The organism is Listeria cornellensis FSL F6-0969 (genome assembly GCF_000525855.1).
Classification (GTDB): domain Bacteria; phylum Bacillota; class Bacilli; order Lactobacillales; family Listeriaceae; genus Listeria_A; species Listeria_A cornellensis.
The window spans coordinates 1-57671 of sequence record NZ_AODE01000018.1 but is presented as its reverse complement, the minus strand read 5'-3'; the positions used below and the strand labels follow the sequence as shown (position 1 = coordinate 57671).

59 protein-coding genes, 5 pseudogenes, 1 riboswitch and 1 other annotated feature (1 of these 66 running past the window's edge) are annotated in these 57671 nt (G+C 42.7%); of the genes and pseudogenes, 12 read left to right on the top strand and 52 right to left on the bottom strand.

Annotated elements, in window-relative coordinates:
- The 7 genes from PCORN_RS07715 to PCORN_RS07685 form a co-directional block, all read right to left on the bottom strand.
- A protein-coding gene (locus tag PCORN_RS07715; protein ID WP_036079115.1) for an HAD family hydrolase crosses the window boundary here: on the bottom strand, positions 1-262 show its 5' portion. It extends 344 nt beyond the left edge of the window; the window shows 262 of its 606 coding nt (coding positions 1-262); its start codon is at positions 260-262; the stop codon falls past the left edge of the window.
- Positions 263-289: 27 nt separating this feature from the next.
- The gene (locus PCORN_RS07710) at positions 290-658 is read right to left on the bottom strand and encodes a hypothetical protein (RefSeq protein WP_036079113.1); all 369 of its coding nucleotides are present in this window, start codon (positions 656-658) and stop codon (positions 290-292) included.
- A 64-nt stretch (positions 659-722) separates the two neighbouring features.
- Positions 723-1676: a LacI family DNA-binding transcriptional regulator gene (locus PCORN_RS07705; RefSeq protein WP_036079194.1), complete on the bottom strand. Its 954-nt coding sequence runs from the start codon at positions 1674-1676 to the stop codon at positions 723-725.
- A gap of 93 nt (positions 1677-1769) precedes the next feature.
- Positions 1770-2615, bottom strand: a complete 846-nt coding sequence (locus tag PCORN_RS07700) for an RCC1 domain-containing protein (protein WP_241433117.1) — start codon at positions 2613-2615, stop codon at positions 1770-1772.
- 87 nt (positions 2616-2702) lie between these two features.
- A complete protein-coding gene (locus PCORN_RS07695; protein WP_036079107.1) occupies positions 2703-4025 on the bottom strand; it encodes a hemolysin family protein in 1323 nt (440 codons plus the stop codon).
- A gap of 204 nt (positions 4026-4229) precedes the next feature.
- Positions 4230-4925, bottom strand: a complete 696-nt coding sequence (locus PCORN_RS07690) for an NAD-dependent protein deacylase (protein ID WP_036079105.1) — start codon at positions 4923-4925, stop codon at positions 4230-4232.
- Entirely contained in the window at positions 4925-5197 is a 273-nt protein-coding gene (locus PCORN_RS07685; RefSeq protein WP_036079103.1) for a helix-hairpin-helix domain-containing protein, read from the bottom strand. The genes PCORN_RS07690 and PCORN_RS07685 overlap by 1 nt, the downstream gene beginning before the upstream one ends.
- 205 nt (positions 5198-5402) lie before the next feature.
- Between PCORN_RS07685 and PCORN_RS21270 the strand changes: the two genes are divergently transcribed.
- Positions 5403-5783, top strand: coding sequence for an alpha/beta hydrolase fold domain-containing protein (locus PCORN_RS21270; RefSeq protein ID WP_077913825.1), 381 nt, complete (start codon positions 5403-5405; stop codon positions 5781-5783).
- Positions 5784-5804: 21 nt separating this feature from the next.
- Here PCORN_RS21270 and PCORN_RS07675 read toward each other — a convergent pair whose 3' ends face one another.
- The 3 genes from PCORN_RS07675 to PCORN_RS07665 all read right to left on the bottom strand — a co-directional run bounded on the left by PCORN_RS07675 (position 5805) and on the right by PCORN_RS07665 (position 7601).
- The gene (locus PCORN_RS07675; protein ID WP_036079098.1) at positions 5805-6149 is read right to left on the bottom strand and encodes an SH3 domain-containing protein; all 345 of its coding nucleotides are present in this window, start codon (positions 6147-6149) and stop codon (positions 5805-5807) included.
- Positions 6149-6793: a fructose-6-phosphate aldolase gene (gene fsa / locus PCORN_RS07670; RefSeq protein WP_036079096.1), complete on the bottom strand. Its 645-nt coding sequence runs from the start codon at positions 6791-6793 to the stop codon at positions 6149-6151. Before fsa ends, PCORN_RS07675 begins: the two co-directional genes overlap by 1 nt.
- 133 nt (positions 6794-6926) lie before the next feature.
- Positions 6927-7601: a Crp/Fnr family transcriptional regulator gene (locus PCORN_RS07665; RefSeq protein WP_036079093.1), complete on the bottom strand. Its 675-nt coding sequence runs from the start codon at positions 7599-7601 to the stop codon at positions 6927-6929.
- A gap of 332 nt (positions 7602-7933) precedes the next feature.
- On the opposite strand from PCORN_RS07665, the pseudogene PCORN_RS07660 reads away from it, so the two are divergent.
- The 4 genes and pseudogenes from PCORN_RS07660 to PCORN_RS18335 all read left to right on the top strand — a co-directional run bounded on the left by PCORN_RS07660 (position 7934) and on the right by PCORN_RS18335 (position 11453).
- Positions 7934-9671, top strand: a pseudogene (locus PCORN_RS07660) (ABC transporter ATP-binding protein).
- 56 nt (positions 9672-9727) lie between these two features.
- Complete coding sequence (locus tag PCORN_RS07655; RefSeq protein ID WP_036079091.1) at positions 9728-10399, top strand: response regulator transcription factor; 672 nt, start codon at positions 9728-9730, stop codon at positions 10397-10399.
- Entirely contained in the window at positions 10400-10984 is a 585-nt protein-coding gene (locus PCORN_RS18340; RefSeq protein ID WP_051999325.1) for a sensor histidine kinase, read from the top strand.
- A gap of 49 nt (positions 10985-11033) precedes the next feature.
- Entirely contained in the window at positions 11034-11453 is a 420-nt protein-coding gene (locus tag PCORN_RS18335) for a sensor histidine kinase (protein WP_051999324.1), read from the top strand.
- Between the two features lie 46 nt (positions 11454-11499).
- On the opposite strand, the gene PCORN_RS07645 is transcribed toward PCORN_RS18335, so the two are convergent.
- The 5 genes from PCORN_RS07645 to queF form a co-directional block, all read right to left on the bottom strand.
- Positions 11500-15003, bottom strand: coding sequence for a pectate lyase-like adhesive domain-containing protein (locus PCORN_RS07645; RefSeq protein WP_036079088.1), 3504 nt, complete (start codon positions 15001-15003; stop codon positions 11500-11502).
- Positions 15004-15190: 187 nt separating this feature from the next.
- On the bottom strand, positions 15191-15805 hold the full coding sequence (locus PCORN_RS07640; protein WP_036079085.1) for a 7-carboxy-7-deazaguanine synthase QueE: 615 nt from the start codon (positions 15803-15805) through the stop codon (positions 15191-15193).
- Complete coding sequence (gene queD / locus PCORN_RS07635; protein WP_036079084.1) at positions 15802-16230, bottom strand: 6-carboxytetrahydropterin synthase QueD; 429 nt, start codon at positions 16228-16230, stop codon at positions 15802-15804. Before queD ends, PCORN_RS07640 begins: the two co-directional genes overlap by 4 nt.
- Complete coding sequence (gene queC, locus PCORN_RS07630; protein ID WP_206537430.1) at positions 16227-16895, bottom strand: 7-cyano-7-deazaguanine synthase QueC; 669 nt, start codon at positions 16893-16895, stop codon at positions 16227-16229. Before queC ends, queD begins: the two co-directional genes overlap by 4 nt.
- Positions 16896-16907: 12 nt before the next feature.
- The gene (gene queF, locus PCORN_RS07625) at positions 16908-17399 is read right to left on the bottom strand and encodes a preQ(1) synthase (RefSeq protein ID WP_036079078.1); all 492 of its coding nucleotides are present in this window, start codon (positions 17397-17399) and stop codon (positions 16908-16910) included.
- A 10-nt stretch (positions 17400-17409) separates the two neighbouring features.
- Positions 17410-17454, bottom strand: a riboswitch (PreQ1 riboswitch).
- Positions 17455-18212: 758 nt separating this feature from the next.
- Here queF and PCORN_RS20220 point away from each other — a divergent pair.
- Both PCORN_RS20220 and PCORN_RS07615 read left to right on the top strand, forming a co-directional pair.
- Positions 18213-18680 (top strand): hypothetical protein, encoded by a 468-nt coding sequence (locus PCORN_RS20220; RefSeq protein ID WP_036079077.1) that lies wholly within the window; start codon positions 18213-18215, stop codon positions 18678-18680.
- Positions 18681-18712: 32 nt separating this feature from the next.
- Complete coding sequence (locus PCORN_RS07615) at positions 18713-19033, top strand: hypothetical protein (RefSeq protein ID WP_036079074.1); 321 nt, start codon at positions 18713-18715, stop codon at positions 19031-19033.
- Between the two features lie 601 nt (positions 19034-19634).
- Here the strand turns inward: PCORN_RS07615 and ltrA are convergent.
- The 3 genes from ltrA to crcB (PCORN_RS07595) all read right to left on the bottom strand — a co-directional run bounded on the left by ltrA (position 19635) and on the right by crcB (PCORN_RS07595) (position 22364).
- Positions 19635-20918 (bottom strand): group II intron reverse transcriptase/maturase, encoded by a 1284-nt coding sequence (ltrA, locus tag PCORN_RS07605; protein ID WP_036079070.1) that lies wholly within the window; start codon positions 20916-20918, stop codon positions 19635-19637.
- Between the two features lie 670 nt (positions 20919-21588).
- Positions 21589-21951 carry a fluoride efflux transporter CrcB gene (gene crcB, locus PCORN_RS07600; protein WP_036079068.1) on the bottom strand — a complete coding sequence of 121 codons (363 nt, stop codon included), beginning with the start codon at positions 21949-21951 and terminating at the stop codon, positions 21589-21591.
- Positions 21951-22364, bottom strand: a complete 414-nt coding sequence (crcB, locus tag PCORN_RS07595; RefSeq protein WP_036079065.1) for a fluoride efflux transporter CrcB — start codon at positions 22362-22364, stop codon at positions 21951-21953. Before crcB (PCORN_RS07595) ends, crcB (PCORN_RS07600) begins: the two co-directional genes overlap by 1 nt.
- 182 nt (positions 22365-22546) lie before the next feature.
- Between crcB (PCORN_RS07595) and PCORN_RS18325 the strand changes: the two genes are divergently transcribed.
- Entirely contained in the window at positions 22547-22696 is a 150-nt protein-coding gene (locus PCORN_RS18325) for a putative holin-like toxin (protein WP_077913823.1), read from the top strand.
- A 198-nt stretch (positions 22697-22894) separates the two neighbouring features.
- Here the strand turns inward: PCORN_RS18325 and PCORN_RS07590 are convergent.
- The 33 genes and pseudogenes from PCORN_RS07590 to serS all read right to left on the bottom strand — a co-directional run bounded on the left by PCORN_RS07590 (position 22895) and on the right by serS (position 51013).
- Positions 22895-23420, bottom strand: a pseudogene (locus PCORN_RS07590) (HdeD family acid-resistance protein).
- A gap of 148 nt (positions 23421-23568) precedes the next feature.
- Entirely contained in the window at positions 23569-24642 is a 1074-nt protein-coding gene (locus tag PCORN_RS07585; RefSeq protein WP_036079062.1) for a chitinase, read from the bottom strand.
- Positions 24643-24959: 317 nt separating this feature from the next.
- Positions 24960-25419: pseudogene (locus PCORN_RS17235) on the bottom strand (VanZ family protein).
- A 138-nt stretch (positions 25420-25557) separates the two neighbouring features.
- Complete coding sequence (locus PCORN_RS07575) at positions 25558-25941, bottom strand: hypothetical protein (RefSeq protein ID WP_036079059.1); 384 nt, start codon at positions 25939-25941, stop codon at positions 25558-25560.
- A 139-nt stretch (positions 25942-26080) separates the two neighbouring features.
- Positions 26081-27517: a glycoside hydrolase family 1 protein gene (locus tag PCORN_RS07570; protein ID WP_036079056.1), complete on the bottom strand. Its 1437-nt coding sequence runs from the start codon at positions 27515-27517 to the stop codon at positions 26081-26083.
- A 135-nt stretch (positions 27518-27652) separates the two neighbouring features.
- Positions 27653-27913: a GNAT family N-acetyltransferase gene (locus PCORN_RS07565; protein ID WP_036079054.1), complete on the bottom strand. Its 261-nt coding sequence runs from the start codon at positions 27911-27913 to the stop codon at positions 27653-27655.
- Positions 27914-27941: 28 nt separating this feature from the next.
- Entirely contained in the window at positions 27942-28169 is a 228-nt protein-coding gene (locus PCORN_RS07560; protein WP_036079052.1) for a (4Fe-4S)-binding protein, read from the bottom strand.
- 9 nt (positions 28170-28178) lie between these two features.
- Positions 28179-28991, bottom strand: a complete 813-nt coding sequence (gene yidA, locus PCORN_RS07555) for a sugar-phosphatase (RefSeq protein ID WP_036079050.1) — start codon at positions 28989-28991, stop codon at positions 28179-28181.
- A 4-nt stretch (positions 28992-28995) separates the two neighbouring features.
- Positions 28996-29578 (bottom strand): annotated as a pseudogene (locus tag PCORN_RS07550) (histidine phosphatase family protein).
- A gap of 121 nt (positions 29579-29699) precedes the next feature.
- Complete coding sequence (locus tag PCORN_RS07545) at positions 29700-30446, bottom strand: alpha/beta hydrolase fold domain-containing protein (protein ID WP_051999322.1); 747 nt, start codon at positions 30444-30446, stop codon at positions 29700-29702.
- 88 nt (positions 30447-30534) lie between these two features.
- Positions 30535-31494 carry a ring-cleaving dioxygenase gene (locus PCORN_RS07540; RefSeq protein ID WP_036079048.1) on the bottom strand — a complete coding sequence of 320 codons (960 nt, stop codon included), beginning with the start codon at positions 31492-31494 and terminating at the stop codon, positions 30535-30537.
- Positions 31495-31508: 14 nt separating this feature from the next.
- Positions 31509-31925, bottom strand: a complete 417-nt coding sequence (locus tag PCORN_RS07535; RefSeq protein WP_077913820.1) for a MarR family winged helix-turn-helix transcriptional regulator — start codon at positions 31923-31925, stop codon at positions 31509-31511.
- A 54-nt stretch (positions 31926-31979) separates the two neighbouring features.
- A complete protein-coding gene (locus PCORN_RS07530) occupies positions 31980-32507 on the bottom strand; it encodes a TetR/AcrR family transcriptional regulator (RefSeq protein WP_149024288.1) in 528 nt (175 codons plus the stop codon).
- Between the two features lie 109 nt (positions 32508-32616).
- Positions 32617-34077 (bottom strand): glycoside hydrolase family 1 protein, encoded by a 1461-nt coding sequence (locus tag PCORN_RS07525; RefSeq protein ID WP_036079043.1) that lies wholly within the window; start codon positions 34075-34077, stop codon positions 32617-32619.
- A 100-nt stretch (positions 34078-34177) separates the two neighbouring features.
- Positions 34178-34585: a hypothetical protein gene (locus PCORN_RS07520; RefSeq protein ID WP_036079041.1), complete on the bottom strand. Its 408-nt coding sequence runs from the start codon at positions 34583-34585 to the stop codon at positions 34178-34180.
- Positions 34566-35774, bottom strand: a complete 1209-nt coding sequence (locus tag PCORN_RS07515) for an ABC transporter permease (RefSeq protein WP_241433116.1) — start codon at positions 35772-35774, stop codon at positions 34566-34568. The genes PCORN_RS07520 and PCORN_RS07515 overlap by 20 nt, the downstream gene beginning before the upstream one ends.
- Positions 35743-36087: an ATP-binding cassette domain-containing protein gene (locus PCORN_RS20215; protein ID WP_241433115.1), complete on the bottom strand. Its 345-nt coding sequence runs from the start codon at positions 36085-36087 to the stop codon at positions 35743-35745. The genes PCORN_RS07515 and PCORN_RS20215 overlap by 32 nt, the downstream gene beginning before the upstream one ends.
- Positions 36088-36145: 58 nt before the next feature.
- On the bottom strand, positions 36146-36349 hold the full coding sequence (locus tag PCORN_RS20210) for a hypothetical protein (protein WP_241433114.1): 204 nt from the start codon (positions 36347-36349) through the stop codon (positions 36146-36148).
- A 394-nt stretch (positions 36350-36743) separates the two neighbouring features.
- Positions 36744-37118: a hypothetical protein gene (locus PCORN_RS20205; RefSeq protein ID WP_167330518.1), complete on the bottom strand. Its 375-nt coding sequence runs from the start codon at positions 37116-37118 to the stop codon at positions 36744-36746.
- Positions 37119-37233: 115 nt separating this feature from the next.
- On the bottom strand, positions 37234-38025 hold the full coding sequence (locus PCORN_RS20200; protein ID WP_077913817.1) for an ATP-binding cassette domain-containing protein: 792 nt from the start codon (positions 38023-38025) through the stop codon (positions 37234-37236).
- Positions 38026-38077: 52 nt separating this feature from the next.
- Positions 38078-38521, bottom strand: a complete 444-nt coding sequence (locus PCORN_RS07505) for a hypothetical protein (protein WP_036079039.1) — start codon at positions 38519-38521, stop codon at positions 38078-38080.
- Between the two features lie 166 nt (positions 38522-38687).
- Positions 38688-40121 (bottom strand): 6-phospho-beta-glucosidase, encoded by a 1434-nt coding sequence (locus PCORN_RS07500; protein ID WP_036079037.1) that lies wholly within the window; start codon positions 40119-40121, stop codon positions 38688-38690.
- A gap of 20 nt (positions 40122-40141) precedes the next feature.
- On the bottom strand, positions 40142-40861 hold the full coding sequence (locus PCORN_RS07495) for a glucosamine-6-phosphate deaminase (RefSeq protein ID WP_036079035.1): 720 nt from the start codon (positions 40859-40861) through the stop codon (positions 40142-40144).
- A 441-nt stretch (positions 40862-41302) separates the two neighbouring features.
- Positions 41303-42151 carry a BglG family transcription antiterminator LicT gene (gene licT / locus PCORN_RS07490; RefSeq protein ID WP_036079033.1) on the bottom strand — a complete coding sequence of 283 codons (849 nt, stop codon included), beginning with the start codon at positions 42149-42151 and terminating at the stop codon, positions 41303-41305.
- A 176-nt stretch (positions 42152-42327) separates the two neighbouring features.
- Positions 42328-42984 carry an HI_0552 family protein gene (locus PCORN_RS07485; RefSeq protein ID WP_036079032.1) on the bottom strand — a complete coding sequence of 219 codons (657 nt, stop codon included), beginning with the start codon at positions 42982-42984 and terminating at the stop codon, positions 42328-42330.
- A gap of 575 nt (positions 42985-43559) precedes the next feature.
- Positions 43560-43952, bottom strand: coding sequence for a hypothetical protein (locus tag PCORN_RS07480; protein WP_036079030.1), 393 nt, complete (start codon positions 43950-43952; stop codon positions 43560-43562).
- Positions 43936-44556, bottom strand: a complete 621-nt coding sequence (locus PCORN_RS07475) for a hypothetical protein (RefSeq protein ID WP_149024287.1) — start codon at positions 44554-44556, stop codon at positions 43936-43938. Before PCORN_RS07475 ends, PCORN_RS07480 begins: the two co-directional genes overlap by 17 nt.
- On the bottom strand, positions 44510-45091 hold the full coding sequence (locus PCORN_RS07470; RefSeq protein WP_149024286.1) for a hypothetical protein: 582 nt from the start codon (positions 45089-45091) through the stop codon (positions 44510-44512). The genes PCORN_RS07475 and PCORN_RS07470 overlap by 47 nt, the downstream gene beginning before the upstream one ends.
- Positions 45092-45315: 224 nt before the next feature.
- Positions 45316-46365: an alpha/beta hydrolase gene (locus PCORN_RS07465; protein WP_036079022.1), complete on the bottom strand. Its 1050-nt coding sequence runs from the start codon at positions 46363-46365 to the stop codon at positions 45316-45318.
- Position 46366: 1 nt separating this feature from the next.
- The gene (locus tag PCORN_RS07460) at positions 46367-47722 is read right to left on the bottom strand and encodes a glycoside-pentoside-hexuronide (GPH):cation symporter (protein ID WP_036079019.1); all 1356 of its coding nucleotides are present in this window, start codon (positions 47720-47722) and stop codon (positions 46367-46369) included.
- A gap of 91 nt (positions 47723-47813) precedes the next feature.
- Positions 47814-48674 carry an AraC family transcriptional regulator gene (locus PCORN_RS07455; protein ID WP_036079016.1) on the bottom strand — a complete coding sequence of 287 codons (861 nt, stop codon included), beginning with the start codon at positions 48672-48674 and terminating at the stop codon, positions 47814-47816.
- 15 nt (positions 48675-48689) lie between these two features.
- Entirely contained in the window at positions 48690-49577 is an 888-nt protein-coding gene (locus tag PCORN_RS07450) for an ROK family protein (RefSeq protein ID WP_036079014.1), read from the bottom strand.
- Positions 49578-49726: 149 nt separating this feature from the next.
- Positions 49727-51013, bottom strand: coding sequence for a serine--tRNA ligase (serS, locus tag PCORN_RS07445; protein WP_036079010.1), 1287 nt, complete (start codon positions 51011-51013; stop codon positions 49727-49729).
- Between the two features lie 198 nt (positions 51014-51211).
- Positions 51212-51428: a binding site (T-box leader), on the bottom strand.
- Between the two features lie 237 nt (positions 51429-51665).
- Here serS and PCORN_RS21265 point away from each other — a divergent pair.
- From PCORN_RS21265 to PCORN_RS07425, 4 genes and pseudogenes are all read left to right on the top strand, one after another.
- On the top strand, positions 51666-51752 hold the full coding sequence (locus tag PCORN_RS21265) for a putative holin-like toxin (protein WP_420912023.1): 87 nt from the start codon (positions 51666-51668) through the stop codon (positions 51750-51752).
- 281 nt (positions 51753-52033) lie between these two features.
- Positions 52034-52636: an anthranilate synthase component II gene (locus PCORN_RS07435; protein ID WP_036079004.1), complete on the top strand. Its 603-nt coding sequence runs from the start codon at positions 52034-52036 to the stop codon at positions 52634-52636.
- Entirely contained in the window at positions 52614-54323 is a 1710-nt protein-coding gene (gene pabB / locus PCORN_RS07430; protein WP_036079001.1) for an aminodeoxychorismate synthase component I, read from the top strand. The genes PCORN_RS07435 and pabB overlap by 23 nt, the downstream gene beginning before the upstream one ends.
- A gap of 488 nt (positions 54324-54811) precedes the next feature.
- Positions 54812-56470, top strand: a pseudogene (locus PCORN_RS07425) (peptide ABC transporter substrate-binding protein).
- Positions 56471-56952: 482 nt separating this feature from the next.
- Here the strand turns inward: PCORN_RS07425 and PCORN_RS07420 are convergent.
- Positions 56953-57671, bottom strand: a 719-nt coding sequence (locus PCORN_RS07420) for a group II intron maturase-specific domain-containing protein (protein ID WP_036078998.1), incomplete at its 5' end; no start/stop codon positions are given.

The window sequence follows — 57671 nt, the reverse complement described above, 5'->3', positions numbered from 1 at the left end:
AAACCTCCACGATTCCGTCGAAAATCTCAACCTCCTCATTCAGCTTAGCCTCCATCGCAAACCAGTCCGCCATCACCGCGTCCCGATCCGCCACATCCAGTTGCGCCAACGCCTTCTCGCCCGTAATCCCAAGCGCAAAACGCAAATCATCCTGTTCATAATGTAAACCCACATTCCCCAACGCCACGCGTAGCGCATGCAAAACCACACGTTCCGTATCCAAAAGCGTCCCATCTATATCAAAAATAACCGTTTTATACAATCAAATTCCGCCCCTCTCGCGCATCACTCACTCCACAAAATGATGCTGGTGATGCGTCGTATACTGTCGTCTCTTCTCATATTTAAAACGTTGTACTTCCGGCTTCACACCATATCGCGCCGTCCGTAATTCCCGTGCAAACGCAGCCAAATCACCATCCACAGCCTCATCCAATTCAAAACTCATACCCCCACACGAAAACGTCACGTAAAGCCGTCCATTCTCCGGAACAACCACAATATCCGTCAACTTCGCCATCGGAAACGTCTGCCGCTTTTTCAAGCCCAAGCTATAATTTCGATCAAAAACAAGATAATCCCGTTCCAAATAAAACTCCCCGTACTGAAACTCCATCCCAAAATTCGCCGTCACCTTACACATACCTTCCACACGCATCCCAATCGCCTCCTTTAATCTCTACACTAAAGATAAACGATGAAATGCGTTTCAGGTCAAGCCCTTATATCGAATTTCGCATAATAATTTTATGCTGAACCAGTTTCTTCTCCACTTTTCCACTCAAAAATAGCTCCACAGCTACGCGTCCAATCTCCCGCAAATTCTTATCCAATGTCGAAATATCCAACACATCCGCAATCGGCAAATTCTCCTCGCCCAAAATCGCGATATCCCGTGGCACGTTCAGCTCCTGGTGCGTCACATAATAATGCATCCCAGCCGCGACCTCATCCCCATTCGCGTACATCGCCGTCGGAGGTTTCGCCAAAGCTAAAAATGCCTCCGCCGCCCGTTTCCCGTCCGCCACATCATAGCAATCCTGCAAAATAAGCGCCTCATCCAGCTCCCCGAAAACCGCCTCATACGCCATTATTTTCAACTTCGTGCTATTGCTCCACTGCTCCTCACGCCCGACCGTAAACCCCACACGCCCGTGTCCAGCATCCTTCAAAATCTGAAATCCGTCCATGTACGCCTGGAACTGATCCACATACGCACAAGAAATCAGTGGATCGTTAATATACTCACACGCCACAATCGGCCCATAATTCGCATACGGCCCAATCGTCTCCCAATCATTCGCCCGCGACGCAATAATCAGCCCATCAATCCGCTTTGTTTTCAGCATCCGCAAATAACGCTCCTCCTCCGCCCGGTCATACCCCGTCGGACAAATCACCACCGAATAACACTTCGCAAAAGCCGCCTCCAGCACACCATTCATCACCTTATCAAACCACGGATGATCATTATACGGCAACACAAAACCAATCGTATTCGTCCGCCCCCGACTAAGATCCACCGCATTCCGATTCGGACTATAATCCAGCTCCGCCATCACCTCTTGAACACGCTTACGTTTCTCCTCCGTCACATACGGATGTTCATTCAAAACCCGCGAAACCGTCGTCACCGAAACCCCCGCCAGTTTTGCAATATCCTTAATATTCGACAAGCCACGCACCTCCGTTTTCATCTACACCATCATCATACCGATAATATAAGCACATCTCAAGTCCCAAAAGTGTCATTTAGATTAAGCGACGCATTATAAAATTGGAATTTGGATATTATGCCACGTATGCACATCACATTGGCCATGACTATTATCGCCAATAGCTAGTACTCTTCCGTCTTTTTTCAAGCCGAGCGTATGTCCACAACCAGCGGCAATCGCTACCATATCGCGCCAACTAGTAACCTCACATTGACCAAACCGATTGTCGCCAGTAGCTACTACAACACCGTCCTCCTGAATCGCAACAGTGTGCTTACTACCAGCAGCTATCGCCACGATGTTATGCCAGTCAGCCACATCACATTGTTTATCTATGTTTTTCCCAATAGCAACGACGGTACCATCTGCTTGCAGGCCAACCGTGTGAAGATATCCCGCATCAATAGCAATGATATTTTTCCAATCACTAACCGCACACTGTTTATAGCGATTATTACCAATAGCCACCACAGAACCAGTTTTAACAAGCCCGACAGTATGCCAATCGCCAGCAGCAATAGCAATGATATTCTGCCAATTAGACGTATTACATTCGCCCTCATTATTTCGCCCAACAGCAATTACACTACCGTCACATTTTAAGCCAATTGTCCGACACCACCCTGCCGCCACTGCTGAAATCCCATGCCAGTCATTAACATCACATTGTCCATGTTTATCCCAACCAGCCGCAATAACGCCACCATCCGACTTTAATCCTACAGTATGAGCATTACCAGTATTAGCCGCCCTATGCACACTCCCCGCTGCGACATCCACGATATGATGCCACATTTCAAGCGCACATTGGCCACATTTGTTATCACCAATCGCAATAACAGTCCCATCCGATTGCAAACCCACAGTATGCCGGCTCCCACCAACTAAAGTTCCCATTTTAACCATTCCTTCCAGCTGTCTATACTAAAAAAGGCGTCTCTGGGACATCGCCCTGAAACGCAATCTTTATTATTTTTCATCTTCCTACTCTGTCATCTTATCTTGTTCTATCTCGACTCGTATCGTGACAACCCGTGAATCCTTAATCTCCGTCACGATAAAAGTTAAATTCTCATATTCCAAAACGACCTCTTCACCATCATCTGGAATCGTTTTAAGCTGCGTCAGGACAAAGCCCGCAATCGTATCTATCCCCTTATCAGGAAGTTCCACGTGAAACATTTCATTGAAGTCATCAATCGGCATCCGGCCCTCCACGATAAACGTGTGCTCATCCAACTTCTTCACCTCGTCAGATAACGCATCGAACTCATCATCAATCTCGCCAACAATCTCCTCCAATAAATCCTCCACTGTCACGATACCCGCAACGCCGCCATACTCATCCATCAAGATTGCCATTTGATTATGTGATTTTTGCATTGCTTTCAACAAATCATCGACAAAAATCGTCTCCGGCACAAAGAAAGCCTCTTTTACTAACTTTTTCACGTCGATATTATCAAAACCTTGTTTCCTCGCCGCCAAAAATACATCTTTCATATGCAGAATACCATACACCGAATCCATATCGTCCAAATAAACCGGAATACGCGAATAATTACGCTCCAAAAGTTTATCTACCAACAAGCCCGAATCCTCATTCGCATCAATCATGAAGCTATCCGTCCGCGGCACCATGACTTCCTTCGCATAAATCGTGTCCATTTCAAAAACACCACGAAGCATATCGAGTTCCGCTTTTTCAATCGCACCATCACGCCTACCAGTCTCAATAATAAGTTGCATTTCCTCACGCGTCATTTTTTCCGTATTCTCATTCTTATCCATGCGCGTTATTTTCACGAGCACATTCGTTGAGAACGACAAAAATTTAACGAAAGGCGTTAAAACAGTACTGATAATCATAATTGGTCGTACTGAAAAACGAGATATCGCTTCCGCTTTTTGCAAAGCAAGCCGTTTCGGATAAAGTTCACCAAAAACAAGCGTGATATAAGATAAAATAATCGTCACAACGACTACAGCCATTTCATTCGCAAAAGCAGTCCCACCAAATCGCGTCCCTAGAACTGAGGCGATACTCGTCGCTGCCGCTGCACTGGAGAAGAATCCAGCAAGCGTGATACCAACTTGAATTGTAGCGATAAATCGACTCGGATCATCTATCATTTTCACAAGCAACTGGGCCTTCTTGTCCCCTTGCACCGCTTGCGACCTGACACGGTTTTTGTTAAGCGATACCAACGCCATTTCTGCCGAAGCAAAGAACGCATTTAGTAACGTCAACACCAAAATAAGAATTAATTGTACAATAATCTGCTGACTCTCGGGGTCAGGGTTCATCCAACCATCCACTCCTTTTCGTAGTGTAGAGCATACTCCATATAAATCGGCGACAAGCGTTCGCAATCGAACAGTTTGGCTCGATTTGTGTAAAGCGTAATCTTCATCCTACCCAAAAAAGGATAAAACAAGAACCTCGACTTCATTCGGAGTTTGTCCATACTTTTAAAATTTTACCATGACTTGCTAGGGTTCTGCAAGAAATCACAATTCTTTAAAAATACTGACAGCGTCGTCTTGAATCATCGTATATTGGAAAGGGAGTCGTAGCAACTCTTGGTTTACCGCGAAAACCGTGCTTCCTCTTTTGCGATAGTCAGTTAGGTTACAGAATGGGCTAACTTTGAAAGAGGTTCCTACAATGACTATCAAATCTGCTTTCGTAATCGCTGCTAACGCCCCATTTATTGCGTCTTCTGGCAAATTTTCTTCATATAGTACGACTTCTGGGCGAATGATACCGCCGCAGTTCTCGTGTTTATCTGATTCCAAATATTGCTCTGAACGCACCGTCATGCCACATTTCTGGCAATGGCACCGGTACAAACTGCCGTGAAATTCCACCACATTGCGCGATCCCGCTTTTTCATGCAGGCCATCGATATTTTGCGTCACAACCGTCACCTGTTTTCCCGCACGCCGCTCGATCTCCGCCATTTTTTCGTGAATTGCATTCGGCTCTGCGTCGGGATAGTACATATTATCTCGCACAAACGTATAAAATTTATCCGGCTCGTTTCGCAAACACGTCGCACTCAGCAAATACTCCGGGTTTTCCCGCCCCGTATAAAGTCCATTTTTCGAGCGATAATCTGGGATTCCCGAAGGCACCGAAACACCAGCTCCCGTCAAGAACACAATCCGTTCGCTACTCGCCAAACTCTCCGCAAGCGTTCCCATCACTCCACCTCCCCAGGATACAACCGGTCTTTCCAATTCCACCACTTCAAAAGCGCTGGCTCAGGATCTTCCGTCTCCACAAAATACACAGCACAACGAAACGTGTACAGCACACAACGATCGACCCGCTCCCCCTCAAATTCACACATCAACTCATACAAATGCAGTGGATTCTTCCCTTTCAAATCCGCCATTTTAGAAACACCAATATTATGTAGCGCCTCACTCAAACGCTTGCCAATTCCAGGTATTTGTAGTAATTCATCCTTCATCATAACCGCCTCCGTTCCTTGCCTCTATTCTACCACGCATGCTATACTAACTACCAAACATTTAAAGGAGCGTAACCAATGAAAACCAGCATCCAACTAAAAATGATTCAAACCATCGCAAAAGTAGGCAGGATAAACAAACTCTGGTACCTTCAAGGTTCTGCACTAGCGTCCACAATCACAAGGTCTACCGCAACCAAAGCAAATCATTGCCATCTCACCAGTTGTCGATCTCACACTCTCCAATCCTGACATAGCTGCCGTCGAGGAAAAAGACTACATCGTTGGGACACCCGCGCTAAAAGAAATCGGAGAATGGTATCGCAATACACATGCCTTGCAAAGCCCCATTGTCAGCCCACTTTTCGGTGATTTCACCCATATAGCACCACGTACCATTTTTAGTAGTACAGGCGATTTGACGAATCCCGATACTCACCTTTTCGCTGAGAAACACAAGGAAACCACTACTTACTACGAGTATCCAGACTATCCCCATATCTTCCCGCTGTATCCTATTCCAGAAGGCGAAGATGCCCGTCGCAAAATTATTTCTCAGCTAAAAACGAAAAACAAGCCATCCTAATCTACGGCTTGTTTCTCGTTTTTAATTCAATTTCTCAAGCGGTAACCAACCTCCATTACCATCCTCATCAATACACCAAGCCCAGCCGTTCAGCTCTCGGTTACTCTCCACTTTGTCGCCGGCCTTCACCGTTAACTCACTCGCCGAATAATCCTCTGTTAAGGTGCCAGATTTAGAATCTTCACTCGCACGCGATATAATCTGTTCAGGAACCAAGCCAGTTTTTCCAGACATTTTTGTCATGCAATAAGTCCAGCCAGGCCTGCCGTCATGCTCGCCAATCCACAAATCCTCGTTTTTATTCACAAATAGTGGACTCGCCTCTGATGCTTGGTGCGCTATTTTTACAATATACTGCCTATTCATTATTTCTGCGTCGCTTCCCAATCCGCCAAGAATTTCTCAATCCCCGAATCAGTCAGCGGATGCTTCAACATTTGCTCATATACTTTAAACGGTATCGTCGCAATGTCCGCCCCAGCACGCGCGCACTCAATCACGTGAATCGGATGACGTACGCTCGCCGAAATAATCTCCGTATCAATGCCATGCACCTCAAAAATTTCCGCAATGTCGCGAATCAAAATCAAGCCATCCGAACCAATATCATCCAAACGTCCCAAGAACGGCGAAACGTATGTAGCACCCGCTCGTGCCGCAAGTAAAGCCTGCGCTGCCGAGAAAACAAGCGTCACGTTTGTTTTAATACCTTCCTTATTCAGCACCGCGACCGCAGCCAAACCCTCACCCGTCATCGGAATCTTAACGACCATATTCGGATGGATTTTCGCAATCACGCGACCTTCTTCAATCATTTTTTCAGCTTCCAAACTCACGACTTCTCCGCTAATTGGTCCATCCACAATCGACGTAATTTCCTCGATGACCTGGTTAAAATCCCGACCTTCCTTCGCTATCAATGACGGGTTCGTTGTCACCCCAGCAATGAATCCCATTCGGTTCGCCTTACGGATTTCCTCTACATTTGCCGTATCAATAAAAAATTTCATGTTCATCCTCCTCATACGCGTTAAACGCTTTCATAACTTCCACACCATTGTATACCTTTTGCCACTAAATGTCTCACGAACTGTCTTTTCAAAAAAAACTAGGCACAACATTCACGTCATGCCTAGCATCCTTCTATAATCTATCTCTATCAATAATAAGTAATGGTTTCGGCCGATTGCGGAGAATTCCTGCCTCAATCAGGTTCATAACTGTGTGAGCCACATATTCACGCGACGTATTTGTATATCTTCCCAAGATCTCTTGCGTAAGTTGTCTTGGCAAAATTATTCCATAATCGGTCTCCGTTCCCAACTCAAGCCCAGTTTTCAGCAATACCTTACGAATTCGCTCTTCCTTCTTTAAAAAAGTAAGTTGGCAGAAAAATTGATACTCCTGTAGCTCTTCTGCCAAGCACTGCGCCATGAAAAATGTGCCTTCTTGTTCATGCTGATCCAAAATAGAAAACAAGAATGTGCTATCTACTTCCATAATTTCTCCATGTCCCAGACTTAGCAACAATTGGCTAGGTTCCCAATCATCATAATAGATATGGTGTAATCCAAAACAATCATGCTTCCCTAGAAAACGCGTAATACCACCTTTTGGCTTATCCTCCTGTATTACAACGCCATAAATACCACTCAAAATAAAGTATATTTTGAATTCTTCGTCTTGCTTATTCCGTAAAATATCGCCTTTTTTCGTACGGCTCACCGAACAATATTTATTGAAATCCGGATTTTCAAAACAGTACTCTATTAACTTCGTCACCGTAATACTTGATTTTCCTTCTTTTAGAAATAGCATAGGCTCTCCTTCTCACTTTCCAATGGATGTATCTTTGAATTATAACATATGATAACTAAAAATGACTACTATATTACCACTGATAAATTTATAATTTAGACACATATACAGTCTTAAATATGATTTTCAATAACAAAAAGTAAAATATTATGCCCTAAAATCACAAAAAAGGAAATTTAGTTCAAATTTTTAACAAAAAAATATCTATAAATAAAAGTTTTTATTATTACATTATAACTCGTTCATATTCCATTCACAAACTTGCTTTATATTAGAGTGGCAGGAGGGAAACCTCACAAAGATACCGTAACATCGAAAGGAATGGAGAAAACATGAAAAAGAAATCGAAATCATCCTATAGCTGGAAACAGTTTTTTCAACTACTCATCTCAACTAGGCCGTCAAAAGCAGTCATCATCGGCGGCTTTTTAGCAAGTTTAGTCACAACCGCGGCAGGACTCCTAATCCCGCTATTCACAAAAAACTTGATCGACGGTTTTTCTCCGTCCTCACTGAGCTGGCAATTGATTGTAACCATCGTCGCCGTCTTTATCCTCCAAGCCGTGACAAACGGTTTTGCAATTTTCTTACTTAACCTAATGGGGCAAAAAATGGTCGCTTCGATGCGTGAAAAACTATGGAAAAAAAACGCTCCATTTGCCAGTATCCTATTTTGATAATACCAAGTCTGGTGAAATGGTCAGCCGGATGATTAACGACACGGTGGTCATCAAAGAGCTTATTGCCGATAGCCTGCCGCAATTCGTAACCGGCGTCATCTCCGTTATCGGCGCCATCACCATCCTGTTTGTCATGGACTGGAAAATGACATTGCTACTCATCGTTGCCGTTCCAATTACAGCCGTTATTATCGCACCACTCGGCCAAAAAATGTTCAAAATATCCCGCGGTATGCAAAAAGAAACCGCCGACTTCACGGGCTCTATCAGCCAAACATTATCCGAAGTACGCCTTGTTAAATCGTCTAATGCAGAGGCAAAAGAAATCAACGATGGCACGTCTGGCATCACACGCTTATTAAGATTCGGTGTCCGCGAAGCCAAAGTAACAGCCGTTATCGGACCATTGATGCTCTTCGTCGTGATGGGCGTCATCGTCGGAATCATCGGCTACGGTGGTATCCGCGTCTCAGCCGGCACACTTTCCACCGGTACACTTATCGCATTCCTACTTTACTTGTTCCAAATCATCGTTCCCGTCACATCCTTCGTCACCTTCTTCACCCAACTCCAAAAATCAAAAGGTGCCACAGAACGCATCTCCGAAATCTTGGATCATGAGGAAGAAAATATTTATGACGGTGCCACAGTCGATGTTAGCGGCAAGAAAATTACTGCAAATAATCTCTTTTTCTCCTATAATGAAGAGGAGCCGATTTTGCAAGATATCTCGTTTGAAACAAGACCTGGCGAAGTTATCGCTTTCGCTGGACCAAGTGGTGGCGGTAAATCGACCTTATTCGCGATTCTTGAACGCTACTACAAAACAAGTTCTGGCGAAATCCTGATTGGCGGTCAGCCCTTGAACGAGATTTCGATTCATTCTTGGCGCAGTCAAATCGGCTATGTTTCTCAAGAAAGTGCGATGCTTTCCGGTACGATTCGTGACAATTTATGTTATGGTTTAGATAAAGAATTCAGCGACGACGATCTGTGGGCCGTTACAAAACTGGCCTACGCCGACACATTCATTGCAAAACTGCCCAACCAACTAGATACCGAAGTCGGCGAACGTGGCGTGAAACTTTCTGGCGGTCAGCGCCAACGTATCGCGATTGCTCGAGCTTTCCTTCGCGACCCAAAAATTCTGATGCTAGATGAAGCCACAGCAAGCCTTGATAGCCAATCAGAACGCATCGTGCAACAAGCCTTGGCGAACTTGATGGAAGGTCGGACAACATTCGTGATTGCCCATCGCCTATCCACTATTGTGAATGCGAATCAAATCCTATTTATCGAACACGGCGAAATTACTGGCCGCGGAACACATAGCGAACTCGTTGCCAGTCACCCACTGTACGCAACATTCGCAGAACAACAGTTGACTTAATTCAAAAGGTAGCGATATTTCCCGGGAAATATCGCTACCATTCGGAGGTGGAAACAATGAACCGCATTTTGATGGTAGATGACGATAGCAACATTCGTGAGCTCGTCACCATTTTTCTAGAAAAAGAAGGCTTCACCGTTTTCAATGCAGAAGACGGCGTTGACGCGCTTGCCGTTCTCGAAAAAACGACCGTTGACTTGGCGATAATCGATATTATGATGCCAAACATGGACGGTTGGGAACTATGTAGTGCCATCAAAAACTTTCAAGAAATACCCGTCATTTTTCTGACCGCACGTGGCGAAATAGAGCAGAAAATCAAAGGGTTCAGCCTCGGCGCCGATGATTACGTCGTCAAACCCTTTGCACCAGAAGAACTTGTAGCAAGAACCCGTGTCCTTCTGAAACGCTATCAAATCCTAGCAACCCAAGAAATCCGCATCGGCAACATCTCACTTAACGAAAAAGAGATGCTCGTCATGCTTCAAAATCGCGCCATCACGCTACCATTAAAAGAATTCCAACTCCTATTCCGTCTCGCCGGCTATCCCGATAAGACCTTTTCCAGAGAACAGCTCATCGAAGAAATCTGGGGCTACGATTACGAAGGCGACGAGCGCACGGTAGACGTCCATATCAAACGCCTCCGCGAAAAATTTCCAACCGACATATCCGGTTTTGCCATCCGCACCATTCGCGGCCTCGGCTATCGCTTGGAGGAAGCCTAAATGATGAAAAAACTTAAAGCAATTGGCAGTAGCCTCATGGTCGGCGTCTTTTTCATCCTATCTAATTTGGCATCCTACACCATTTTCACGTGGCTAAAAGGACAATATGACTTCAGCTGGCCGACCATTCTAGAACAAGCAACCATCGCAGCAGGCGGCATCATCATCATGGTTCTCATCGGCTTCATACTCAGCCGCTTCTTTTTCAGACACGAGAGACTCTATTTCAAAATTTTCCGCTCGGTCCTAGAAGAAATCGGGCGCGGCAACTTTCAAATCAGCGAACAATTACGCCCACTGCAACGCATGGATGATGGTAATATTCGCGACACCGTTCTCCAAGTCGAAAAAATGGCAGAACAACTCGGTGAAATGGAGACACTGCGACAAGACTTCATCGCCAATGTTTCCCACGAAATCCAATCACCACTCACATCGATTTCCGGCTTCACCAAACTACTCCAAGACAACAGCCTAAGCACCGAAAAACGCGCCCATTATCTAGAAATTATCCAAGCAGAAACGAGCAGACTCTCCAAAATCAGCGAGAACCTACTCAAATTGACCGCACTAGAAAAAAAATGACTACAAACTCAATCCCACCGAGTTCCGGCTAGACTACCAAATCCGCGATATGATCCTAACCGCCGAACCCCAGTGGCAAAACAAACAACTAGACGTCATCGTAGACCTCACACCAACCAAAATCTACGGCGACGAATCTCTACTCTACCAAGTTTGGCAAAACCTCTTTCATAACGCAATCAAATTCACCCCAGAAAATGGAACGATTCAAGTAACGCTCGCAAAAAACAAAGATGGCCAAACCGAAATCACCATCCAGGACAGCGGAATCGGCATTTCCCAAGAAGACCAATTACGCATTTTTGAACGATTTTACAAAGCTGACCTCTCGCGCCAAGCCAAAATCGGTGGTAGTGGACTTGGCCTCTCCATCGTGAAGCGAATTGCGGACCTACACGAAATGAAGATTGCAGTTGATAGCAGTGAAGGTAAAGGAACAAAAATAATAATCCAATTACCAAAACAGTAAAAACACCAGAATGCTGCTCGCATTCTGGTGTTTTTACTAATCTATATCAAGGCGTATCTTCCAATGTCCAATGAATCGTCGTGCTATATTCCTTATTGGCACGCGCCGTTCCTGGACGAACATTTAACACTAACTCTGAAGCATCCGCCGTATTTAAATCAATCTCCGTCACACCATCTGAACCTGACGCATTCGAGAAAATCTCATTCGCTACACCATTTAGCGGGGTCATAATCACATTCCCATCTTGCTGATTTCTAACAAACAGACTGTTGATTAACTCCTCACCATCCACCGTTGCAAGCGGAGATTCCAGTTGCGCCGTTAATCTCCAATCAGTCCCTTCCGAACGCGTATCCTCAACCGTTAACTTCACATCATCTTGTGGCTTCAAAAACTGCTCGCGTGAACTAATAGCCGCCGTCCCAAATGAAATTTCCGGTGTCGCTGATTTAAACTGTAACATCCCAGCCAGAACTGTGACCGTAATCTCACGCTCTAACTCACCCAACGTCACTTTTACTTGATACTTTCCAGGTGTCGACGTAATCGCCTCAAATCCAGTTATTTGAACAAAAGTCATCACGCTCTCACCCGTTGGAATAAAGTACGCTTGCACATTTGCCATTTCTAAAACCATATCTTTCAATGCGGCCGGCGTCGCTGGCACGTCTGTTGTTGCTACCGTGAAATCATTCGCATGCAAGAAAAGATTTTCATCTTTGATAGAGCTATCATTTTGCACAAATACAGGAATCACAAACTCTGCAGCATTTCCAGCAGCATCCGTCAACATCACCGTCGCCGTCGTGTAGCCAATTTTAGAAACATCAGGTACTTCTGTAATCGCATAGCTAATATTATCATCGCCGTTTCCAGCGTTATCCGTCACATTTTCCACTAAGTTCTTCGGATTCGTCGTGAACTTATCGCCCAGCGTTGCAAACTGCCTGATCACATCCGCCGTCGGAGCCGTTGTATCCGAGACAGCTATCTGATTGGACGCAACACTCGTGTTTCCAGTACCATCCTTAGCCACCGCATAATACATTTTATTCGGAGTCAAAGGACGTTTTTCAGCAGGAATCGCTATCCCAAAATCCCCCGTTCCGTTCGTCACACCGCTCACAAACTCACTATCATCCTCCGCGTCATAAATCGTGACCGTCGTACCAGCCTCCGCTTGCCCACTAATCACCGCATCCACATCTTTAATCGCGGCCAAAATCGGTACCTCAGGAGCCGTACCATCGTGCACAACCGTCTGCGCCGAAGCATCCTTCCCGTTCAAGAAAGCATAAATCTGCACCGTATTCCCAGCCGTCAAAATCGTACCCGTAGGCAGCTCATAGCGATAGTTCCCGTCATTATCCGCAATCAAATGAAACTTCGTTGTCTTATCTTCTTCGTTCGGCGAATCTAGCGTCCCAACCGGAATCGCAGGATCACCAGAAAGTTGCACCATAGCACCCGGATTTGCCTTCCCAGTAATCACCCGGCTATTTTCACGCTCCTCATTATCACTCAAATTCCCAATCGTCACGTCTACATCCGGAATCCCTTCAAAAAGGACACGCTTGAAATTTTGTGTTCTAAAGTTTGTCGTAAAACTATTTTTTGTCGCCGCGTTTACCGATTGACCCGTTGCAGCCGTTACGTTCGCCGCGCTATATGTCACCTTCACTTGAAACATCGGATTCCAAAGAAAATTAGAATTATCATCCATGCCATCCGTCCAAGTCTTCGTATTCCAAGCCTGAATCGACTGAACATCTACATCCAAGTTCCCCGACATCCGCAACAAACGAGCCGTCGCAGCCGGATTCATATTATTAAACCTAATATCGACACGCTTCGCATTCGCAAATTGGAATTTTGAAGCCCCACGCAGATAAACCAAGTTCTTAGCCCCAGTACCATCCGAGCTGACATCAAACACACCATCTTTACCAATCAAAATCGTACCAGTCCCCGTACTAAAAACATCCTGCGTAGAAGTCCCAGTATCCGTCGCTTCCAACTTAAACTCCGCATTATCACTTACATTCAGAACTCCTGCACCATAAATATAAAACGGGCTACCATAATACATCGCGCCACGAGCCTTAATATCCACTTTTGCATTATTCGAAACACTAAACGTACCAGCATTCATCCAAATCCCGCCAACCGCTGTCCCAGCCGCCGGAACTGCATTATCCATCTTAAGCGTCGCGCCATTACGCACATTAATATTTCCATAACTAGTGATCCCTGAAACTGCACCATCCGCGACCGTAGCATTGGTTCCAGACGTATAAATATCCAAAACCGAGTTCTCCGCAATATCTACCGTTCCACCAGTATAAATATACATCGCACCACTAGATTCATTCGTTACCTTCACGTCCGCGCCTTTTAATATATTCATATCACCAACCGCAAACGTCGTCTGATTCGCAAGCGTCGTATAACTCACGCCATCAAAAGGACTCACATAACTATTCGTCTGCGCAAAAGAAGATTTTCCTGAAATTTTAGTTGTCGTTGCTGGAGCATGAATCGCTTGAGATCCACGGTAATTTACATTATTATAAACAATCGTGTTCGTCGCATTCGTTCCACCCGCTGAATTATCCGTATAAAAACCATAATAATTTTTCCCATACGTATTCAAATCATTAAATGTCACCACTTTTGGCAAAGAATACGTATCTGTCGGTGCATAAGACTGATTTCTAAAATCAATCGTGTGTCCATTCCCATTTATTGTAAACGAACGTTCCGGCATCCTTTGATAATACGCACCCGTATTCGTTGGACTCGCATCCGCCGCAGAAAACGCCGCATAATTAATATCCGCTAAAACGTTAATTGTCGCGATATCCTTATTCATCATGGCACTATGAAACTCCGTCAACGTGCTCACATTTGCCACACTTGGATCAATAACATCCATAAGAGTAACTATTTCATCCACAACTCTTGGCATCACTTTCGGGCTTGGTGGCGTCACTGTTTCACCTTTTTCTATTTTCGGTGTCACTTCCTCCACCTGTTCCGGCTCAATCGCAACCGTCACCACATTCGACTCCACTTCATTACCACTCGCATCATATCTCACAGCCTGCAACGCATAACTCTGCGCCTTTTCAGCCGTCAAAAGTAAATCATACACATGCTCCGTCGCTTCACTATTCCAAGTCACCTGAGCAATCCCAGACTCCTCATCAAAATCAAGCGTACCCGCATTTTTCGCAGCATTATGCTCCTGCGTCGCCGCTAAATCCAGAACCATCCCAACCGGAATCGCAATGGAAACAGCATTTACCGTCTCCTCATCACTCGGTGGATCATCCGAATAACTCAGCGCCGTCTCGTCTTTTACAGTCAAACTAAACTGGCGATTCTCCGTCTGTTTTGGCTTATCCACAACAAGTGATAACCCAGTCCCAGCCAAAACCCCAGTCGAAAACCACTGACCAAGCCCCGCACTATTTATCGGTCCAATCATCGTAATCGTAAAAATCAGAAGAATAACAAATGGCATCTTCATTCTTTTTTTCATCATATAAAAAACTCCTCTCGTATCTCGTAAAGGCACACGTCCATCTATCTAGCTACACCTCTATACTATATGCCAACACACGAAATAATAGCATTTTATCAAAAGTTTCTGTCACTCAGGAATAAATGATTCCATAAAAAAACTTATCCTGTAAACGCTAATTTACAAGATAAGCTCTCTTTCTATCAATCTACTCAATCCCCGCCAATTTATGCGTCTGAATACTAAGCGACCACTTATTCTCGCTACGCTCCGCATTCAATTTTCCAAGTTGGCTGATCGTTTCCAACATATTAAATCCGCCATCCACTTCACACGGCGACAAATAATACCGTTTCGCAGGAATCAACGCCTCTATCTGCGCGCAGAATTCCTGGATATCTCCGTCCACAACGATCCGAACTTCATCCGCACGCGATAAATGACGTTTTTCATACATTTTACTGTATAAGCGCTTCGGACTCGTTGCCACATAATCAATCTCAGCCGGCACTTCCTTCAAGCCATTCGTCTCAATCGCCAAATAATAACCTTCCGCCTTCAAAACTTGCAAAAGTTCCTCAATCCCGCGTTGAATCGTCGGCTCGCCACCAGTTATGACAATATTTCGCGCTGTATATTTATGCACCTCATCCAAAATCTGCTGACCCGTCATCATCTCAAATTCATTATAATTCGTATCACACCACGGGCAATCCAAGTTACACCGGCCAAACCGAATAAAAACGCTCGGCATCCCCGTATTATAACCCTCACCCTGCATCGTCTCAAAAATCTCTACAATCCGATACTCGTGGTCCATCATGATAGTTCACCTCTATACTCACAAAAGGAAGTCGGTGTCTCACCAAGTCGAATCGCGCAAACCGACAAGTACGGCGCTAACCAATCATGGATCACCACAGCCATCCCCTCCGCCGTCGTGCGACAAGGTAACGCGACCGTTTTGCGATCCATCTCCTGCAGTAATTTTGCAATACGACACTCGTTCTCATTTCCCTCAAAATAAGCAAAAGCATGGTCCAATTTTGCCGTCACATGCTCCTTCACGATTCGCTTAATATCACCGTAATCTAGCACCATCCCAGCCTTCGGACCATTCGCAATCAAGTCCCCAGCCACTTCCACCTGTAGCGTATACGTATGACCATGCAGATTATGACATTTCCCGTCATGCCCATCCAACATATGCGCCATATCGAACGTAAACTCCTTCGCAATCCTCATCATATCGCGCTTCCAGCCTTCGCTGCCAAGTACTCCTTCAAGCCCTGCTCCCGCAACAGACAGCTCGGACACTCGCCACATCCCCCGTCCACGCCCATATAACACGTATGCGTATGCTCCCGAACATAGTCCAGCCGTCCCAGCTCATCCGCCAGCGCCCACGTTTCCGCCTTCGTCAAATACATCAACGGCGTCTTCACCACAAACGGGAAATCCATCGCCAAGTTCAGCGTCACGTTCATCGATTTCACAAACACATCACGACAATCCGGATACCCACTAAAGTCCGTTTCACATACACCAATAATAATATCCGTAATGCCCTGCCCTTTCGCATACGTCCCCGCAAGCAACAAGAACAGCGCATTACGCCCATCTACAAACGTATTCGGATACTCCTCCGATTCCCCTTGCGAAATCTCCATCGAGTCATCCATCAACGCATTATTTGTCGTTTGTTTTATAACCGACGTATCAATCATTGTCTGCTTCACATTCAAATCCCGCACAATCCATTTCGCCTTCTCAAGCTCAATCGCGTGCCGCTGACCATAGAAAAACGTGATAACCTCCACGTTCTCTTTCCCATAATCCTGAATCGCTTGAAACAAACAAGTCGTCGAATCTTGCCCACCAGAAAAAACCACTAACGCTTTTTTATTTGTCATTTTCATTTCCTCCTACCGATTATCCACTTTTTCAGGGTACATATCATGATTCATTAAACGATGCATCGCAACTTCTTCCCAACGTGTGCCAGGTTTGCCATAATTCGCATACGGATCAATTGAAATTCCACCACGCGGCGTGAATTTCCCCCATACTTCAATGTATTTTGGCCCCATAAGCTCGATCAAATCCTTCATTATGATATTGATACAATCCTCATGAAAATCGCCATGGTTTCGGAAACTAAACAAATAAAGCTTCAGTGACTTACTTTCAACCATTTTTTCACCGGGCACATAGGAAATATAAATCGTCGCAAAGTCAGGCTGCCCAGTCATCGGACAAAGACTCGTAAACTCAGGGCAATTAAATTTCACAAAGTAATCATTATCTGGATGCTTATTCGGAAATGCTTCCAACACTTCCGGCGCGTAATCCATAGAATACTCCGTCCCCTGATTTCCTAAATGTGTGACACCAGCCAGTTCATCTTGGTTTCTCATATTTACTTCTCACTCCTTAGTTTTTTTACGTGGGATTATCACGAACCACGGAAACTTAAAACTTGTGCCTACATGATATAAATCGGCGGCAAGCACTCGCAATGAGCAAGTTAGATGGACTTCCAGTTCTCACGTACGCAAGTACGCTCCGCTTCCGGCTTCCATCTAACTTGCTCATTTCAAACGCTTTCGCTCAATTTGTGTGAAGCAAAATTTTTCGTCCTACCCCAAAGTTCAAAAGAGGTAACGCGTCTCATCCTACATCTCATCATGTTTAGCAACTCGTCTTAGCTTCTTTTAGAAATTAACACAGTTTTTGGAAATAGTCAAAGAAGGTGGCACTGATTATTCGTGTATTGACGCTTTTTTGTGCAGCTACAGCGCGTGATTGTCCCTTAATCATGAAGAATATGATATACTCCTGATTCATCGATTCTCGTCATTCTAGTAAGGTTATCTCCTTCTCATTCTGCTGAGAATACTCACTTAGAAAGAACCCACGTATCCATTGGATATAAAGATATCTCCAAAAGATACGAGGTGCTACACTCAAGCTATTGAACCGCCGTATACCGAACGGGTACGTACGGTATCCTCCTGCTCGATTTGGGGCCAACTGAAGTGTTTTGTTACATATGTAAATTAAAAAAACATCATTTTTAGCGTTCACGAACGAAAAATCGACGTTCACGACTAAATTGGTTAACATCTTTATTTATATGATAATGTTAACAGGTATATGACTCAAAGGGGAGAATGGAGGGAGTATCAAACAATTTGAATAAAACTAACTAATAAGGGAGAATTATATTCATGCAAAAGGCGAAAAAAGCTCAAATGATATTAATTAAAGTTTTATGTTGTGTAGCGATTTTGTGTGTCAGCTTTGTACCATTTTTTAATGAAACTGTAGAAGCTAAGGCGATTAACAGCCATACGTATAGCGATTACTTTAAGAAAGTTACATGGATTAAACGAAATGGCGTTTGGTCGCTAAGTGTTGAGCCAAAATCAACACTAACTAAAAATTATGGTAATGCTAATGTACAGGGCGCCCACGCTAGTCGCAGTTACAAACTGTTGGAGAATAAACATAAAAAAAAGCAAGTATTGGAAAAACAGCGGGTCAATGTCAAATCAATACTTATGTCATGTTCAATTTGCAGGGAGTATAAAATCGCCTTGGAATTTAGAACCATCAAGAAAAAAAATATAGTTATTCTCATACTGTTAAGAAAAAATGTAATCCTTGAGATGGAGAAGCAGAGTATGCTAAAATAACGTAACGATAAAAATTAGAGGTGTGATAATAAATGGTTTTTAACGATTTTAATACTATATTTATTTGCTTACTCGTTTTTCAATGTGGCTTATTAATTTTTTGTTTGGTAAAGAAGGCTGAGATAAATAAAACAATTGGTTTATTTATTACTGCGGTGAGTGTAAGTTTTCTCGCAATTGCTACATTGTTAATGTTTGCATCGGGCGGTATTATTGACGAGTATAATTTGGTTGGAAATAATATTGATTTCCCAATGTACATTGGAATTTTACTCCTAACAATTGTTAATTTAATTGTTGGAAGCCCATCTGTAAAAAAGCAAAAAAGCGTTCAAGCAGAAACTAAATTATAGGATTGGAAAAGCCCTCGAATTAATTTTCGAGGCTTTTTTTATTTTTTTACTTACCTGGTATACCTAATTTGTGCTCATCCCGAGCATAAGACAACTCAAAAAGGACTCCTATCGTGCTAGCCTAAGAGTCCTTTTTCTATGTATAATCGTCTACCCACGTTTATTTTTGTTCCCTCAAAAGTATGATAAATTATGATTTGATATGATAATATATTAAAAAGCAATACTCTAAATATATCAACACGGAAGGTGATCTTATGAATCTTAAGAAATTTATGAAATCTAACTGGTTCCTCATTCTGGGGTTAATCTTTTTTATCGCAATATTTTCTTACGTTTCCTTTACTAGCCAATTTTTTTATTATTTATTAGTGAGTGGCGCGGGTATGTTAACTTTCATATTAATGATGCTAATAGACTATTTAAAGAATAAAAAGAAGTATAGAAAAACTAGCTAAAATTTGGCTTTATAATAGATTAAAAAAGGCTTATCAACTATTCTTCCATCCCTAATAACAGCAATCGAGTAGGAGGAGCCGTTAGGCTCCGACCTCTCACACCACCGTACGTACGGATCCGTATACGGCGGTTCAATTTTACACTAGACATGTATGTTGCTATAATGCTCCGTTGCGGATAATAAACCAAATTTAGCGAGTCGTTGATTCGTGATTGTTGTTGTTAATATCCACGAATAAGCCACTCTAGCGTAGGATTTGCTGGTGTAGCTGTATTTGTAAGCTTCGTAATGACTCAGTCCAAGCTTCATTAAATTTTTCCGCCTGTTCCTAGGTGTCTTCCACTGTTTCCAGATACATATTCTTAAACGCACGCGTATATTCGCATCTAACTGTTTTAAACGTTTCTGCATCTTTCCGATTCTGAAATAGTTCACCCAGCCACGAAGAAGAGAATTAATTCTCTCTACTCGATATTTGGTAGATACTCCCCAAGCTCTCCTAGTAAGACGTTTCAGTTTAAATTTCAGTTCTTGTAAGGATGTCTGGTGTGGTCTCGCTTTGTATAGTCGGTCATTCCAGTCATAATAAAATCCGAAACCTAGAAACTTCGTTTCTTCATCTTCTGGCCTTCTGACTTTACTCTTTGTCACGTTGACGATAAGACCTAATTTTTCTTCGATAAATTGACTTACCGAGCGCATGACGCGTCGAGCCGCCATATCGCTTTTCACAAAAATAAGGCAATCATCCGCATATCTTACAAAACGTAAATCTCGACTTGCTAGTTCTTTGTCTAGCTCATTCAACATTACATTGCTAAGTAGCGGAGATAGATTTCCTCCTTGTGGAGTGCCAATAATCGTTTCTTGGTACTCATCCTGTATCATGACGCCACTTACTAGGAACTTTCTCACAAGTGATATAACATCCCCATCTTTGACCGTTCTCGCGACAATGTTCATGAGTCTGTCATGATGTACGGTATCAAAGAAACGCTCTAAATCGATGTCAACTAGCCATTCATACCCATCATTCATGTTCTCCAGTGATTGGAGGATAGCCATTTCTGCATAACGCTCGGGACGAAATCCGTAACTATTTTCATGAAACTGCTTATCGAAGATAGGTGTCAGAACTTGCGCAATCGCTTGCTGGATAAAGCGGTCTGTGACCGTAGGTATCCCCAACAATCGTACACCACCATTCGCTTTGGGAATCTCCACACGTTTGACTGGCTGTGGCTTGTATTCTCTTTGCTGTATCTGATGAATAAGTCTTTCCTTATGGAGGCTTAAATGTGCTTTTAGTGCGGTAATAGGCATATTATCTACACCTGCGGCTCCTTTGTTTTTCATGACTTGTTTATAAGCCCGATTTAGATTATCTGGATTTACTATTTGCGAAAGCAATGTTTGTTCATACATGTCTGTTATTCCTTCCCTTTCTCGTGAAATTAGTATCCACTTTCCTGCATCTTCTGCCAGTGGTCTTTTCTAGTTTCCAATAGCGAATATCCTAACGATAAAATTGTTCCACCCTTCGCTCTTTCTTCCTTTCGGAAGACGTCTTCACTACTATGGTTTCTGCTGACTTCTCACAATCCAGACTTATATCGCTATAAGCTTTTGGGACAGAGTCGTGAGACCTCCCCAGTTAAGATGCAAACTCTTTCTCTCCATCTATCCGCCACATTTACACCATACAATTTTCCTAGTAGTTATTGGACTTCGGCTTCTTTTGCAACCTTATCCTTGCATGGCGCCTTCTATGTGATTTCTGTTCGTCGGACCAGAGATTTGCCTTGAGCTTCCTTCAGATTCCACGTTGCCATGGACACCCTTGCTGTTGGCTAGGTGCTTACCACTACTCGGTCGCACACCCGTTAGAGTTTGCCCATGCTGGGCAAACAAAAACTAGGCACCACTTAGGATACCTAGTTTCGCGCCTATTCTCCTCTATACTAATCATCGCATCAAGATGAATTTAGGTGGGCTAGGCCCTGTAGTTTATCGACTTAGCACTGGACAGGTTCTTGTGAGTATTTTAGGATGCACAATAGTGTGCGCTAGATGACGAACAGCGCACACTTCTTTGTTATAATATCGATCCTAAAAACATCCCCGCAATGACCAGCGCCAAACCCACCGAATACGTCACCACTTGATACAAAATCACTTTTTCCCACTTTCGTTCCGCCGATAACTGCACACTTTCTAATTTAAACGTTGAAAAAGTCGTAAACGCTCCTAAAAATCCCGTCGTGAGCAGCAAATTCCAATCAAACGACAGCTGCAACTGCACGACAAATCCCAGCACAAACGCACCCGACAAATTAATAATCAACGTCGCAATCGGAAAGTCCCATTTTACACGCCTTTTTATCCAAGTCGACAGCCAGTACCGAGCATTTGCTCCAAAGAAAGCACCAATCGCAATGGAAATCACATCAAGCCACATCACAAATCGCCCTCCTTGACCGCTTCTCTTTTGCGCACGAATCGCCGTTCACCAAGCGTAAAACCAAGCCAAGCCAACAAGTTCCCGCCTAAAAAACTAAGTCCTAAATATGTAACCGCCAATATCGCTTCTCCCGACTCAAAAAGCCGTACCGTTTCCAAGCTAAACGTCGAAAAAGTCGTATATGCCCCTAAAAAGCCCGTTCCAATCGCAATCACCAAATCCGTATTCAAAATCGTCAACCGAAACAAATACGTCGTGAAAAACCCAAGCACCAAACACCCACTCAAATTCACAATCAACGTCCCAAGCGGAAAGTCAGCCCCCCAGAAAACACCGATTCCCATTCCAACAAAATACCGACACAGCGCTCCTGCCATTCCCGCAACGCCAATCATCAAAAACCGTTTCATCCGCTGAGCTCACCTCATTCCTGTTCACCCTGATAATATCATGACACACCAAAAAGAAGCAAACCATGCATCCACTGAAACATGGAATAAATCGCACGGCACTGCTACGATATTTCTGATATACTAGCCTTGTAGAGAAGTGAAAAGATGGTGGCCGACCTAATCGAAGGGTGGTGGTGCTTATGGAAATAGGTACTAAATCTGCAGAAAGGAAACGCCTAATGTCTGTTGCTGAAGCGATGACAGTTGCGCTCCAATTTGGTATGTTCATCATATCATTCTTGGGGTTCATACTTGTCCTCATCACAGCAATGAATAAAGACAAAAAATAACCATCTAACTCACTTTTTGGCGAGGAGATAGATGGCTATTATACACAATTTTTTAGCCATCGTCTTTTCAACGGCTCTACACTTGGAAGTCATGTTAGCGCATGGCTTCCTTTTCTACTTCATTCTAACACACACCCAAAAAATTTTCAATCCACGCAAAAAAACTCCCCATGAACGCGTCCACAAGGAGTTTTTCCACTATTTCATTTGTTTTCTAATTCCGTTAAACAGTAACAAACACGCAATTCCTTGGAAAATAAAGAACGCGCCGAGTATCAAAGCCACTGTTACTGCAACAATCGCTGAGCTAAACAACGAGATAATTGCAATTAAAGCACCGATAATACCGATAACCATGATGAAAATCCAGCCTTTTGAGCCTTTCACCGAGAATGCCATAATGATATTCAGAATTGCCGAAGCAAGTACCCAAATAACGAAAATAAGCACGATGAACTTTTCACCAATATTATTGTTAATCAGAATAATTAAACCTGCTAAGAACGATAACGCCCCATCCAAAAGGATCCAGTTCGAGATTTTTTAAAACCTTCCGACCTTTGAAATAAGAAATAATCTCGTTCAGACCGTTTAGTAATAATACAATTCCAATTACGAATGTGAAAGCCGCAAGCGACGTACTTGGATTAAATACAAACCAAAGTCCCAGCCCAATCATTACAAGTCCCATTACTAAAATAAAATACAAATAAAATTTACGCATGATTCCATTCCTCCCCTGATAGTATTGCAAAACCTTTGCTTTACTACTATACCCTAAGAATCACCGTTAAATCTACTTTTAAGCCAAACAATTTTTGCTCGAAAACAGAAAAAGCCAAGTAATCAAAAGACTACTCAGCTTGTTTTAATTACTTAGTACCTAGAAAAGGACCATACGTGTTGGCAAACGCATTATTATACGAAACGCCTGCACTGCTCTTACCAGCATCCCAGTTCGCGGACCAAGTCATGATCCCTTTAAGCGGAGTTCCCGCATTTTTCAACATATTAAAGGCATCGAAAACGTTTTGCGGATTAACCACATAACCGGTTGCCGCTGCATCGTTATTCGTCGGTAAACCAATAACTAGCTTGTCAGCCGGAATTTGTAGATAACCACGCGTACCATGAATTAACGAATCCGCCATGTAATAAATGAACTCTTTTTTCAGCGTATCATTGTTTTGCGCAATCCATTGGCTCGTTTCGTCAACCCAGACACCATCGCCACCTTGGTTGTAAAATTGAGGCGCGATATAGTCATAGTAACCACTTAGCGACGTAATATAGCTTTGATACGCAGCACCCGGTTTCAAATATGGGAATTCTGGAGCCATCGTAATCAGAAAGTTCTTACCTTCTGCGGCATAGTGATTTTTCACAATTTTAAGCGCCGCAGGAATCACCGTTTGGTTGTTTCCAGCCGTAATCGCGGTTTGCTCCAAATCAATATCTAATCCATCAAAACCATATGTTTCTACTTGGCGAATAATTTCATTAGCAAACGCTTGCTCGTCACCAGTTTGCAGTTGCACATGTCCATCCGCACCACCAAGCGCAAGCAACACGCTGCGTCCTTGTTTATTTAAAGCTCCAACTTGTGCGCGGAACTCGCTATCCGTTAACCCAACTGGCTTGAACGTCGGAATCCGATTGACGCCATCGCCCTTCATGAAGGAGACTGGAACCACATTATACGCCGCATTTACATCTTTTAACGCAATATCAGCCGAAGTCCCTTGCTTATAACCATCTTTTCCTGTGGATTTCCAACTATGCCAATAACCGACTAGAACCTGTTTGCCTTGAATGCTAGGCATTGGTGTTGCATCATCAACCGCAGCATGAGCCTGTGTTCCTCCCGTTAAAGAAACCCCAACTGCCACCGCCGCTGTCAAAACTCCGCCTGCTACCCATTTCTTCGTGTTCTTCCAATCTACCATTAGTAAATCCCCCTCATTGTTTACGCTTTCAATAAGCGTTTTTTTGCATTTTGTCATAATCCCTGACACTAAGCAAGTACCCTTGCCCTTTAGGAGTAAACCTCGGAAATAATTGGTTCAAACTATAAGGGGTCTATACCAATTTGGTAGATTTGATGGTCTTGTCAACGCTTTCACGACTGTCCGATTTGTTTAAATTCTAACAAAAATAAAATTGGGCTTTTTTTGAAATCAGACTTTTAGACAAATAAAAAAGAAGCCAGACGCATCCAGCTTCCTCAAGTGCAAACCGAAGTAATACACCGCAATTCATAGTTTTAAAGAGCATCAATATCTCTTTGTTCCCTCGCCTTAAGAAACGTGACAAACTTGGCGATATACTTGAATAATACATAGCCAAGCAACGCCCCAAATGTGTTACAAATAAGATCATCCACATCAAATGAGCGGTAGTTAAAGCCCAAAATTAAATTGATAGCCTCTTGAGTTAACTCGATAGTCAAGGAAAACAAAAATGAAATAAAGATAATTTTTTTTAAATCCGAATCCTGGCAGAATAATTGGCAGATAAAATCCAAACGGGAAAAATAAAGCTATGTTCGCCACTGGTTGATAAAAAGCACCCAGTACACCAACATAATCTATATCACCCATTGCGTCAATCCACGTCCTAAATGGAATCATATTATTAGACACGCCCTGCTTATATTTAATCATATCCAATATATATTCTTTTTGTACCGGTAACGGAAAAATAACGAGACAAATAGCTGTCATAATATAAAGTGCAAAAAATGAAATCATCATAAGTTCCCGATTTGTTTTTTTTATTTACTGTCTTCTTGTAAATAATTAGAGTACAGATGAATGTAACAATCATAATTAACAATGGAAAAATAAATTTCAACATAAGCTTCAGTAGCTAAAACTAGCTTTTCCACTAATATATTTACCATTTTGATTCTTCCAAAACTCTGCACAATAAGATTTGCCTTTAGTTACAGAATACGAAAACTTTTTATTCCCTGTTGGAGAAAAATAAGTTCCACCTTTGTAGATATCATTTAAAATTACTCGATGTTCAAATAATTTCACACTAAACGAACTATCTTTACCCCAATTACTCACACTCACACTTCCTGATAAGGTCCCTTTTGTCGCATTCATCTTACCGTTAACTGCGACCATATGCTTAAAATCATACGATACATTATTAACAGCCGCATAAGCTGTCAGCGGGACAAGTATACCCATAGAAAACACAACTGCAACGATACAATACTTCAAATTTTTAACCATTCCAAACAACTCCTTTTTCGTATAATCAAACAATACCACACATTATGTGTCGAATCAATTTAGATTTCCAACTCTATATGTCAAAAAGAACCGTTTTCCACCCTAGCACAAGCTAACATGGAAAACGGCTCTTTTCAAATTACAACTCTTTCCCGTTTGTCTCAATCACTTTCTTATACCAATAAAAACTATCTTTCGGAATCCGCGTCATCGGTGCATCGTCGGAAATATCACGATCGACATACACGAAACCGTAACGTTTTTGATAGCCGTTCAGCCAGCTCAGAAGATCCGTGAACGACCATGTGCAATAGCCGAGCATATCAACACCATCATCGATTGCCGCTTGAATAGCACTCACGTGTGAGCTCAAATAATCAATCCGATACGCATCATGCACTTCGCCATCCTCCAACTTATCAAACGCACCCAAGCCATTTTCTGTAATCAAAATTGGTAACTGGTAACGGCTATTAATCCGACGAAGCGCGATGTGGAGCCCATCAGGATCAATCGTCCAATCCCAGTCCGTAGTTTTCACATAAGGATTCTTCACTTTCTTATACAGACCTGGAATCCCAGTCTCCTCCGCCGTTCCTTTTTTACCAGTCGTGTTGAACGTATTGCTTTGACCGACACCATCCAGTGGATTATGAGCGGCCGTCGCCGATTGGTAATAGTTTAAGCCCATGAAATCAGGTTTCGCAGACGCAAGTAATTCCATATCACCAGGCTCAATCGTTGGCGCCAAATCGTTCTCTTCCAAGTAACGCCAAACCGCTTTTGGATACACGCCCCACGCATACATATCCATCCAAAAATAGCCGTTCAACTCTTCCGCATTTTCCGCAGCAAGCACGTTTTTCGGATCCGTATCAACTGGATAAAATGGTGTATATGCAAAACTCGGTCCAATTTTTCCATCCTTCACGATTTCATGGAACGCGTTGATAACACTAGCATTCGCCAAGTTCGCAATATGGTTCACCTGATACATCCTCTTGTCGTCCGTCACTTTCGGCGGATGAAGCGCCATCGAATAACCAAGCGACACAAAAATATTCTGCTCGTTCAAGGAAACCCAATACTTCACACGATCACCGTAACGCTTAAACAACGCCACCGAATAATTCGTGAAATCCTCCACCACTTGGCGCGATTCCCAGCCACCGTACTCATCCATCAACGCCTGCGGAATATCCCAATGATAAAGCGTCACAAGCGGCTCGATATCATACTTCAACAACTCATCGATAAGATCATCATAGAACTTCAATCCAGCCTCATTCACCTCCCCCTTACCAGTCGGGAAAATACGGCTCCAAGCAATCGAAAAACGGTACGCTTTCAAACCAGCATCCGCCATCAACTTCACGTCTTCCTTATAACGATGATAATGATCCACCGCCACATCACCATTCGTACCCTCATATGTCGTACCAGGAATCTTCACAAAATTGTCCCAAACAGAAGGCCCTTTGCCATCCGCGTCCCACGCACCCTCAATTTGATACGCTGCTGATGCCGAACCCCATAAAAAATCTTTCGGAAAAGCCGTATGTTGTTTATGCTCCATTATTAAAACCTCCATTTAGGTAAAATATATTCTTCTTCATTTTAAAGTATATTCTTTTAAATTGGTAGCAGAATGATTAATATTTCCCGGGAAATAATGAAAAACCCGTGCAGATTTGCAACCGGGTTTCACATTTTATGCTTTCACATCATCATATTTTTCAGGCTTACGCTCAAACTCAGCTTTCGCAAATGGGCATGTCGGCGTAATTTTCTTACCTTCCGCGCGCATTGTTTCTGCCACTTTCTCCACTAGCTTCGACGCAATCCCTTGACCACGAAGACTCTCATCAACGAAAGTGTGATCCAAAATAACAAGCGAATCCCCACTAGGAACCCACGTTACTTCCGCAATCAATTTTCCGTCCGCATCTTCCTTAAAAAAAACGATTTTCACCTTTCACAAATTCCATCATCATAACCTCCTATTTCACTTGATACTTCAGAGCACCACTCGGACAACGTTGTATGACTTCTTGAACCTTCTCAGGTGTTGCATTATCAGGAACTATCCACGGTTTACGACTCGTATCAAACACAGCAGGGTCACCCTTCACACATTCCGCTGCATGTTCACAAATCGCCGTATTAAAATAAACATCGATCTTTTCGCCTCGGTACTCACGATAACCCTTCTCTATCCAATCACTCATCAGCCGCACCTATCCTTCTAAAACATATTTATTAATCGCATGCGCCACGCCACTCTCTTCATTAGAAAGTGTGATAAAATCAGCCATCGCTTTAATTTTATCAATCGCATTTTCCATTGCAACGCCAACACCTGCGTATTCAATCATCGTCGAATCGTTTTCTTGATCACCGATACACATGACCTCACTCTGCTTAATTCCAAGCTTCTGTGCCAAACCATGAACCGCATTTCCCTTGCTTGCCTCAGGATTCAGAACCTCCAAGAAGAAAGGTGAACTCCGAACCAAGTTATACTTCTCGCCAAAGCTCGCTGGAATTTTCGCAATAGCTGGTGCTAAAATTTCTTCCTCATCAATAAACATCGCCTTGGAAACCATAATGTCCTCAGCAACCTCATTCATCGGCGTGTAAAACAACGGTGTATTCGTCAAATAAGACTCATAAACCGTGTACTTGCCAACATCACGATTCGGCGTATATAGATTACTCATATCATTGAAATGCATATGCAAACCAAGTTCGCGACTCATTTCATAAATATCCATAATGTTCGCATGATCGAGCGTCAAATGCGAAATAACTTCTTTTGTAAACGTATCTTGCACCATCGCACCGTTGAACGTAATCACGTAGTCACCTTCACGCTTTAACTCCAAGTCCGACAAATATTGCTGCACACCAGTAATTGGACGTCCAGTACACAAGACAATTTTGACACCTTTGGCCTTCGCTTTATGAATCGCGGCGTGAACCTCAGGCGTAATCTCATGTTTATCGTTGAGTAATGTTCCATCTATATCGATTGCTACTAGTTTTATCATTCATCTAAACTCCTTCAACTATACCCTCAAGATGAGCGGTATCATTTGCCGTAACTACGCGAAACTCGCCGTTTTCATAATCTACAACCGTGACACTCGTATTCAAAATATGCGGTGTTTCCGTACGATGCGTCTGTAAATCAGCCCCCTGCAAAGCAACGAATATCAATACCCGCAAAGCCATTCCGTGTGAAACGACCAAAATATTGCCCTCCGGTTGTTCCTCCAAAATCTGCTCCACCGCTTGCTTGGTGCGTTCCTTCACTTGATAGTAAGTCTCACCCTTGCTCACATTCGCCTCATACGTTGCCGGATTATCCAGCATCATCGCGTACTCTTCCCCATAATTCTCCGTAATATCGACAAAACGTTCGCCTTCCCAAATCCCAAAACTCATTTCGCGAAGGCCATCAAGCGTTTTTTACATCTATGTCTCGATCACCAATAATATACCCAGCTGTGTCTACCGTTCGCTTACTTGGGCTAGAATAAACAGCCGTAAAGTCCACATCTCGCAATGCTTCCCCAGTTGCAATCGCACCATTAATACCTTCTTCAATCAATGGCGAATCGCCCCAACCCTGCATTCTTCTAGCCAAGTTCCATTCCGTTTTACCATGACGTACAAAATAAAAAGTGCGTTTACCCAAAATATTGCCTCCTCATAATTAACTCTCCACTAAAATTGTACCACTGTTTCACGGAAAGTTAAATGAAGTTTCGCACTTTCAACCAATTCTCACATAGTTCCGGCCAGATTCTAGCTTCCTGATTATCCTTTGCCATCCCAAGCCCGTGCCTGCCCTGCTCAAATGTATGAACCGAGTGCGGAACATTATGCCTTCTAAGCGCCGCAGCAAAAATAAAACTATTGTCCACTGGCACCGCCTGATCCTCTTCCGTGTGCCACAAAAAGGTCGGTGGCGTGTGATTCGTCACGTGTAACTCATTAGAAAGTTCCAAAATCTGCTGCTTCGTCGGGGTTTCTCCCAGCAAATTATGCAAACTACCTTTGTGCGTCTGCGCTCGCATCGTGATCACTGGATACGCCAATATCAACACATCTGGTCGCGTACTATACTGATGCATCGGATCCTCTGCGTCAGGCTGCCCGTCCTCGACATGCGTCGCCAAAGTCGAAGCCAAATGTCCGCCAGCCGAAAAACCAATCGCGCCAATCCGGTTTGGATCAACGCCCCACTCTTCCGCACGATGCCGTACCATTCGAATCGCCCATTTTGCATCCTCTAAGGGAACTGGATGTTGGTGAGGTGCAACTCGATAATTCACAATAAATGCTGCAATCCCAATGCTGTTCAACCACTCTGCGACAGGCTTACCCTCACGCTCCGTCCGATTTCCATAGCCGCCACCTTGAAAAATCAACATTGCCGGAACATCATGCTTACTAGATACTAAAAATCGCTCTAAATTCGGACAATCCTTGTTGGCTATGCTTCATACCTGTTTTCCGTCATAATGCTTTCACCGCCTATTATTATGTTACCTCTATCATAATAGAAATAGTTGCTTTTTACCATTATTACTTATCACTATCAAGCTCCGTCAAATGTGCCTCAATATCTGCTCGACGCACTTCTAATGCGGGTGGCAACTCCACATACGTGCCGTGCTCCTTCGAAAAATCCGTCTTAAAGCCTGGTCCATCTGTCGCAAGCTCAATCAAAATCCCATTTTCCTCTCTGAAATAAAATGAGTGGAAATAATGTCGATCCACAAAACCAGAATTCGGATATCCTAAATCCTGAATATACGTCATCCATTCACGCAACTCATCGTCATCTGCCACACGAAATGCCACATGATGCACACTGCCAATTCCCTCAACAGCATGCGGATCTTTGAAATTAGCCTCCAACTGAACCTCCGCGCCCGAGCCACCTTCACCAACTTGGAATACAGTAACTAGGCGCTCATCGTCCTCATACGCACCAACCCGATGGAATCCTAGAATCTTCGTCAATACACGATCCGTTTTCTCTTTTTTCAATGTCGAGAATAAAACCGGCCCAAGCCCAGTAATCGCAAATTCAACAGGAACCGGACTATCCTGCCACGGATTCCCTCCAGCAACGCCTTTATTACGTTGGTCAGAAATAAGTTGAATCCTTAGTCCATCCACATCTTCAAAGTCCAAAACCTTGCGATCAAACTGCTCATAAACACCATCATGTTTCACGTGAAACAATGTTAAACGCTCTTCCCAGTAAGCCAGTGCCACATCATTTGGCACGCGTAGCCCCATTCGTGCAATCGAATTATATCCCTTACTTCCACGATTCGCTCGCGGAATTTCAAAAAAAGTAACCGTTGTGCCCGGATTTCCAATCTCATCCGCATAATACAAATGATACGTATATGGATCATCTTGATTCACCGTTTTCTTCACCAATCGTAATCCCAAAACCTTCGTATAAAAATCAAAATTAGCCCGTGCATTCTCCGTTATAATCGAAATATGATGTATTCCTCTCAATTCCATTTCGCCACTCCTCACTAATCATCTAATTTTTTAAGCAAAGCAAGTAATTGTTTCTGTTCCTCACGTGTTAACTTGTCGAATTGCTCCTGCTGAAATGCCTCTTGCATTGGAACGTTCTCCATATAACACGCCTTGCCCTGCTCCGTTAACGCAATGTATTTCTCCTTGCCTTGTTTCCGTCTACAAATCAAACCCTGCTCTTCCAATTTCACAAGCAATTGCGTGATATTTCCTTTTGTCACCACAAGCCTGTCTGCCAGCGATTTCTGTGTGCTCTCATCTTCCAAACCAATTTGAGCAATCACGTCAAACTGTGCCATCGAGAGATTCGCTTTTTTGAGATTTTGGTTGGTTAATTTAATATTGCGGTTATAAAATCTGCTGAGTCTAAACCAAAGCAATACGCCTAACCGTTGCTCTTTTTTCACCAAGGGAATCCCCTCCTCTTTATCAGTTTAGTTCTAAACTATAAAAAAAGCAACTATTTACTCTTTATCCACGATTCTCTCCAAATATGTAATGACGGACTCCGCACGTTTCGCATCCCAAACTCCGCACATAGCCCCATACCACATGCCATCCAATGCCACACTGAGCAAATCTGCGCGCACGACACCAATCTCGGGAGCCATTTTCTCCAGTTCTCGATTATACACATCGCGCCAAACCGCTGTTGCCTCTTCATTCGAAACGAGAACCTCCATCGAAGCCGCGTGCACCTTAATCAACTCAGAATCATTTAATTGACGCAAATTCCCCTTCAAAAAAGCATGCACGTGACGCAAAGCATCATTTTCAGGTATTTTTTCGAATTCCTCAGCAATCGTTTGCTCATATTCATCCACTGTGAAATGCGTCAAAGCCATCATTAAATCTTGTTTGTTTTTAAAATGATAGAAGATGGCAGGTTTTGTGATGCCGACTTTTTCAGCGATTTTAGCCAAGCTTAGCTGATGAATACCATCTTCCTGAATTACCTGTATTGCTGCATCAATTAGTTCCTGTCTCTTCATTTCAAACCCTGCTTTCCGTTGCGCTATTACGTTTAATGTAACGCAAACGCCATCGTTAATCAAGGCAAAAAAGAGATTGGCCTCAAAACAAGCCAACCTCTTTTCCAATTTACGCTAAATCTTCACCATTTGTCTCAATCACTTTCTTATACCAGAAGAATGAATCTTTACGCGATCGTGCAAGCGTGCCATTTCCATCATCATCTTGATCCACATAAATGAAGCCATAACGTTTGGACATTTCACTGGTGGATGCGCTGATAAGATCGATTGGACCCCAGCTTGTATAGCCAATTAAATCAACGCCGTCCGCAATCGCTTCTGCCATCTGCTCGATATGTTGACGCAAATAATCAATACGGTATGGATCATGGATCGCGCCGTCCGCCTCAACCGTGTCATACGCGCCCAAACCATTTTCCACGATGAAAAGTGGCACTCTATAGCGATCATATAGCCCGTTCAGCGCCACACGCAAGCCCTTAGGATCGATTTGCCAGCCCCAATCAGAGCTTTCCAAGTATTCATTTTTCACGCCACCCATAAAGTTTCCGCCCGTTTGATCTCGGTTTGGATCTGCTGAAACGGATAACGTCATGTAATAACTAAACGACAAGTAGTCCACAGGATAATCTTTCAAAAGCTCCAAATCGCCGTTCTCCATTTTGATTGTAATGTCATTTTCCGCGAAGTAGCGTTTGATGAAGCCAGGATAGTAACCGCCAACTTGAACATCCGTGAAGAACAAGTTCATTTGATTTTGATGCTGAGCAAGCAAGATATCGTCCGGATTATTCGTCGCAGGATACGTTTCCATCCGCGCCAACATACAACCGATTTCGAAATCCGGATTAATCTCATGACCTAATTTGACAACCTTCGAACTCGCAACGAATTGATGGTGCGCCGCTTGGTAAGCAACTTCCAGCGGGTTCTCCACGCGATCCACGACCACGCCACCGCCAGTGTACGGGCTAATCGCGATGATATTAATCTCATTGAATGTCAGCCAATACTTCACTTTATCCTTGTAACGCGTCATCACCGTTTCCGCATAACGCACATAATGATCAATAACCTCGCGGCTCGCCCAACCATTGTATTTCTGCGTCAAACCAAGCGGCGTCTCATAATGCGATAACGTCACAAGCGGCTCAATACCATACTTCACCAACTCATCAATCACATTATCATAAAATTTCAAGCCAGCCTCATTCGGCGTTAAATCATCACCATTCGGGAAAATCCGCGCCCAATTAAACGACAAACGAAACGTCTTGAATCCCATTTCCGCAAACAACGCGATATCCTCTTTATAACGATGGTAAAAATCGACCCCATCACGCTTCGGAAAACGAGCCTTCGATTTCCCCGCCAAAATTTCCTCAATTTCAGCCGAAGTCACATCCAGCGCATGCCCATTCCCGCGCTCCTCTTTCGGAACAAATCTCACCATATCAGCCGTTGAAAGGCCTTTACCATCTAAATCAAAGCCGCCCTCAACCTGGTTCGCAGCCGTTGCGCCACCCCATAAAAATCCTTCTGGAAATTGCTTTTTGATCTCAGTCATTTGTTTATTCGCTCCTCTCGATCTTGTTTACATTTTTAGTATACAGCATGTAATGCATTACAGAGCAAGGGAAATGTGAACAGAACTTTCATATTTAGCATTATTTTAATTTCTTCTCACGAAACGCTTGTTGCAGCTCCTTAAACATGAGATATCCATCTGTTTCCAAATAGGGAATCGGGAGTATTGAATTTATGCCAATAAAAATACTAAATACTTTTATAAATAGATGATCATACCCTATTAAAATACCCATGATAATATTTACAACCGCTGGCATCAGTAAAATAAGACTCTTTTTGAATAGATTCCAATTCTTCCTCTCTTCAAACGAGACAGAACAATTGATAATAATAGGTGAAATAGCCACTTTTTTCATTTTAATAAAAAAGAAATTCCCAATCACAACTCTATCTATTTTTCCACCAAAGAGAATAACAAAAAGTATATGGATGCATTCGTGTAAGACAAGAACAATCACCCAGCTTTTATAAATTTCTAGAAGCATTCTTTTTATCCCTATAGTTCATCAAAAATAATGTTGCCATAAACATCACTAACGAAATCCCAAGTGTAGGAAGCAACATAATAAATCCAGCCTTGCCACCTATAATAAGCTGATTCCATATCAAACAGATTGGTACACTCAACATGTAATCTATCATTAAAATCAAGTAAAGCATCCTCTTATTCTTGCTCGGTCTAAAATTCAAATTAGACATATCGTTTACGAATCCGCTAACTAAATTAAAAGATTTTCGCCCAAAGGTTAAAATCAATGCTGATATAATGACAGATAGAATAACTGATACTGAAATTATAAGCGTTAGTTTTTCTTTGTATAATGATAATTGAATAGCCTGATCAACATAATTGGATGCATATTGATAACTTGGACCATGTACTTCTAAATAATTTAACAATTCTAGTGGTTTATTTGTTTTTGTTTCTATAAAAATATTTGAAAAATTAGGCTCCTCGTATCCCTGCTTCTTCAGAGTAGCCAACATTTCATTTAATTGAGATGCATTTTCATTCGCTACCGTCGTTGCCCCATACTGCTGCATTTGATTCGAATAAGAAATCGCAGCTACTGGTGAATTGACAATTCCAACAATCTTAAACGGAACTCCTTGTATCACTACTCGTTCCCCGATAACTGACTCTTCCTCACTTGAACCATAGTTGAAAAACTTTTCTAATTGTGCAAATGATAGCGCGATTTCTTTTTCACCATCCTTAGGTAAACGCCCCTTAATCAACTTCGCACTGGCAACAGGAAAAGAGTTTTTATAATTAGGCGAACTTGTTACTATTTCTGGAAGCGACAGCAACTCGAGCTGTGAGTTATCCATTTTTAGCTCGTTTATATAACTTTGATTGATTATATAAATTTGATTGATATACTCTTTTTTGTATAAATCTGTTAGCTCATCTACTGAAAGATAGTTTGGCTTTTGAAACTTTTCTGCTGCCTCACTAGCTGTCATCACCGTATCAAAATATCTAGAGTGATTTTCACCAATATCTAACATCTCAAAATAAGTATCACTTGCCAGTTCGTTTTCCATAGGAACTGAATATAAGATAGTATTGGAAACGATAATAGTCAACAAGCTTGTCAAAACAAGAATAAAAAACAACATCAGCATATTGAATTTTGATTTAAGCAGATATAGGAATATTTTTCTTTTCAATACAAATTTCTTTTTTTTGCGCCTCAACATAAGCCTCTTCTAGTTCAATTAACGGTGAAACTTCTGCTTGCCCTTGATCGATGAAAATCGTTTTATCTGAGAATTTGTCCAATCGTTTATCATGACTAACTAAAAAAATAATTTTACTTTTCGATAACTCATTTAATACATCAGACAAAATTTCTGTCGAACGATTATCTAAATTATTCGTTGGTTCATCTAAAATAAGTATTTCTGTATCTAGTGATAAAGTACGAACTAGTTCTATTTTAACGAACTCACCACCACTTAATTCTTGAATATCTTTATCCAAATGGTACACGTCGATAGAAAAAAGATTACAATACTTCTCTACTAGTTGGGAATTTATTTCAGGAAAAGCTAAATATTTTCTTGCTGTTGTTTTGTATTTCCAATTTTTTTTGGGCAAAGTAAGCAATGTCTTGGGATTGGGCTTGCTTATTTTTTAATTCATTTTCAATAAAGGTTGTTTTCCCTCCACCATTGCTTCCAGTAATCATATAGATTCCTGGCTTTCTTATCGAAAAAATGCTAAATGCTTTTGTTGTACTCATAGGTTCACCTTTCTAATGCTATATTTAACAGTTTTAGGGATTAATATATAGGCAATAATATAAAATATTGTCGCCACGCCTATAATAGTTGTAATAAGAAAAGAGTGCGTTAATACCCACATAACACCCATATCAATTACTAAAATAGCGACAGAAAACAGTTTAAAATTTGCAACCGCATATGTCTTTTTCCTGAATTTCACTATATCTTTTTCATCGTATCCATAAAAAGCCAAAGTGCTATAACTATTTCTATAGTTGGCCTCATACATATACAGTAAGATGAATAATACTAACAATAGTAAACCTATAAAAAGCAGTACTTTTTTTTATTAACGCAAGAGAGCTACTATACTGATTAACCTCTGCATTTAATACTTCTGGTTCATAGCCTTTAATCAGCATTTTTTTTTGCATATAATTTATTCACTGCTAAAAAGTCATAAAACGAGTCGTCTTCCTTTAACTCCACTTGAGCCTCAGTTAACAGCGTATTATCCTGCCTAATTTCAGATAGAACTTTTGAATATAGTATGGGACTAAACTCCATCTCCATTTGGTTATCTAAAGTTTTATTATACTTAATGTCATATCCTAAGGTTTTTACTTCAGTTAAAGTCTCATCTGCTAACAGCGAATTGTCTGGTACATATAGTGACGGACTTTCGTTATCTTGAAAATAACTCCCATCATCTACAATTAATTCCACATCATCACTAAGTTTTAAGTCGCGCCTTAACTTATCGATCATTAGCGCCTTAATATCCATAAATTCTTTAGACTCCGGATTGTATAGCTCCAAGAAAAATATGTTTTTATATGTATTACTCTTTAATTTTATCGCTTGTTCGAGATACTCATCTTCATTGATGCGTTTTTCTTCGCTAAAAAATTGGCTTTTTATTAAATTTAGTCGCTGATTGCACAAGTAGCGTATTAATAGACTCATTATTATCGTATAAAGAAGCATCACTGCTATACAACGTAGCCAGCTGATATGTTCCCTTCTTACTAGTAGGTTTTGTTTCTTCATTATTTGTCATGATTAATATTCCCAAGCAAATGGCAAATAGTGTGGTACACAAAAGATAAAACACATAAAGAAAATATGTTTTTCTTGGTTTTAATTTAATTTCGCGTTTTAGACTATCCTCTTTATCAAAGTTAATTCCGCCAATAATAAGTTCTTCAGCCTCATTGTAAACTTTACCATTATTAATAGTAAGTCTTTTTTCATATTCTGTGAATCGATCATCATGCGTTATTAAAAGTACTTTCTTCCTTCGTGCCACTTGATAAATCATTTGCTTTACTTTTTCAAAAATAATGATATCTAAATCATTGGATGGTTCATCAAGAATAAGAACCTCTTGTTCTGATAAAACTACCCTCAACAAATTAACTAATCTTTTTTCGCCACCACTCAAATATTTACTTTTTTTGGTGAGCAAATAATCTAATTTATAACTTTTCAAAAAATTAATAACCATTTCTTCTGAAAGTACATTCATTGTAATATTAGTTAAAACAGTTTCTTGCTCCAATATTTGATTATCGTCTTGTTTCATCATGCAACATATATTTCTGTTCTCTTTCAATATCCCTTTTGCTAATGTAGTTTTCCCTGCTCCATTTTTCCCACTAAGTATATATACACCATTATGAATGATATGCAATTTTATTATCCCTCTTTTTAGTTTAGATGAATGAAAAGCTCTGCTGAGATTTTTAAAGCACGAATAAATCTATAAGCATCTGAGATTTCACATTTTTATTAGTATTTTTCATCAATTTGTATGAATATTTGTCTTTTCCATTTGTAGAATGTGCAAAAAACTCGCCGTAATAAGTATTATTTTTTGTGGTGTAACCATTATTGTATTCCAGGATATAATTCCCATTATTTTTCTTGTAATATATACTATACCTTGTTTTTGCCGTTCCAGATTTTTGATTTACCCCATAGTATACTTTACCGCTAGTCCAATGTTTTTTAGTTTCAATGGCTGAGGCACTCTGATTTTTCTGATACGTATTACTCCATTGATAACTGGCATCAACTCCCCGAACAGTGTACCTTGCTTGTATAGTCGAAACTGCCAAGGATGCTATTGCCACAACCAAGCTAGCAACTGCAAGTATTACTACCCAAGTTACTTTCGTTTTCCTCAAATTAACTCCCCCTATATTCTCGCTCTCCACCCATCTGTGAAAATCGTAACATAATAAATTGGTTAATGCAACATAATTTTGGATAATACTTCTTTTCTACATGTATCAACTATATTTCACACAAAAAGCACCCTATCTAAGACAGGATGCTCCTTTTCGAACCTTATTAAACTAAATCACTGCCATTACTCTCAATCACTTTTTTATACCAATGGAACGATTTCTTCTTAGAACGATCAAGCGTCCCTTTCCCTTCATTATCGCGGTCAACATAGATGAAACCGTAACGCTTCTTCATCTCGCCAGAACCAGCGCTGACAAGGTCGATACAACCCCACGGCGTATAGCCAATCAAATCAACACCGTCCTCGATCGCCTCTCCCATTTCGCGCACGTGCTCCCGCATGTAATCAATCCGGTAATCATCGTTAATCGAGCCATCAGCCTCAACCGTATCCACTGCACCAAGACCATTTTCCACGACAAAAAGTGGTTTTTGATAACGATCGTAAATCGCATTCATCGTAATACGCAGACCAAGTGGATCGATTTGCCAGCCCCACTCGCTCGCTTCCAAATTCGGATTACGCAATGTCGCAAAAACGTTGCCCTCGGTCTCTTTCATCACTTCAGGATCCGCACTTGTCAGACGAGAAGAATAATAACTAAACGCCACATAGTCCACCGTATGATTTTTCAGAACGTCCAAATCGCCGTCTTCCATCACTAAGTTAATGTTGTGCTCCTTGAAGAAACGCTTGCTATAGCTTGGATAGTAGCCGCGCGCCTGCACATCAATGAAGAAATAACCCTCACGATCCGCTTGCATGGCTTTCCAAACATCTTTCGGGTCACACGAGAATGCATACGTCGAACCAGCCGCCAACATACAACCAACCTGGTTTTCCGAATCAACCTCATGCGCCAATTTCGTCGCCATCGCAGAAGCCACCAACTGGTGATGCGCCGCTTGATACTTCGCCTCTTCCGGATTCGCTTCCCCATTCACGTCCATGCCACCACCGAAAAACGGCAGATGCAAAATCATATTAATCTCGTTAAACGTCATCCAATACTTCACTTTTCCTTTATAACGATTAAAAATAACCTCACAGAAATTCATATAAAAATCGATACATTTGCGATTCTTCCAGCCACCATAATTTTTGAAAAGCTCCACCGGCGTGTCAAAATGATTAATCGTCACGACAGGCTCAATGCCATATTTCGCACACTCATCAAAAACGCGATCATAAAACTCAAGGCCCGCCTCATTCGGTGTCGCATCATCGCCATTTGGGAAAATACGCGGCCAGCTAATCGACAAACGGAACGACTTGAATCCCATTTCCGCAAACAACGCAATATCCTCTTTATAACGGTGATAAAAATCGATCGACTCATGGCTCGGATAATAATCATATTTCGTTTCCAGCGCTTTCGTCGGATTCATAACCGCATCCCAACGCCCTCCTTCAACAGACGGCAAAACATCGACAGGCGACAAGCCCTTGCCATCCTCTAAATACGCGCCCTCACATTGATTGGCAGCAACCGCGCCGCCCCATAAAAATCCTTCTGGAAATGGTGATTTTGTCATAATAATTTCTCTCCTCTTGTTTATAAATTAGGTAACTCTATAGCTGCATCCTTATCCAATATAACCGTAATTGACGGATGCAATTGTAAAATGGAAGATGGCACAGCGTTCGTTACTTCGCCGAAAAAGGCTTTTTTCACGATTTCCGCTTTATGCTTCCCATTCGCAAACATAATAATATTTTTCGCCTGCATCACCGCTTTTGGCCCCATTGTTACATAAAAATCCGGAACCTTCGACGCATCTCCGCCAACCTCACCAAGCAAAATCTCTTTCATCTCAGGCGTCGTTGGAACCGCAACCGTCTCATCATGAACGTCCGTCGTATCCGGCAAATTCCCACAAAAATGTCCGTCTGCGCCAATACCAAGCAGCATCACATCAAGCCCGCCGTCCGCTTTCAACCTCGCGTCATGCGTCTCATAATTCGTTTCATCCAACACATGAATCTGCTCCGTCGGAATCCCCGCTGGCGTGAAAAACGACTTCGCCAAATTACTAATCGTCACACCCGGCTCACCAGTCCCTTTGAGCGGGATCTCATCAAAATTGTAATAATGCACATTATCAAAATATGATTTCCCTTTCACCTGCGGAACAAGTTGCTCATACATCCGAAGTGGCGTATTCCCAGCCGTAATCGACATATTGACGCGGCGATCCTGATACATATAGCCCAATAAATGTTGTCCTGCAACCGTACTCATTTCTTCATACGAATCTGTGATAATAAATTTCAAAAAATCAGCTCCCAATCTTTATCTATATTTTATAACCTAAAATAAGTGTAAACTGTGTAATGCATTGCAGGTCAAGCGAAAAGCTGAAAGAGCCCGTTTTAACTCCGAAAAAAATTTTAAACAGGCGCAGTGAAAACCCGTTCTTGGTTTTTGTGGAGGCTGTGTAAATTTCGAGGAGTTGGCTCTTGAAGCTGGATCAAGCGAAAAGCTGTGCGTGCCTGTTAGACTCGACAGAAATTGTTAGAGAGCGCAGTGAAAACCATCTTTTGGTTTTTGCGGAGGTCACGAAATTTCCGAGAGTCTGGCGCGTGAAGTTGGATCCGACAAAAACAACCCAAACCAATAACAATCCTGAGCACGCAAAAAATACGTCTCACGCTTGCCATCAATTCAGGTTATGCCTGGTCGCACCAGTAGCAATCCATCATTCGATCGTCATCCTTATTCATTTGTCCGATTCCGCTCCGTCACCCGATGAATATGAAGCGTCAAATACACCCGTTCATCCTTCGTAAGCGTTGCGTGATGCGCCTTTTGCAAATACGCATCAATTTTCCCCGTACACGCAAAGCTCTCCGGATATTTCACCTGCACCTGATCAAACAGGAAATCATCGCCAGAATCCACAATCTCATTCCGCAAAAGCCGCTGCGCAAAATACTGCAAATGCGTCACAAAACGCGTATAATTCAGCGACGACTCATCCAACACCACATTAAAATGATACGTCACAATGTTCAGCACATCCTGCACAACCTGCGTCATATCAACCGTCGTCTTCATCGCCTGACCATCCGTCCGCGCATTCACAATATGAAGCGCAATAAACCCAGCCTCATCCTCACCAAGCTGAATCCCGAGCCGCTCCTTAATAATCTCCAGCGCCTTCAGACCAATCTTAAATTCATCCTTGTAAAACTTCTTAATTTCCCACAACATCACATTGCGGATCGACATACCTTTTTCATGGCGCGTAATCGCAAAACTAATATGATCCGTGAGCGTTAAATACACATTATCACTAATTTTCGCATCAAAAGTTTCCTTCGCATAATTCACAATCTCATCCGCTATTTCCAAATGAATCGCAGGAATTTCGCCAAGTAAATCCATCAATTTCTCAGACAATTCGTCCGTTTCCAAAACAAAAACCTTCTCAATCACCGCATCATCAATAATATCATCCATCTTCTTCTGGAATCCAACACCCTTGCCCATTATAACGAGCTCATGTCCCTGCTCATTCACCGCCAGAGCAACATTATTATTAATCGCTTTAATAATCTTCATAGAAGCCTCCTCGCTTTCATGGACGAAAAAAATACCAATATCACACGAACCCACACGTACTCCAATACGTGCTCCCCCGTCGATGTTGGTAATGCCTGATCGAATCAGTAACAACCCTTTTCCTATGCCTAAGTATAGCACCCTTTCGAAAGCGCTGTCAACGGAATTTTGCAAATTTATTCGAAGCTTTCCGTCTTACTGTATAAATACGCCAATTCCATCATCGACTTCCTTACAATCTCTTCCATAGCAACACATTTCACCGCTTCCTCTTTCGGAATAATCCGCCCAATTCGCAGCCATTTTTCCGAATTTTCCAAGAGCGCATGAACCGGCTCCGGGTCCTCCAAATAATCCGCCAACGCCACAAAATTATCCGGCTCATCCTCATACGACGTCCAAACCCAATACTCCCGCACATCGATCCCCAACTCCCGAATCCACTCCGGCAAAAACGCCACCCATTTCGCGTGATCCTTATAACTCGTCACCGAATCCGAACTCCGATACGCATGCCACTCCAAATAAATCCGAAAATTATTCTTGTTCAGCAAAATCGCCACCATACTCGCTGAATCCTGCCGCGACAGCCCCTTATAAAACGCCCAAAAATGCGACCGAACCTGCCACCCATTCGTCCAACTCTCCACTTTCGGCTTCCCAAAGCCAACCGTTTCCCGCTGACACAACGCCACAAATTCCTTCCAAACATCCCACCTAGCCTTATATTCCGCCTTCACACCCTCCACCAGCGTCGGCGTAAACTCCTTCATTTGCCGAAACTGAAAATAATCCCGATCAAAAAGCGCAAAATCTTCCTCATAAAATCGCACGATGTACCACTCCTTTTTGCAAGTATCTACTATATTATAATTATACACTATTTTACCGCCGATACGACAGACTAAAAAGGCTTGCGATGAGAGCAAGCCTTGCAGTCATGACAATATTTTCACTCCGAATATGGCGAGTATCAAGATCACCGAACATGCCATTTGAACTGGAAACAACAAATATACCGCTGTTATAAACAAACGATGGAGTCGCTTATATCTCTCATATCGAGATGAGATTGCAATAGAAAAAGTAAGTATTCCCAGCAAAATTGCTACTATGCTGTTAAGATATAGTATGTTGTCCCTTCTAAATCACCTCAAAAACTGTACATCCATTCCCACTATCACTCCTGCATTCTCGTAATATCAATATACATAAGCTCTTTTTCGTCCAACTTATCCTAATAGATTTGATAAGAGTAGTACTATTGCGATTACTGTAGCCATTACTAACAGCAGTTTACCAGTGTAACGATATTTTTTATTCTGCTTGTATTTGCTCTGTAAAAAAAAAGAAACTACTCAAAGCTAAAACTGATATCAACATCGGCACAAAGTTTATAAAACTCATTTCACTTACCTTGTGGGCTTGTCTTATATACAGCTGCCCACGTCACACTTAAAATGATACCTCGATTAGTTTTGGCATTGGTCTGACTTACACTATTGGATATAGACCCCCAATACGATGCATTCAGACCTAGAAATGCCGTTGCTGGGAATAAAGCTAAATATGACGTTGCCACGACTCCATAACCTGCTCCTCTTGATATTCTTCCAAACGCACTTGCCGCAGCAGTTGCTTTACTCTTAGAATAGTAATAACTTATTCCCCACCATTTAACAACAACCTTATTCTGATTTGCTTGAAGCAAGTTGCTAATACTCGTCACAACTCCATCATCTTCAATAATCGCCTTATTTTGTGCCACATCCGCATTAATCTGCTCAACCCCAGTTTTCATCGCTTGAACAGTCTCTGCACCATACTCGGATTCCAATTTTTTTTGGTATTGGAGCCACATCAAAATAGCCATCCTTCACGCTAACATAGGGATCCATATCGTCAACGAGATTGGCAAAAGCTTGTTCCGAAGCATCATCTTCCGTCACACTAATATTCTCATTCTGATGAAGCGCGATAGTTTCACCATTTACATCATATGCAGTCACACGCGTGTAATAATCTGTACTAATTGGCAGACTCGGATTATTTAGTTGATAAACCGGACTTGGGTCAGCCGCAACTTCGACTCCTAATCCATCACTGTGAAGCCCCTTCTTACCGCGAGTAACCTCTTCTCTGCTAGGCCAAATCCCTTTTTCAAGCGAACTCCAATCTAGCTCATTTTTGACATCATAAGGATAGTAGAGCTTTCCGTCAAATACCCAAACCTTGTACCCCATGGCCTGATCTACTGCATCCCAAGTGGCACTCAAAACACCAGAGTTTTCATCCACTTTAGGCGCTACCATATTCACATTATCAATATCAGCAAAGGGCATCATTGGTGATATAATATCAGAAGGTGCTGAGTCTCCATCTGGATACACGGCAATAATACGCACAAAATGTGTCAATCTTGAGCTGTAATCTGTTTTTTTTCGTTGCTTTATAAGCATTTTGATATGTTCTTGAAGGATCCAAAGCTAAATCTGTACCCTTACCATCAGTGTGTAACAAGTACTTATCTGCGCTAGTCTCACTTGCAGTCGGCCATACTCCCTGCCCCTTCGTTGACCAGTTTAAAACATTTCCTACATCAATAAAATCATACGTAACTCCATTAAATAAACCCACTTTATATCCAATAGCTCCCGTCAACGCTTGCCATCTAATATCAAGGTATCCTTTATTTGAACTACCTTCCAAAGCATAACTCTTAGCAATTGGTACTGTCATTTTTTCTGAACTTGTCGCAGTGGCCTTTAATAACCGTGCAAATTGACCTTCTGGAAAATCTTGTTCTACTGGCGCCACATTGACAACCCTAGTTGGCAATTCTTGTTCGCTTGCTCTTACCACTTCATTTGGAGGAATTGTCGATATTATCAAACATAGCGACACCAAAACCAAAACAGCTTTCATTACTCTTTTTTTCATCTCTCTATCTCCCTTACCCTTAAATTGAGCAAGACCACTCAACCTCAAAACAGCCTTACCAAACTCAGCATATCAAAAATAAACTCCAAATAAATACAATACTTCCCCTCTCGAAGGACTATTACGACATATTTTTTACAATTTCGTCACATTTAATAAAAAACCTAAGCATGATAAGCCTCAGAATATCCAGCTCCATCAAACTTAGGTCCATGCATCATTTTTCAATCCTTTTTAAAAACTCCCAAAACAAACCGAACCGTTTCCTCCATCACATCTTCCGCTTGAGGCGCGTCCCCAATCTTGTCGATAAACGCATGAATCATCCCATTATATTGGATATATTCCGTCGCCACGCCATTTTCACGTAATTTCGCTACTAAAACCTCATTTTGCAACCGCAACGGATCAAACTCGCCCACAGCAAGCAGCGTTGGTGGAAGTTCTGCTAAGCGCTCCAAATAAATCGGCGACACAAAAGGATTTTTCGTATTCTCCTGATTTTCCAAATACATCTCATCCACTTTGAAATCCAATCCGCCAAATCCAGCAACATAGCCCGCAACGAGCTCTGCATCAGCCTTTGCACCTAAACGCGTCGCATCCCAAAGCTCACCTTGCCCATCGATTCCCCGCGCAACCGTCGGATAAAGCAGTACCTGCGCGCCAATATAATTCGTTCCAAACGCCCGGTCCAACAAACTTACAGCGATGCTCAAATTCCCGCCAGCCGAATCACCAGCGACTGCAATTTTCTCCTTCAAAATTCCCAACTTCTCCGCATTCCGATACACCCATTTCATCGCACGATACGAATCAAGCAACCCGTCCGGATACGGTTTTTCAGGAGCCAGCGAATAATCCACCGAAACCACCACAATATCCCCTTTATCAGCCAACGTTCGGCATGGATGCTCCACATTATCCAGCGATCCACCGAAAAATCCGCCACCGTGGAAAAAGACAATAGCCGGCACAGCCTGCTTTAACGACGACTTCCGATAAATCCGCACAGGAATATTACCATCCGCAACGTCATTCTCTATCGACAACGGATTCACCGATATATCCCTGCTCGGCCATCCCATACTCGCCCGTAATGCTTCAATCGACACCACTTGATCCTGCTCGGCAGGCGCTTCTTTCGGCATTAACTCCCGCTTTGTCGCCTCATCCAAATACCCCGATTCCTGCAAACCAGGAACAAACTTCACCCATTTCTCCGCATTCCCAGCCTTCGTTTTCAACAATTCCTTCGCCTCTTGATAATCCACCTTACATCTCCTCCTTCACGTGTTTTCTCGCTTCCAATTCCCGCGTCATGACATCGTTCACTTTGTCCAAATTGTAGAACATCATCACTCCCGCCGCCAAAATAACACCGATAATTGGAACCCAAATATAGCTCCATTCAATCGCCATCAAAGCCGAAGCACTCTGCGTTTGATTTGGCACATAACCACCAGCCGACAACAGCCAACCAGAGATCGCACCCCCGACACCCATCCCAATTTTAACGCCCATCGTCGGTGCCGAAGGCAAGAACCCTTGCGCCCGAATCCCCGTTTTCCATTCTCCATAATCCACCGTATCCGCCACCATCGTGAACAAAACCGGCTGAATCAATCCGAGTCCCAAAACCCCAACGATCGCTCCCGTAAACAGCAAGATCACCGAATCATTTCCACTCGAAATCCAAACAACCAACTGCCCCAATCCAAAAATCCCCAAACCAACCAACATCATCGCCCGTTTCGTAAAAATCGAAGCCAATTTCGGAACACAAATCGTTGCCACAATACTCAGCGTCGAAACCCCTAATATCGCCGCCGCTAAATCCGGCCGCCCAAAATTATACGTCATATAATACATCGTCGACTGCATCTTGATTGTGAACACCAAGAAATATATGAATGCAAAAATCACCATCGCAATCCACGGTTTATTTTTCCGCATCACAAGCAATAAATCCTTGAATTCAATTTTCTCCTTATCAGAAATCGAGCCCACTTTTTCACGCACATTTTTAAAAGCAATAAAGAAGAAAATGCCCGCAAAAATGGCCAAGATAACGACCGTCCAAAAGAAACCTTTCTGCTTATCGCCCTGTCCCAGCAAATCGACCATTGGCAAAACACAAATACTCACAACCGCACTACCAATCGCCGCAAAAATCATGCGCACCGTCACAATCACCGTTCGCTCTTTCGGACTACTCGACAAACTAGGCAAAATCGAAGTAACCGGAACATTAATCGCCGAGTACAGAAAACTAAGCATCATATACGTTATGTACGCGTACACAATTTTACCCGTCAAACTCAAATCCGGCGTCGTAAACGTCAGCACGAAAACAACCGCAAGAGGTATCGCCAGCCACAGGAAATAAGGCCTTGATTTCCCCCATCGCGTATTCGTCCGATCAATCAAAATACCGAAAACAGGGCCATCAAACGCATCAATACACCGCGTAACTAGAAAAAGCGTTCCCACCGTCGCTGCCCCAATCCCAAAAACATCCGTATAAAAATAAATCAAATACGTGCTAATCATCGCAAACACAAAATTCGATGCCGTATCACTCAAACCATAGCTGATTCTTTCCTTCCACGACGTTTGTTTATCAAACATGCTGTCTCCTCCTCAAACTCAAAATGAAAGCGCCTTCTTCACTTCTTATTTTAGAGGATAAATCAGCCTGTAACCCGTCTTTTTTTAGTCATTATACCGTCAAATTATGATTTTTCCCTTGCACTCGATATTTATTAGGTGTCATTTTATACACTTTTTTGAAAACCCGCGTAAACGACTTGTCATTCGGAAACCCACAAGAATGCGCAATATAACTAATCGTTTTATCCGTATTCATCAACAATTGATGCGCCTTCCCGAGCCTAATCAACTCCAAATACTCCAACACCGTATTTCCCATATAACGCTTGAAAAACCGCGAAAAATACTCCGGCGTTAAGTTAAAATGCGCCGCCAAATCAGAAACCGCAAGTTCCTCCGCATAACCATGCTTCATGTAAGCAATCACCTCCGTCAAACGCGCCAAATGCTTCTCCGTCGTAACCAAAGTCGCACTCTTCTTCTGCACCGAGTAACACTTCACCAAAAGATACAACACATCATATATAATCGCCGTAAGCCGCAACGAAGATAGCCCCCGATCTCCCGACTCCGACTCCACAATAAAATCAAAAAGCAGATCCTGCAATCGCGATAACGAGCCACCCTCTACTTCCTTCAAAAAACAACAAAACTCCAATTCCGCAATATTCGGCACATGCTGCTGCAAAAACGAGTACGGAAAAAAGATCGACAACGCCTTCCGTTTTTCCTCAAAAAGCGGCAATATCGAGTGAATCGCATTCGAATTAATAATCAGAATGTCTCCTGCTTTCGTCGTATAATTTTTCCCATCGATATAAAAATTTTGTATCGAACCACGCATCGTATAACTAATCTCCATCGCCTCATGCCAATGTCTCGGCACAGAAGCCGCATCAGGTGCCGTATGAATAATATACTTCACCGGAATATTCGCGTCCGCCTCAATCATCTCATGCGTAAACTCCATTTTCGCACCTCCTCCTCACTCGAATCGCAAGAAATAATTATACAAAGCGCCGTATAAATTCGCGTCATTTTGGAAGCGACACGCCACAATATTCGGTTTCGCCGCATGAAAAGGAGACACCCTCACAATCTCTTTCACCGCTAGATGAAGTTTTTCAATCACGATTTCCTGTGCACTAATCCCGCCGCCAATCGCAATAATCTCCGGATCAATCAAATATTGAATACTCATAAGCTGCGATGCCAATGCATAAATATACTCATCAAAAATCGCGATTGCCTCTGAATCCCCTTGATGAATAAACTGAAAACATGCCTCCCCATCCTTCTTATCCGCCAGTCCTTTCGCCGTCGCAATCCTAGAAATCAGTTGCACCGCCGATCCCGTCATCCCGAAAACCTCGCCCTTCAACGTTTTCGTATCAAAATCCGTCTGAACATAGCTAACCTCACCCGCCATCAGATTAAATCCATTATAAAGCTTCCCATCCAAGATAACCCCGCCACCAACACCAGTTCCAAGAGTAAGCACCACCGCGCTATCCACGCCTTTCGCCACACCCATCCACAGTTCCGCAAGCGCCGCACTCTTCGCATCATTTTGAATCACCGCGGGCACACCGCACGCTTCCGTCAACATCGCCGCCAAGTTTTTTTCATGCATAAATGGAAATGATCCACCTTTATAAATAATGCCTGTTTTCGTATCCACAATTCCCGGACAACTCACCGCAATGCCACGCACATCTTCTTTATACGGCTGAAATTTCTCCACCATTTGCGCGACCAGATCCTCCGCACTTTTCACATTAGTTGGAAACTTATCCTTCATGACCACCGTTCCCGCCCGATCCATCAACGCATATTTAATAAAAGTTCCACCAAGATCGTATACAAAATACATAAACATTGCCTCTCCTTCTACGCCATTTCCCCCATTATAAGCCCTTACATTTGTTTTTGCCCACTAATTACTGATCCAATTACCGTCAAATTATGATCCATAACAAAGAAACGCGCTACTCCAACAAGAAGCAAGCGCGTAACCATGATTTATTTTTTCGGTGCCGTAATCACTTCCACGCCACCCATATAATTTTGCAATACTTTCGGAACCGCGACAGAACCATCAGCCAACTGATAATTCTCCAAAATCGCTGCAACCGTGCGGCCAATCGCAAGCCCAGAACCATTCAGCGTATGCACAAATTCCGGTTTCGCACCTGGCTCACGACGGAAACGAATATTCGCACGACGCGCTTGGAACGCCTCAAAATTACTACAAGAAGAAATCTCGCGGTAGCTGTCACCGCTCGGAATCCACACTTCAATATCGTATTTTTTCGCAGCCGTGAACCCTAAATCAGCGGTACACATGCTAAGCACACGATACGGCAATTCCAACAGACGCAACACCTCTTCTGCGTTATCCGTCAATGCCTCAAGCGCCGCATAAGAATCCTCAGGTTTCACAAACTGGACCATCTCCACCTTGTTAAACTGATGTTGGCGAATCAAACCACGCGTATCACGTCCTGCAGAACCCGCCTCGGAACGGAAACATGCACTGTAAGCCGTATACTTTTGTGGCAAGTCATCCACATTCATAATTTGATCACGATGGTAGTTCGTCACTGGAACCTCCGCCGTCGGAATCAAGAAATAGTCCTCCTTCTCAATCAAGAACGCATCCTCCTCAAACTTCGGCAACTGCCCAGTCCCCGTCATACTATCACGATTCACCATATACGGCGGCAACATCTCATCATACCCGTGCTCCGTAGCATGCAAATCCATCATAAAATTAATCAACGCCCGCTCCAGTCTAGCACCCAGTTTCTTATAAAAAACAAACCGGCTTCCCGCAACCTTCGCTGCATTCTCAAAATCCAAAATTCCTAAATCCGTACCCAAATCCCAATGCGCTTTTGGCTCAAAATCAAACGTCCGAACCTCGCCCCATTTACGAACCTCCACATTATCATCTTCTGTATCACCAATCGGCGTAGACTCATGCGGGATATTCGGAATCGCCATCAAAATATGGCGCAACTTCTCATCAATCTCGTTCAACTCAATATCAAACGTCTTAATCCGATCGCCGACCACACGCATTTCCTCAATTTTCGCGTCCGCATCCTGCTTATCACGCTTCAACTGCGCAATCTCCTGCGAAACCTCATTACGCTGACTCTTAAGCGTCTCCACTTCAATAATCAACGTCCGACGCCGCGTATCAAGCGCACCAAACTTTTCAAATTCCCCAAGCTCTTCCCCACGATGCGACAACTTCGCCTTCACACCTTCAAAATCCTCACGTAATAACTTAACATCCAACATCTCTTTTCCTCCTCACAAAATGGTAGTCTCGACTCTTATTTGGTTTGAAATTCGGTCCAGTCACGTTTCGCGTAAAGAAAACTGAAGGATTAACACTGCGCTTCGCTCCGTCTTATATTCGGACTCTAAGAAAGCACAATACGCTTTCTAAAAGTCCAAACAAAAAGACCTCCAAATCTCTCCCCAAATAAATACATGGAAAGGGACGGAAGTACCGCGTTGCCACCCTAATTGAGTCCGAGAAACATCCCAAACTCCAGCTCAATTGATATAACGGTTCCCACCGAAGCAGATTACTCACATTTCCTCTGCTCACTCCAAGACGGATTCATAAAAGCGTTCCTACTGATTCCCACCAACCATCAGCTCTCTAAAAAGCACAACTTCTACTACTAGCTCTTGTCAACGTTTTAATTCATTATTTAAGAACATTCTACCCCATAACCCCAGAATTAGCAAGCCAAAACAGAAAACTTCCCACCATTCAAAATTTGTAATATCCACCTAAAAATTGCATTACATAATCATCAGAGAAACCCTGAAAACCCATGCTATAATAGGCTTACAAACAAGTTTGTGATGTGGTTGGCAGCCTAGCTATGAAAGTAGGTGATGCCATGTTGTTCGTGGTTTCTTCCAGAAAGGAAAAAGCATGACTGTATTCGAGTCCCTTACGCTAATGATTGCCTTCGCAGCATTAGTCGTAGCGATAATGGACAGTAAAGACGATAAAAAGTAAAAACCACTCCTAAGCTTGACGGCTGAGTGGCTTTTGAAACAAATATAGGTTGTCACCATCTTAAATGGTGTTTGTAATTGGAAGTTGTGTTTGCCGCACAACTTCCTTTTCTCATTCATTATAACAATTCTCCTCATCCTTTGCAATCATCCTCCTCACCCCCGAATTTCAACCCAACAAAGTTTGTGAAATCACAAGTCTGCTTATTGGACAAACAGTAACTAGTTTGCTATAAATAGGGTGGACGTATATCCATTGAAATTCCATTTAGGAGTGATATTGTGATCCTGTTAATCGATAATTACGACTCGTTTACATACAACTTATATCAATATTTATTAGAGCTCGGCAAAGAAGTCCGCGTTGTGAAAAACGACCAAATAACCCTGGTCGAAGTTTGTGAAATAAATCCCGAATCGATTGTCATTTCACCTGGACCCGGTACACCTGATGACGCGGGAATCAGTCTAGCCATCATCCACGAGTTTGCCGATAAAATCCCTATTCTTGGCATCTGTTTAGGGCACCAAGCTATCGTTCAAGCATTTGGCGGTGAAATCATTCGCGCTCCTGAACCCGTTCACGGCAAAACCTCGATAATTACAAATGATCAAGAAGGCGTGTTTACAAGCTTAAGCGCGCGTTTTGCTGTGACCAGATATCATTCACTTATAGCCACAGAATCCCATTTTCCAAACGAACTAATCATCACCGCAAAAACCGAGGACAATCTTATCATGGCCGTTCGCCACCGCAAATTTTTAATCGAAGGCGTTCAGTTTCATCCCGAAGCCATTCTGTCCGAGCACGGACACGAAATCTTGGAGAACTTTGTAAAACTAACGGAACGGAGCTACGAAAATGAAAATGCAGTTCGATTTTAAAGGAAAAACACAATTATTCTCGTCTCCCGAGGCCATTATTCAAACGGATAATCTAGATGACGTGATGGAACGCATGCAACAAGTCGAGCAGGCAGTTGACCTCGGCTATTATGTCGCGGGATACATTGGCTATGAATCAGCTGCAGCCTTCAATAAAAATTTAACCACACACCAACCGGGTAAAATGCCACTTCTTTGGTTTGGCGTTTTTCGTGAAATGCGTGAGATTGAGCAAATCACAACCCCACTGTCACAACCACCAAAATTAGATTGGCAACCAACCACCGATTACAGCTCCTATGCAAAAGGTATCCATTTTATTCGAGAACAAATCGCAGCAGGGAATACATATCAGACCAACTATACTATCCGGTTACAAAGCGATTTCACAGAGGAAGACGAAAACTTTTACGAACAGCTAAAAACGGCGCAACAAGCGGATTATTCAGCCTATTTATCAACAGGCAGGTTCCACATTCTATCCGCCTCGCCCGAACTTTTCTTTCATTGGAAGGACGGTGTCATCAAGACCAAACCGATGAAAGGCACAGCAAGGCGCGGCATGGCGCTAGAAGAAGATTTCAAAGCACGTGACTGGCTCGCAGCTTCCGCCAAAAATCAGGCAGAAAACGTAATGATAGTGGATTTATTGCGCAATGACCTTGGCCAAATTGCCAAACCGGGCTCCGTCAAAGTTCCCCATCTATTTGACGTCGAACGCTATCCGACCGTTTGGCAGATGACCTCGACAGTCGTAGCTGAAACATTGCCAGAAGTACATTTGACAGCTATTTTTGAAGCACTCTTTCCATGTGGCTCCATCACCGGTGCCCCGAAAGTGAAAACGATGCAACTTATAGCCGAATCAGAAACCTCTCCCCGCAACGTTTACTGTGGCGCGATCGGCTATGTTACACCAGATAAGGAAGCTATTTTTAACGTACCTATCCGAACGGTCGTGGTCGACACAGAAGAAAAAACAGCTGAATACGGCGTTGGCGGTGGCATCGTCTGGGACTCCCGTAGCGGTGCTGAGTACGAGGAAGTTCAAGCAAAAGCGGCCCTCCTCACCACCTATTTACCAAAATTCGAGCTGTTAGAAAGTCTACGTTTGGAAGATGGCACCTATTATCGTACCGACTTGCATCTAAAACGCATCGAAAAAAGCGCCCATTATTTTGGTTTCACGTGGAACATTGACGCCGCAAATGAGGCCCTATCAGTCTTCGCAAAAGAACACCCCAATGATATTTGGAAAGTACGCCTACTCTCAAGTAAAACAGGCGACATTACCGTAGAAGGTACACTCATCATTTCCGATCCGATTACATGGACCGCCCATTTTGCCGACAAATCCATTAACAGCAACGATCCATTTCTCTATCACAAAACGACCAACCGAACAATGTATGAAAAACGACGTCGGATTGACTACGATGAAACACTACTTTGGAACGAACGCGGCGAGATAACAGAATTCATCAACGGCAACCTGGTCGCAGAAATAGACGGGCAACTAGTCACACCAAAACAATCATCCGGCTTACTCGGAGGCACCATGCGTGAAACCCTTCTAGCAGAAAACACGATTACCGAGCGTGTCCTGCATCGCAATGATTTACTAAAAGCCACAAAAACCTGGCTAATCAACAGCGTCCGTGGCTGGGTCAATATCGATTTACATTAATGAAAGAAGACTCGCCAAACATTCATCAATTTCTCATTTAACTCACAGCAAGTTTTCCTTCCCAACCGTTAATATGTAAGTATAAGCTAACAACAACAAACGAACTTTCATTCTTTCCCCCCTTTTTGGATGAAAGCTCGTAAAACTCCCTTTTTGACCACCGTGGTTCCTCCCTTTTCCACGGTGGTTTTTTTTGTGTTTATTTATGTATTTTTTCTTCCTAACGCCGAACCTCAGCGGAGCGACAAGTAATTAGATCCTAGGAAAAAGCGAGTACCGACGCGGAGTGTACTCGAGTATGTTGACTAAAAACAGGGAGGGAGTCTTATCCCCGACCATGTGAGAAGTTATGCGGAACGTAGTGTAGAAGAGCATCGGAACGGAGCTTTTAACGACGGAGATGATTGCTTGTCGCTTCGCTGAATGTTGACATATCCAATCGGAATACATATAATTAATAAAAATAGTCAGAAAAGAGGAGGAACACCATGCATTTCACAAAAAAAAGCATTTGCAACAATATCACTAGTAAGCGTTTTATTTTTAGCAGCTTGCGGAGGTAGCACAAGCAAAACAAATGAAAAAGTACCGGAACAAATCAACTTTTTAGAAACTGGGGAATTGCTCACGCTCAATACGACCGCGGAGGAAGACTTTGTTAGTTTCACTGCGCAAAACCAAGTATTTGAGGGACTTTACACGTTAGATAAAAAAGATAATTTTGTACCTGGCGTCGCAGCAAGCATGCCAGTAATTAGCAAGGACCAGACGGAATATACGATAAAATTGAGAGATAACGCGAAATGGTCCGATGGTTCGCACGTCACAGCAGATGATTTTGTATACGCATGGCGACGAGCGGTTGACCCAAAAACAGCACCAAGTTATGCGGCACTTTTTAAAGATTCGATTAAAAATGCAACAGAAATTCACGAGGGGAAATTACCTGTATCGGAACTCGGCGTTACTGCACCCAACAAAGAAACCTTACAAATAACACTCAAGAAGCCGGTACCTTACTTCATCTCCCTATTATCATTCGAAACCTTTTTCCCCGCAAAAACAAGCTTTTGTGGAGAAGCAAGGTGACAAATATGGCACGGATGCAGCACACACATTATATAACGGGCCCTTCGTTATGAAAGACTGGGATGGAAATACCGCAAAAAAAATGGACCTATGCGAAAAACAACGAATACTGGGATAAAAAACAAATAACCATCGATGAAATCTCTGTACAAGTAGCAAAAGACATTAATGCTGGAGTAAATCTATACACGACAAAAGAAGCCGACCGTGCACCACTTTCCGGAGAATACGCGAAACAGTATAAAGATCGCTCCGATTTTCTAACCGAAAAAGACGCACTCATCAGCTATTTACGTTTAAATCAAAAACGTGACGGAAAAGCCACACCTCTTGCCAACAACGCCCTGCGTCACGCACTAAATTTAGCAGTGGATAAAAATGCACTAACCACCGAAATACTAGGTGACGGCTCATTTCCGGCGAATGGTTTATTGCCAAAAGATTTCGTGCAAAATCCAGAAACCGGTGCTGATTTCCGAACCGACAGCGGTGACCATCTCACTTTTAACAAAGCCGAAGCTAGCAAATATTTAGCCCAAGCAAAAAAAGAGCTAGGAACCGATACAATCACGCTCGAACTTTTAGGCGATGACCAAGATACGACAAAAACGATTTTCACCTTTCTAAAAGATCAATTTGAAAAAAATCTACCTGGTGTGACGATAAATATTAAAACCATGCCTGCCAAGAGCGCCACTGAGCTGACTCGAACTAGTAATTACGACCTTTCCCTTGCCGCTTGGATGCCTGACTTTAAGGACCCATGGACATATAGCAGTCTATTCCTATCTGATTACTATAACAACAGTATGAATTACAACAGTCCCAAATACGACCAAATCGTCAAATCCACTGACACAACATTAGCCACAGAACCAGTTGCACGATGGAACGCCTTTATCGATTCAGAAAAAGTACTACTTGACGATGACGCTGCAATCCTGCCACTATATCAACACCAAACAGCCGTATTACAAAACCCGAAAGTAACAGGCGTTCAAAAACACGCTTTCGGCTCACCATACAGCTATAAATTTATTGAAATGGCAAAAAACTAGGAAAATATTCATCAATTTCTTATTTAACTCACAGCAAGTTTTCCTTCCCAACCGTTAATATGTAAGTATAAGCTAACAACAACAAACGAACTTTCATTCTTTCCCCCCTTTTTGGATGAAAGCTCGTAAAACTCCCTTTTTGACCACCGTGGTTCCTCCCTTTTCCGCGGTGGTTTTTTTTGTGTTTATTTATGTATTTTTTCTTCCTAACGCCGAACCTCAGCGGAGCGACAACCGCTTAGATCCTAGACAAAAGCGAGTACCGACGCGGAATGTACTCAGGTACATTGACTGAAAACAGGGAGGGCGTCGTATCCCCGACCATGTAAGAAATTATGCGAAACAAAGTGTAGAAGAGCATCGGAACACAAGCTTCTAACGACGGAGATGAGCGGTTGCCGCTTCGCTGAACGATCGAGTAGGAGGAGCCGTTAGGCTCCGACCTCTCACACCACCGTACGTACCGTTCGGTATACGGCGGTTCAATAGCTTGAGTGTAGTGCCTCGTATCTTTTGGAGATATCTCTATATCCAATCGATACGAGGTATTTATCTGTTAGTGACCGATGTAATATAAAACTGCCCGAGATGCGCCAATACCCTTTTCGAGTGTTGGCCCATTGCCATGCTTGGTTTTTCTCGATACCTAGCTTTTGTAAACGTGTGTGTTTGGTGCGCACTTTCTTCCACTGCTTCCAAATGTACTGTCTAATGCGACGTTTAAGCCAACCATTTATTTCGGAAAGATAGGTTTTCATGGATGCAATACCGTAATAGTTTATCCAACCTCGTGTCACTCGATCCAGCTCTTGAAGAATATCCTCCGTAGCTTTGCCTCTATTTCGCTTCGTGATGTACTTTAACTTTTTCTTGAATCGTTGCTTTACTTCTTGATGTGGGCGTAATTGGACTCCCTTACTCGTTGGAAGCATACAGAAACCTAGAAACTTTCGTTTCGTTGGGCTTCCCACTTGGCTTTTTGTTTGATTGACCGTCAGGTATACTTTCTTTTCCAAAAATGTGGTGCAACTCGCCATGACTCGCTCGCCAGCACGCTTACTGCGGACATAAATGTTACAGTCATCCGCATAACGCACAAATAGATGCCCTCTCTGATGTAATTCTTCATCAAACGCGTGTAGATAGATATTGCTGAGAAGCGGAGATAGATTGCCTCCTTGTGGAGTCCCTCTCTTCGTTT

What these genes read in the sequence shown, in the direction of transcription:
- PCORN_RS07560 (WP_036079052.1), bottom strand. Translation starts at nt 28,169, where the DNA reads ATGAGTGATTGGATAGAGAAGGGTTATCGTGAGTACCGAGGCGAAAAG.
- PCORN_RS07690 (WP_036079105.1), bottom strand. Translation starts at nt 4,925, where the DNA reads ATGGGAACGCTTGCGGAGAGTTTGGCGAGTAGCGAACGGATTGTGTTC.
- PCORN_RS20220 (WP_036079077.1), top strand. Translation starts at nt 18,213, where the DNA reads ATGCAAAAGGCGAAAAAAGCTCAAATGATATTAATTAAAGTTTTATGT.
- PCORN_RS07665 (WP_036079093.1), bottom strand. Translation starts at nt 7,601, where the DNA reads ATGCTATTTCTAAAAGAAGGAAAATCAAGTATTACGGTGACGAAGTTA.
- ltrA (WP_036079070.1), bottom strand. Translation starts at nt 20,918, where the DNA reads ATGTATGAACAAACATTGCTTTCGCAAATAGTAAATCCAGATAATCTA.
- PCORN_RS07615 (WP_036079074.1), top strand. Translation starts at nt 18,713, where the DNA reads ATGGTTTTTAACGATTTTAATACTATATTTATTTGCTTACTCGTTTTT.
- PCORN_RS07675 (WP_036079098.1), bottom strand. Translation starts at nt 6,149, where the DNA reads ATGAATAGGCAGTATATTGTAAAAATAGCGCACCAAGCATCAGAGGCG.
- queF (WP_036079078.1), bottom strand. Translation starts at nt 17,399, where the DNA reads ATGAGAAACCAAGATGAACTGGCTGGTGTCACACATTTAGGAAATCAG.
- PCORN_RS07710 (WP_036079113.1), bottom strand. Translation starts at nt 658, where the DNA reads ATGCGTGTGGAAGGTATGTGTAAGGTGACGGCGAATTTTGGGATGGAG.
- PCORN_RS07540 (WP_036079048.1), bottom strand. Translation starts at nt 31,494, where the DNA reads ATGGAATTGAGAGGAATACATCATATTTCGATTATAACGGAGAATGCA.
- PCORN_RS07500 (WP_036079037.1), bottom strand. Translation starts at nt 40,121, where the DNA reads ATGACAAAATCACCATTTCCAGAAGGATTTTTATGGGGCGGCGCGGTT.
- PCORN_RS07460 (WP_036079019.1), bottom strand. Translation starts at nt 47,722, where the DNA reads ATGTTTGATAAACAAACGTCGTGGAAGGAAAGAATCAGCTATGGTTTG.
- PCORN_RS07585 (WP_036079062.1), bottom strand. Translation starts at nt 24,642, where the DNA reads ATGGTAGATTGGAAGAACACGAAGAAATGGGTAGCAGGCGGAGTTTTG.
- PCORN_RS07575 (WP_036079059.1), bottom strand. Translation starts at nt 25,941, where the DNA reads ATGGTTAAAAATTTGAAGTATTGTATCGTTGCAGTTGTGTTTTCTATG.
- PCORN_RS07455 (WP_036079016.1), bottom strand. Translation starts at nt 48,674, where the DNA reads ATGGAGTTTACGCATGAGATGATTGAGGCGGACGCGAATATTCCGGTG.
- crcB (WP_036079068.1), bottom strand. Translation starts at nt 21,951, where the DNA reads ATGTGGCTTGATGTGATTTCCATTGCGATTGGTGCTTTCTTTGGAGCA.
- PCORN_RS07645 (WP_036079088.1), bottom strand. Translation starts at nt 15,003, where the DNA reads ATGATGAAAAAAAGAATGAAGATGCCATTTGTTATTCTTCTGATTTTT.
- crcB (WP_036079065.1), bottom strand. Translation starts at nt 22,364, where the DNA reads ATGAAACGGTTTTTGATGATTGGCGTTGCGGGAATGGCAGGAGCGCTG.
- PCORN_RS07570 (WP_036079056.1), bottom strand. Translation starts at nt 27,517, where the DNA reads ATGGAGCATAAACAACATACGGCTTTTCCGAAAGATTTTTTATGGGGT.
- PCORN_RS07530 (WP_149024288.1), bottom strand. Translation starts at nt 32,507, where the DNA reads ATGAAGAGACAGGAACTAATTGATGCAGCAATACAGGTAATTCAGGAA.
- PCORN_RS07525 (WP_036079043.1), bottom strand. Translation starts at nt 34,077, where the DNA reads ATGACTGAGATCAAAAAGCAATTTCCAGAAGGATTTTTATGGGGTGGC.
- PCORN_RS18340 (WP_051999325.1), top strand. Translation starts at nt 10,400, where the DNA reads ATGATGAAAAAACTTAAAGCAATTGGCAGTAGCCTCATGGTCGGCGTC.
- PCORN_RS20210 (WP_241433114.1), bottom strand. Translation starts at nt 36,349, where the DNA reads ATGAGTACAACAAAAGCATTTAGCATTTTTTCGATAAGAAAGCCAGGA.
- PCORN_RS07695 (WP_036079107.1), bottom strand. Translation starts at nt 4,025, where the DNA reads ATGAACCCTGACCCCGAGAGTCAGCAGATTATTGTACAATTAATTCTT.
- PCORN_RS07470 (WP_149024286.1), bottom strand. Translation starts at nt 45,091, where the DNA reads ATGAAAAAAAGAGTAATGAAAGCTGTTTTGGTTTTGGTGTCGCTATGT.
- PCORN_RS07520 (WP_036079041.1), bottom strand. Translation starts at nt 34,585, where the DNA reads ATGCTTCTAGAAATTTATAAAAGCTGGGTGATTGTTCTTGTCTTACAC.
- PCORN_RS18335 (WP_051999324.1), top strand. Translation starts at nt 11,034, where the DNA reads ATGATCCTAACCGCCGAACCCCAGTGGCAAAACAAACAACTAGACGTC.
- PCORN_RS07655 (WP_036079091.1), top strand. Translation starts at nt 9,728, where the DNA reads ATGAACCGCATTTTGATGGTAGATGACGATAGCAACATTCGTGAGCTC.
- PCORN_RS20205 (WP_167330518.1), bottom strand. Translation starts at nt 37,118, where the DNA reads ATGGATATTAAGGCGCTAATGATCGATAAGTTAAGGCGCGACTTAAAA.
- PCORN_RS07480 (WP_036079030.1), bottom strand. Translation starts at nt 43,952, where the DNA reads ATGAAAACTGGGGTTGAGCAGATTAATGCGGATGTGGCACAAAATAAG.
- PCORN_RS07700 (WP_241433117.1), bottom strand. Translation starts at nt 2,615, where the DNA reads ATGGGAACTTTAGTTGGTGGGAGCCGGCATACTGTGGGTTTGCAATCG.
- PCORN_RS07450 (WP_036079014.1), bottom strand. Translation starts at nt 49,577, where the DNA reads ATGTATTTTGTATACGATCTTGGTGGAACTTTTATTAAATATGCGTTG.
- queD (WP_036079084.1), bottom strand. Translation starts at nt 16,230, where the DNA reads ATGATGAGGATTGCGAAGGAGTTTACGTTCGATATGGCGCATATGTTG.
- queC (WP_206537430.1), bottom strand. Translation starts at nt 16,895, where the DNA reads ATGACAAATAAAAAAGCGTTAGTGGTTTTTTCTGGTGGGCAAGATTCG.
- PCORN_RS07685 (WP_036079103.1), bottom strand. Translation starts at nt 5,197, where the DNA reads ATGAAGGATGAATTACTACAAATACCTGGAATTGGCAAGCGTTTGAGT.
- serS (WP_036079010.1), bottom strand. Translation starts at nt 51,013, where the DNA reads ATGTTGGATGTTAAGTTATTACGTGAGGATTTTGAAGGTGTGAAGGCG.
- PCORN_RS18325 (WP_077913823.1), top strand. Translation starts at nt 22,547, where the DNA reads ATGGAAATAGGTACTAAATCTGCAGAAAGGAAACGCCTAATGTCTGTT.
- pabB (WP_036079001.1), top strand. Translation starts at nt 52,614, where the DNA reads ATGAAAATGCAGTTCGATTTTAAAGGAAAAACACAATTATTCTCGTCT.
- yidA (WP_036079050.1), bottom strand. Translation starts at nt 28,991, where the DNA reads ATGATAAAACTAGTAGCAATCGATATAGATGGAACATTACTCAACGAT.
- PCORN_RS21265 (WP_420912023.1), top strand. Translation starts at nt 51,666, where the DNA reads ATGACTGTATTCGAGTCCCTTACGCTAATGATTGCCTTCGCAGCATTA.
- fsa (WP_036079096.1), bottom strand. Translation starts at nt 6,793, where the DNA reads ATGAAATTTTTTATTGATACGGCAAATGTAGAGGAAATCCGTAAGGCG.
- PCORN_RS07640 (WP_036079085.1), bottom strand. Translation starts at nt 15,805, where the DNA reads ATGATGGACCACGAGTATCGGATTGTAGAGATTTTTGAGACGATGCAG.
- licT (WP_036079033.1), bottom strand. Translation starts at nt 42,151, where the DNA reads ATGAAGATTATTAAAGCGATTAATAATAATGTTGCTCTGGCGGTGAAT.